The sequence below is a fragment of the Aeromonas sp. genome (assembly GCF_051657805.1).
Classification (GTDB): Bacteria; Pseudomonadota; Gammaproteobacteria; order Enterobacterales; family Aeromonadaceae; genus Aeromonas.
Map to the genome: position 1 here is coordinate 55,530 of NZ_JBOFLJ010000061.1, position 55,911 is coordinate 111,440.

Here is a 55,911-nt window from a genome sequence, read left to right on the forward strand (position 1 = left end):
GCATCGGCTCAGGCGCAGTCAGGTGCATTGGAAAGAGTCATGACAGCCGCAGACAAGCCAGCCGCGCGCTGGTTTATCTATCTGGTGCGCACCGGAGCGGGCGCCCTCTACGCGGGTATCAGCACGGATCCGGACAGGCGTCTGCGCCAGCATCAGAGCGGCAAGGGGGCTCGCGCCCTGCGTGGCAAAGGCCCCCTGGCTCTGGTGTGGCGCCAGCAAGTCGACGACAAGGGTCAGGCCCTTCGCCTCGAATATCGCCTCAAGCAGCAGAGCAAGGTCTTCAAGGAACGACTGGTGCAAGATCCTGCCCTGTGGGATGAGTGGCAGAGATCCTGGCTGAGCTGCCTCCCCCAATCCGGCTCAGTCAGCCCGGCGCCATAAAAAAGGCCACCGCTAAGGTGGCCGGAAACGTGCCAGGGAGGCCTAACGATAGGGATTGGAATGCCTGCGCCTGTTGCTGAGCAACCAGCACACCACCAGCAGCAACAGCAACCAGGGCGCCAGCTTGATGATGAGGGCAAACATGCCGGCCAGGGCGCCAAACAGCACGAAGACCCCGCTCACCAGCAGCATGGCCAACACGGTGAATCCGGTCAGCGCCATGGTCACCAGCACCAGCATCAAGACGATAAATTCCAGCATGTTATGCTCCTCACGCATCTCACTTGTTGGCGGGAAGACCCAAGGTCAATCCAGCCAGCGCTTCAATTCACGGCGCGGCGGCATGATGAGCACCGCCAGCAGATAGGCCGCCAGGGCCAGGGGCGGCACCAGGATCAGGGCGAGCAGCGCCACCACCCGCACCGTCACCCTGGAGAGCCCAAACCCGTTGGCAAGGCCGGCGCAGACGCCGGTCAGCTTGCGGTGGGCCAGGTCTTTCGGCCAGGGGGTCATGATCACACCTCCACTTTCTGGCCCTTCAGACGGGCCAGCTCGCGTTCGATCTCGTCGTTGAGCTCCAGCTCGCGGAACTGGGCCTCGAGAGACGGGTTCTGCCCCAGGGTCGCGGCCTCCAGCTGGGCTTCCAGCTGATCCACCCGGCCCTGGAAGCCGTCGAAACGGGCCATCAGCTCGTGCATGCGCTGGTTGTCCACCTGGGCACGGGCCCGGATCCGGCTGTGGGCGGTCTGCTCGCGCAGGGTCAGCATCTTCTGCTTCTCCCGCGCCTCGGTCAGCTTGGCCGCCAAGCGCTCGCTGTCGGCTGTCAGTTGGGCCAGCACCTCGGCCACTCTGGCCTTGTCCTGCTCCAGCTGTTCGCATTTCTTGACCTCGGCCAGCTTCTCGGTGAGGGCGGCGCGGGCCAGATCCTCGCGACCCTTCTGGATGGCGAGCTCGGCCTTGGCGGACCACTCCTGGATCTGGTGGCGCAGCGCCTGTTGATGGCGCTCCAGCTGTTTCTGCTCGGCGATGACGCGGGCGGCCTGAGTTCTCATCTCGACCTGTACCTGCTCCATCTCCTCTATCATCAGCCGCAGCATCTTCTCCGGCTCTTCACTCTTGTCGAGCAGGCTGTGCAGGTTGGCGTTGATCACGTCGGTCAGGCGGCTAAATACGCTCATGGTCTGGCTCCTTGTAGATGGGATGTCACTCTCTTCCCAAGACATTACAAGAGCCGTGCCAATATAATTTCTCTTCTATTTACAAGTAGATGGGGATTACAGGCGGGAATTCAACGGGCCGAGCATGGTGAAAAAAACCAACTTGATGGTGATTTTCACCAATAAAAAAGGGAGCCTCGGCTCCCTCTTCATCGTCGTGTCATCAGGCGGCCTTGTGATGGCCGAGCCTGGCATCCAGCTCCGCCAGCTTGGCCTCCATCCGGGCCCGGCAGTTGTCGGAGAGTTCGCGGATGCCGGCGGCGCCGTGCTCCTTGCTGCACAGGGGGGGCAGCATCTCCAGCAGCACCTCGCCGTTGTCCCAGCGGTTCAGATCCACCTGACCGAAGTAGCTGGAGCAGACGATGGGCACCACGGGCACCTCGGCCTGCACGGCGGTATGGAAGGCGCCGGCCTTGAACGGCAGCAGGCCGCGGCCCTGGGAGCGGGTCCCCTCCGGGAACATCCAGATGGAGGTGCCACGGCGCTTGATGCGATCCACCACCTGGCCTATGGTGCCGATGGCGCGGGAGCGGTTGGATCTGTCGATCAGCACGTTGCCGGAGAGCCAGAAGATGAGGCCGAAGAAGGGCAGCCACAGCAGGCTCTTCTTGCCCACCGCCACCACGCCGGGCACCACGGCGCCGGTCACGGTGAAGATGTCGAAGTTGCTCTGGTGATTGCAGACATAGACGGCAGGCCCGACCGACTTGATCTCGTCGGGAATGGTGACCCTGACCTTGAGCCCGATGAGCGGGCAGACCGCATGATACATGCGGGCGAACACATAGACGTTGTTGGGGTGGCGCGGGCGCACCAGACAGAGCAGCAGACCAAACACGAACCAGAAGACGAGCAGCAGGGTTAGCAGCAGCACACGGGCAAGTTTGAGCATCGAACACCTCGGAATTTAACTCGGCGCAGTATACTGGTCCCCCTTTTAGCGAACAAGCGTTCGCCAAACAGAACGGACCTCTCATGCGGGTCCCATTTACCGGGCCTGGCTTGCTCCCCTCGCCATTGGCCGTTAGGATGTGGCCATCTTGATGAACGGGGCTAGCATGATCCACCAACAACGCATGGCGAAACGACTCCTGCTGCTGGTTTGCCTGCTGGTGCTCAATTGTGCGGCCCAGCCGCTGGCCCGGCTGGCCATGCTCGACCATGCCCTCAGTTGCCAGGCACTGCCCCAGCTCGCCGATGCCGAGGATCAGGATAGCGTCACCAGCCCGCAGCCGAACAGCTGCCAGCTCAACGGCAAGTGGCTGAGTGCCGCCACCCTGCTCTGCGTCGAACAGCTGTTCTTCGCCATCGCCCTGGTGATCGCCCTGTTGGCCCCGCTCTGGCGCCACACGCCCCCCTTGCCTCCCCCGAGGGTCATCTCCCCGCCCGAGCGGCGCCTGCACCTTCGTCTCTGCGTCTGGCGAGAATGAGTTCGACTGCTAGCCATTAGCCGTCATTCATTTTTGCGAGAGACTATCGATGTCAAATTTCTTCAAGGCAACCCTGTTATTGGGCTGCTTGCTGTGGCAATCCTCAGGGTTGGCCAGCGACACGGGCTGGCTCACCAGCCCCCAGAACGATCACGCCAAGGTCAGGCTGCAAGCCGATCGCAGCGACCCAGCGCAGAGCCGCATCCTGCTCGACATAGCCCTGGAGTCGGGCTGGAAGACCTACTGGCACAGCCCGGGTGAAGGGGGCATAGCGCCCCAGATCCTGTGGGATGGGCCGGTCACGAACTTCCAGTGGCACTGGCCCACCCCACGCCACTTCGAGGTGGCGGGGCTCAGCACCCAGGGTTACCAGCAGAGCGTCAGCTTCCCCCTCAGCCTGCGCCATCCGGCCGATGAGCCGCTCAGGGGCACGCTGCGCCTCTCCACCTGCAGCAACGTCTGCATCCTGACCGATTACCCCTTCGTCCTGGATGCGGACAAGTCGGCGCCGGCGGGTTTCGACTTCGCCTGGGCCAAGGCCATGAGCGCCCTACCCCAGCCCCTGCCTGCCGATACCAGAGTGCGGGTCGGTTATGGGCGCAACCAGCTGCAACTGATGGCTGAGCTGGCCCCGGGGTCCGAGGCCTGGCAGTCCCCGGCCCTCTTTATCGATGCCCTGGAGGGAGCCGAATTCGGCAAGCCCGAGCTGGAGGTGCGTGGCCATACCCTGATAGCCCGGGTGCCAGCCAGCGATGGCTGGCAGGGGGATGCACCGGATCTGCGTGGCCAGACCCTGGGCTTGCTGCTCACCAGTGGCGAACAGGCCTGGCAGGGCTCGGCCTCTATAGGCGCCCCCCTCCCCCTGCCCAGTCAGAGCAACTCGCTGATCTGGTTGCTGGGCCTGGCGCTGCTCGGCGGCCTCATCCTCAACCTGATGCCCTGCGTGCTGCCGGTGCTGGCCCTCAAGCTCGGCTCGGTGCTGCAACAGCAAAACCAACAGCAGACCGAGGTGCGCAAGCAGTTCCTCGCCGCCAGTGCCGGTATCTTGGTCTCCTTCTGGCTGCTGGCGGCCATGAGCAGCCTGCTGCGTGCCACCCAGGGCGCCGTCGGCTGGGGCATCCAGTTCCAGAGCGCCGGTTTCATCGGCTTCATGGTGCTGGTGACGGCGCTGTTTTGCGCCAACCTGCTGGGCCTGTTCGAGATCCGCCTGCCGAGCGCTCTCAGCACCCGGCTCGCCACCAGCGGCGGCAATGGCCTCGGTGGGCACTTCCTGCAAGGCAGCTTCGCCACCCTGCTGGCGACCCCCTGCTCGGCCCCCTTCCTCGGCACCGCCGTCGCCTTCGCCCTGGCGGCGCCGCTTGGGGAGCTCTGGCTCATCTTCACGGCGCTGGGGCTCGGTATGAGCCTGCCCTGGCTGCTGGTGGCAGCCCTGCCACGGCTCGCCCTCTGGTTGCCGAAGCCGGGGCGCTGGATGGGACACCTGCGCCTGCTGCTCGGCCTGATGATGCTGGGATCCAGCCTCTGGCTGCTGAGCCTGCTCGCCAATCACCTCGGCGCCATCACCACGGGCTGGCTGATGGTGGCCCTGCTGCTGGCCCTGTTGGTGGGCATCGTCTGGCGTTATGGCGTGCGCGGCTTCACCCTGGCGCTCTCCCTCTCGGCCCTGGTGGGCGGCGCCCTGCTGCTGGGTGGCGCCTTCACCGCACAAGGGACCGGGGGTAGCGATCGGGTGGCCTGGCAACCCCTGTCCGAGCAGGCTATCACTCAGGCATTGGCCCAGAAAAAGCGAGTCTTCGTGGATGTCACCGCCGACTGGTGCGTGACCTGCAAGGCCAACAAATACAACGTTTTGCTGCGCGATGAGGTGCAAACCGCCCTCTCGGCCCCGGACGTGGTGGCCCTGCGCGGAGACTGGAGCAAGCCGAGCGACACCATCTCCGCCTTCCTGCGCAAGCGGGGGGCGGCCGCCGTGCCCTTCAACCAGATCTACGGCCCCGGCCTGCCAGAGGGGGAAACCCTCTCACCGCTGCTGGACAAGGGCGATCTGCTCAACGTCTTGAACAAGGCCGGCCTCATCCAGCCCGCCTCCCACTTCTAAGGAGAATGCCATGAAACTGCCTACCCTGACCCTGATCGCCGCCCTCTCGGCCAGCCTGCTGGCCCCGGCCCTGCACGCCGCCCCCTTCACCCCGGAGCAGGAGGCCCGCATCAAGGAGCTCATCCGCGAGACCCTGGTACAGAACCCCAAGATCCTCGACGAGGCGGCCGAATCCTGGGAGAAGCAGAACGCCGCCTCCCAGGAGGCCCAGATCGGCAACTTCATCAAGGGCAACCAGGACGTGCTGTTCAACAGCGCCACCAGCCCGCGCCTCGGCGCCAAGAATCCCAAGCTGACCCTGGTGCTGTTCACCGACTACAACTGCCCCTACTGCAAGCAGTTCGACCCCGAGGTGACCAGGCTGCTCAAGGCCTACCCGAACGATCTGGGGCTGGTGATCAAGCTGCTGCCGTTCAAGGGGCAGACCTCCGCCAAGGCGGCCCAGTACAGCCTGACCCTGTGGCAGCAGGATCCGGCACGCTTCCTCCCCCTGCACGACAAACTGATGAGCAAGCAGGGCATGCTGACCGAGGCGGACATCAACAAGGCGCTGGCCGCCACCGGCAACGTGGCGCTCAAGCCCGATGCCAAGGCCACCGAGGAGCTGCGCAACAGCCTGCGCATCGGTACGCTCCTGGGCGTACAAGGCACCCCGGCGACCCTGATCGGCAACCAGCTGGTGCCGGGCGCCCTGCCCTATGAGCAGCTGGAGCAGCTGGTCAAGACCGAGCTGGCCAAGCGGAGCTAAGCCATGGCCGAAGATGTGATTGCGAAGGCACCGCGCTGGCGACGCTGGGGCAAGGAGGCGCTCTGGCTGCTGCTGATGGCCCTGGTCGTCTCCACCCTGCTGGATCTCTGGCGCGGCCCCAGCCTGCCGGACGGGGCCATGGAGGCCCCCTTCACCCTGCAAGATGGTACCCAGACCAGCCTGGCCGAACTGAGCCGGGACAAGCCGCTGCTGGTCTACTACTGGGCGAGCTGGTGCGCCGTCTGCCGCTTCACCAGCCCGACGGTGGAGCAGCTGTGGCAGGAGGGGGAGAACGTGCTGACGGTGGCGCTGCGCTCCGGCGACGCCACTCAGCTGCAACTGGGGATGGGCAAGAAGGGGTTGAGTTTCCCCACCCACAACGATGAGCAGGGCGATCTGGCAGCCAAGTGGCAGGTCGGCGTCACCCCGACCTTCCTCATCATCAAGGATGGCAAGCTGACAAGCACCACCACGGGCTGGAGCAGCCGCTGGGGACTCAAGCTGCGGCTGCTGTGGGCGCGCTGGTAGCGCCCCACAGACTCAATATCCCCGCAATGCCAAGAGCCCGGTCACAAGACCGGGCTCTTTTTATCTGACTGGGGGTGTTTCTCTGACCGCTAGGGTTGCTCGCGGCACATCAAGCTATTGCGCGGCCTCCATGGCCCGCTTCTCTAGGTTGGCCTTGATCTCGGCCCGCTCACTCTCGCCAATCACCCCGTCCCCGTTCTTGTCGAGGCGTTCGAAGATCTTCTCCTGGCGCGCCATAAACTGTGCCTTGGTGGTGTCACGTCTCGGCTTGAGCTGCGCCATCCGCTCCGGCATCGGCTTGCCCGCCTGCTTCATCACCCCCTCTATCTTGGCGAGGGAGTCCTCCTTCTCGGCGACGGAGAGCACGCCGTCCCCGTTCTTGTCCTGCAGGGCGAAGCGCTGCTCGGCTCGCTCCATGAACTGGGCCTTGGTGATGTCCCCCATCATGGGGGTGGAGGGCAAGGCATCGGTGGCAAAGGTAAAGCCGCTGAAGAGCGCGAGGGCCAGAAGGCAAGGTTTGAACATGGCGATGATTCCTTATGCTGACCCGGTAGGCCGGGCCCTGAATGATGAGACTCAAACCGAGCGCCGGCCAGGCACCCGGTCTCGCAGTTGGGCAACGGGGCGACCAAAGAGTTCCGACCGCCATCCCTTCTGCCAGTGTAGTCCCGCCGCCGAGTCCCATTGGTCATCACTTTTCGTGCAGGAGGGCCGCACGCTCGTGGCAGTGGTGACGGCTTTCCGTTAAAATGGCGAGTTTTTACCGTGCCTGGTTCCCCAAGCCCCATCCGGCGCCAGCCTTGTGACTCTGATGATGCCAGTGATGCAGGATCTGCCATGAACAACTACTTTCGGGTGCTGGGCGTCAAGTCCAACGCCAGTGAAAACGACATCAAGAAAGCCTATCGACGGCTCTCGAACCAGTTCCACCCCGACAAGCTGATCGGGGCGAGTGAAGAAGAGAAAGAGCAGGCTGCCATCCGGCTGCATCAGGTGAAGAAGGCCTACGAGGTGCTTTCCGACCCCAAGGCGCGCGCCGCTTTTATCAAGGATTTCAACAACGTCATCGTGACCGATCCCGCTGCTGCCATGCAGGAGATGTGGGACCAATTCTACCCCTGAGGCTGATATGCAAAAAAAATGGGACCAGGCGCGGCTCAAGGCGCTGCAAAGCGATGCCGGCGAAAACATCGAATCCTACCGGGATCAGGATCAGCCCAAGGCGCTGGAACAGTTCACCGGCAAGATGAAGGCCCTGCTGCTGGCGGACATCAGCATGCTGGAGTTCATGCCCGAATACCTGCCGCTGGCCCTCTATGGCCGGGTGCAGTTCCCCCCCAAGGCCAAGCTGGAGTGGGCCAAGTGGCTCGCAAGCGGCGTCCAGCCCTCCTGGGACGAGTTCAAGGTGTCGGTGGCGTTCAACAACGCAGACCTGCCCCTGGTCAAGGCGGTGCGGGCCCAGAGCGAGGAGCAGCTTATCGAGGCATGCGCCGTGGTCTATCTGCTGGACAACCCGCTGCCACGCGGTGGCCGTCATGCCGATGACGACTATGAGCTGCGCGACGAGGATGACGAGGACGGGGAAGACGCCGACGCCGACTACCATGGCGGATCCGGCGAGGAAGACGATCAGGACATGTACGACGAAGTACGTTTCTAATTGGGGCCAGCAGTGGATAAGAGCATGAGCAACAGTCTGATAGAAATTACCGCCATCGAGATCAAAGAGCTGGCGGTGATCGAGCCGAAGCAGGCCAGCGAGAAGTTCGAACTGATCGCCAAGACGATGTCCGACGAGCAGTTGGCCGAAGTCATTGAAAATATTGATATCGTCACCCTGACCCAGATCAACGGCCAGCACGACATCTCCTTCCCGTCCATCATCTCCGAGCTGATGACCCCGGAGCGGATCCGTGACATCGTCTGCCAGCAGCCCCTCTACTGGGAGGAGGCGATCAAGAACAACGCCGACGAGCTACAGCAACACACCTTCGACTTCCTCAACTACCTGATCCGCACCCAGGACAGCGAAGCCAAGCAACGGGAGATCCTCGAATGCGTGGCCGAGGATCCCGCCGGTCTCTTCTACCTAGCCATCCCCTTCATCGAGTTCTATCGCGGCGATCGCTACGAGGAGGACGAAGGCTATGGCGACGTGCTGCACGCCGAAGAGGAAGATCTCGAGGAGTCCCTGCGCTACAGCGAGCGCCAGCAGGCCGAGGGCACCCACGACTACTCCCTGGATGACCCGAGAAGCCTGTTGATGCTCATCCGCGAGCTGGCCCCCGAGGTGGAGAAGTCCATCAAGGCGTTGCTGCGCAATGAGCACTCCTCCTGGGATGGCATCATCAACAAGTTCGCCGCCGAGCTGGTGATGCAGGCCAAGGAGAAGAACAAGGTCGAGGAAGACGAGTACGGCGACGTCGACGACATGTTCAGCTTCCTGGATTGAGGTAGAGACCCATGCAACTCGTCATTCGCGAGGCCAACGAAGGCCCCTTCCTCAGCCAGGTGTTGCGCTTCGGTCGCGACAACGAACGCCTGAGCTCCCAACAGCTTGCCGCCATCAAGGGCAAGGCGGTGCTGATGAGCCTGAAATTCGCCGACAAGTACTACAACAAGTACAAGATGCACCTGCTGGAGCAGGCCGCCCACGACGTCATCGGCGTGGTCAGCCTCGGCTTGCAGGAGCTCTCTGGGCGAGATGCCGCCAAGGCGCTGGCCCTGTTGCAGGCGCCGGAGGGACCCATCAAGCCGTTCCAGAAGGGCTGGTCCATGCTCATCACCGTCAGCCCCAAGCAGGCGGGAAACAGCCTCTATGGGGACGTGGATGCACGCCTGCTGGACAAGATCTCGAGCCCGCCGGACGTGGAGGAGTGGCAAGGCTGGCAGGAGTATGAAAAGGCCCTGGCCGAGCACAACAAGACCCGCCTGATGGGTCTGCTGGACAGCCACTTCTTCGCCTATGACAACGACCACCCCACCATGGAAGACAAGCTGGCGGAGGCCCTGCTCTATCGCATCCTGTGCGGTGCCGGTTTGAAGGTGAAGCAGGATCTCAAGCGCCGCCTCGCACGGGATGTCGTGCTGCAAGATGCCTGGCTGGACAAGGATCATATCGCCGTCCAGCTCGAACAGCTGCTCGGCGAGCTGCCCGCCGACATGGCGACCGCCCTGCGCCAGGAGCTGAGCCCGGGCTTCGTGCCCAACCTGCTGCATACCCTGAGCTTCGTGCGCCAGTACCAGCAGTTGCAGCAGGAGAACGCCTCGCCGGAGAAGCTCGACAACATGGAGATGCGCGCCGGTCTCAAGCACCCACTGCTCGGCTGGCCCCTCTACCACGACTTCTGATCCCGTCCGTGGTTTGCCCCCTTATCCAACGCCCGGTTCGCCGGGCGTTCTGTTATCCACGCCAGGGCCACGGCAAAGCGGCGCCATGATCCAGACAGTGATATTCGGATAGTTATGCACTCCGGCTAGTAAAACACCCGGATAGCGTACTCCCCCTTTCCCTGTATCCCTGACGGCAATAACACGACAAAGGTGACAGGGACCTTGTCGTCTTGAGCCAACGAGTGTCGAACAGCCATCAATAGAGCCGAACTGGCGCCATCCTCACCTACCTGAGCGTTACCAATACGCAACAACCGGAAGAATAGATAGTCAGATTAAGTTAATAAAAATAAATTAATCGCAAGCGATTAAATTTAGGGTCTGGCTATTTATCCGGGCTGGTCGCTAAATGGCCGACCAGCCTTGCAACCCGCATGGACGCGCGACAGGCTGGCCGGCGACAGACCGGTACGCTCTCAGGATGAGTTGTGACTTTCCCTCTCACAGGAGACAAACCGTGAGCGCTTCGATTCCAGCTTCTCATCACGCCAGCGTCCCCCCGGGCTCGGGTGCCCTGTTCTTTATCCAGACCTTCGCCACCTTGGGCTTTGCCGTGCTCTATTCCACCCTGGTGCTCTACGCCACCAAGCGGCTCGGCTTCAGCGAATCCCAGGCCAACGCCATGATGGGGATCTTCGGCGCCTTCAACTACGGTCTGCACCTGTTTGGCGGTTACCTTGGCGGGCGCTACCTCAGCAACCGCAACCTGTTCGTCATGGGCATGGTGTTGCAGGTGATCGGCTGCTACCTCATCGCCGAGATGGGGGTCGATGGCCTCTACTGGGGGCTCGCCATGTTCCTCACCGGCAGCGGCCTCAACGTCACCTGCCTCAACATGATGCTGACCCAGCGCTTCGCCCCGGACGATCACCGCCGCGAGAGCGCCTTCCTCTGGAACTACGCCGGCATGAACCTGGGCTTCTTCATCGGCTTCTCGGTGGCGGGCTACTTCCAGCTGACCGAGGACTACCGCACCCTGTTCCTGTTCGCCACCCTGGGCAACGTGCTGGCCATCATAGCCACCCTCTGCTTCTGGCCCATCCTGGCGGATATCAATACCCCCCTGCGCCACATCAAGGGGCGCGGCTTCTACCTGCGCATGCTCGGCGGCCTCGCCATCCTGGCCCTGCTGGTGCCGGCCCTGCGCCTGCTGCTGACCCACGCCAGCTTCAGCGGCAGCTTCGTGCTGCTACTGGGAGCCATGGTGCTGGTGCTGCTCTGCGTGATGGCGGCGCGCCATCGGGATCCGGCCGAGCGCAGCCGCATGGTGGCCTACCTCATCCTGGCCCTCGGCTCCCTCATCTTCTGGTCCCTCTATCAGCTGGCGCCCATGGGGCTGATGCTGTTCTCCGAGCACAACATCAACCTCAATGTGTTCGGCTGGCAAGTGGCCCCCCAGTGGATCCAGAACATCAACACCCTGGTCATCGTCATCGGCGGCCCCCTGATGGCCTTGCTGTTCAAGCGCCTGCGCGAGCAGGGCTGGCGCATCGACATCCCCTCCCAGTTTGCCGCCTCCCTGTTCTGCATGGGGCTGGGGATGCTGGTGCTGCCGGTGGGCATCCAGCTCGCGGGGGCCGACGGCCTGGTCGCCTTCAAGTGGATAGCCATCAGCTATGTGCTGCAGAGCCTGGGGGAGCTGCTTATCTCCCCCATCGGCTACGCCATGATAGGCAAGCTGGCCCCCGCCAGATTGCAGGGGCTGATGATGGGCTGCTGGATGATGGTGACCGGCGTCGCCTCCGTGCTGGCGGGCTATGTCTCCGCCGCCATGCCGCAAAACAGCGGCAGCACCCCGATCGCCACCAACCCGGGATACGGCGCCGTGTTCAATATGCTGGGTTGGGGCTCCCTGGCGGGCGGCCTGATCCTGCTGCTGCTGGTGCCTCGCCTGCGCCTGCTGATCGCCGCCAGGCTCACCCCCTCGGCCGTGCCCGTCTCCGCCTGACGAGGGGCTGGCGTCGCCATCGACGACCCTGCGTGACCACTCAATGACGCAGACACAGTGCTGAAATAGCGCAGAGACCCCCGCAACTCAGGTTGCGGGGGCCTCTCGTTTATCGCTCTCTCGCTTGCCGTGCTCTCGCTGTGGGATGAGATGGCACCCTGCCATTCAGGCGGCGTCGCCGAACTAGGTCAATCTGAACACGATCATGCCCTTCTTATAGGGCTGTGGCAGCCCACAGCTGGCACTCAGCGAGCAATGGTCCACATGGCGCTTTCCAGCCCGGTCTCGCGAAAATCGATGACCACGGGATACTCGGCGCCGCAGCCAATCACGGTCCAACGCTCCTGCCAGTAGCGGCTGCCCGGCTCACCCCTGGAGGGCTCCAGCACCACGGGCACGAAGCGCTCCGGCGCCTGACAACCCTTGGTGGCGACCCAGGCCGCCACCCCTACCATGGCATCCTGGATCAGCTTCTGGTTGGCCAGGGTACCTTCCTGTACCGGCGCTGCCGGCTCTGGCGACGCGGCCTGTGCGCACCAGATCCAGCCGCACAGCAAGAGGGGGGCATATCTTCTCATCGCATCTCCCGAGGTTGAGACCGCCATTAATGGTTCGATTGGAGCTTTTATCATGCCCAAAAACCGCGCCGGAGAGAAGCCGCCATGCTCGCGCTTTCCCATCTGGCCAGGATCTGGGCCCCTTCTCGCTCTTTACATAAAAAGTGGAAAAGTGCTGGGAAGTAGGGGAAAGAGAAAGAGGGAACTCACAGGCGCCGTGGGTACGGCACTACCCCCTAAGCGTCATAGGCCTGCAGTTTGTCAGGGTTATAATGGCGCCTTTCCACCGGCAGCAGGGGCCAGCCATGAGCAGAAAACCCGACCGTATCACCGCCATGCAGCAGATCATCGACGCCGTGAAACAAGAATTCCCGCTCTACCAGCCGGACACCTTCAAATGCGGCCCCGACAACACCTGCATCGGCTGCCCCAAGAAGCTGATGGAGCTGGTGGATACGGATCTTTGCTACTGGCAATATCAGATCAATCGCGGCATACCGCCGACCTTCGATGAGCTCTACCGCTTCGGCAAACTGTGCAAGAACATCCGCCGGGCCCTAGTGCGCAATGGCCGCATCCCAGCCTGATGTTTTATAAACAGCTGCCTTATGGTGATTTTACAGATCGTTTCAGCTATCAGGGCGAGGAATACCCTGATGGGATAGGGTAGAGTCGATAGTTTGCAATAAAACAGGCCGATCTCGGGTCCAGTATCAAGGGCCTCCAAAGCGGCTCAAGCCATTCTCACATCTCAATTCAGGAGGACACCCCATGACTCAGGAAAGGATCCAGACCCGCTACCCCTTGGGCGGCCCCTTCGCCAGCCAGAGTGAGCTCAAGCAGGCCATAACCCGGGCCATCGAGACCCACAAGCAGGACTTCTTCCCCCTGCTGGAGCGGCTGGTGGACGTGGGAGATACCCGGGTTAACTTGAGCCAGGAGAACCCGCTGCGGGTGCTCAGCATCGAGATCGCTGACAATGAAGCTGGGGGTGTAGCCCAACTCAACTACGAGTCCAACTTTGCCGAGAGCTGCCTAATTATCAACGAATACGACCAGCATCAGACCAGCCTTCCCTTTAGCCTCGACGGGGATGTGCTTGTCTTCGACTTTGAGCTGCCGATTGCCTGGAATTTCAATAACTGATGGTTCAGCGGTGTCATGCAGCCTGATTGCGACACCCAACCGGCCAGCTCCCCTCACCCTGGCCCTCTCCCAAGGGGAGAGGGGACAAAAAGCAATCACCAACCATGTTGCAGCAACCGGCTTTCGCGCTCATCTGCTCACGCCTCGCCAATCAAACCTGCGGCCCTGCTTCCTCATTATTAATAAAACATGACGTTAATCAGTCACCACACATAAACGTTTAAGCAGCTGATGGAGAAAGACGGGTTGAATAAACGTCAGCGCTATGGCCAGCCAGGCCACGGTAGCCATGTTACCAAGGTGACCATCGACATCCGTCAACATCATCGAAGAAACTACGGCGGCCGAACCACTGAATATATGTTGGAAGACATTCTGCAATGACATGAACCCTGCTCGTTCCCCGGGCTCCGCGACCTGACTATTAACAGCAGCAGCAGTGATCGTCCGCGTCGACGTCACCACCATAAACAAGGTAAAAATCATCATGGTCGGCAACAAGGGGGACCCCAAGAAACCATCCCAGACAATGGCGATAATCAATCCCCCCACCCACATAGTGATGCGCATTGCGCCAACACGGTCCATCAAATAGCCACCCAACTGCATCGCGAGCACGCTGAAAACGCCACCCATGACATAGTACTGACTCATATCGCTGCGAGGCACACCGAGATTAAACTGAAAATAGGCTGCCATATTTGGGACAATAAGGAAGGTACTAAAAATAGCCAACCCGATTGCCATAAAAGCATTCCATACCACAGCTCGTTTCAACATACCCGTGATTGAAAAAGCCTTTTGGTCTCGCCCCAAGTGGGAAGTCATATTAGGCAGCCTCATAGATACCACCACGCTGACGCACAACCCCAAACCACCAACGACATAAAAAGGTGCGCTCCACCCTTTCCACATGGCCAGCTCCAATCCCAAGGGCACACCGGCAATAGCTGACAATGAGAAAGATCCCATCACTATCGCCATCGCCCGACCACGTTGTGGGACTGGCGTGGCATCCACGACGATCGCCATCGCTATCGACGTTGCCGGACCGGAAAATATGCCTGCCAGCAAACGGGCAAAGAACAGACTTTCCATATTCCACGCCAAGGTACAGGCCCAGGTGGATAGCGTGACACCCAGCAATGAGAGCAATGCCACGTGTTTTCTATCAAATCGGTCAATATATCTGGCACATAATAAAGATGATAAGGCGGCGGCCAGTGCATACCCTCCCCCCAAATATCCTATATAAGTAGGGCTGATATCGAGCGCACGAGATAAATCAGGCCCAAGCGGCATGATCATCATAAAATCCAGCGCACTCACCAATTGGATAAAGGCGGCCAGCCAGACGCTACCCACATCCATTACCGTACCATTAAAATGAGGTGTCTTACCTAATTTGTTTTTTTCTGACGTCATAGTGTTCATGCTCAATATTTAGAGGCAGACAGCATACCCACTATCATCATCTATTTTTATCCTTTAGAATGGCACAGACTGTTATCATATCAGGGACAATAGATGCGCACCGGTCTGGACTTTACTTCATCAAGGATATTTATTGCCGTGGTTGAACAAGGCAGTTTTATCGGTGCATCCAAAACTCTTGAAATACCTACCTCCAACATCAGCAGGAGTATTGCTCAGCTGGAAGAGAGACTGTCACTCCAGCTTATTGAACGCAGTACTCGGCACATGAAACTCACTCAAGCGGGCCAACTGCTCTATACCCGAGTAAAACCATTGTTGGAATCACTGGAGCAAACCGAGGCTGAATTGACATCACAGCAGATTCAGCTAAAAGGGCCACTGCGCCTGTGCATTCCCAATGAAGCCGGCCCCAGGCTGCTCGGTGCCGCGATAGCGGACTTTGCCTGTCAGCATCCCGAAATAAAGATCAGCTGTATTACCAACCTGTCAGGATTTGAGACATTAAGAGAGGATCTGGATATAGCCGTCATCATTCACAGAGGAAAGCTGGATGACAGCGATTATATCGCCAGCCACCTGACCACCATTCCCTGTACCGTTGTTGGCTCCCCTGCTCTTATTCAGCGGTGCGGGCTTCCCATCCACACGACGCAGCTACAAAACCTTCCCTGTATCACCACGGTAAGCGCCCTGAGGGGAATGCCTTGGCAGTTCACCCTACCCAACGCTGAATTTTCCACCGTTCAGGTCAATGAACATTACCGGGTCAATAGTGGTGAACTGGCGCTAAAAGCCGCGATCGCCGGTGTCGGGTTTGCCATTCTAGCCAAGGTATCTTGCCAGGAGTTTATTGATGATGACAGCTTGGTCGAAATTGAACTTGAGTTACCCGCCGCGCCATTGCAGTTGTTTGCTGTTTATGCAAACCGTCAATATCTACCGGCTAAAACGCGCGTATTTATTGACTATATACGGCAGATTCTCACAAATTATAGGTAACTAAAACCGGATGATATTCAACAGGTTACATTTAGCGCTGACGATATCAAAAAGGAGGGCTCAGCTTTATCGTTAACTAACACCTGATTAAGCCCATTAAATAAAACATACAATCACAATTTCTTGTTCATAATGAATGTTATATTTATAGGAGACATTATTATGCATATATTGAAAGCAGGACGAGAGCCATTTCTAACATTCTTGAGAAACATACCCTCTCAATCCGTAGTTTTGAGTATATCTATACTGACTTTTATGAAGGCTGACAAGTTAAACTCTACATTTGAAAAAACAACTATGCTGACAGTTTCATGTGGGTTAGCAATCACCTTCTTTATCGCATTCTTTGCTAGCATGACGTTATTTAAAGAGCATTTTTTTGCATCATATGACAAAAGTTTAAAAAACTATCACCAACTCCTGAAATCCAATAACATAAAAGGTTCGAAATACCACAGGGAATATTTTAAGTTCATATTTAAAAACCATAAGTTAATAGCAGCAGAAAGTATTCTTATCACTTTAATAATATTTCTTGGTTATGTCATGGTCGGGATGCTAGCTATTCAATCAGTTATAAATACAGCCGACAAAATCATTAAATAAGCATCAAAAATATTTTTATATCTTTAAATAAGAAGGGCGCTTTCGCGCCCTTCTCTATTAATCACCCTTCCTGACTTTCCCCGGCTACCGGCTCGGCGCCAACGACGGTTTCAATCTCGATGCGATCGACTCGCTGCAGACCGCGGGGCAGCTTGGCGCCGCGGCGGCCGCGCTCGCCGCGGTAGTAGTCGAGATCGGAGGGCTTGAGGGTCAGCTTGCGCTTGCCGGCGAACAGGGTCACCGACTGGCCCTGAGGGATCACCGCGGCCATCACCACAAACTCCTCCCGCGCCTTGACGCGAGCGGACGGTATGCTGATGAGCTTGTTGCCCTTGCCCTTGCCGAGCACCGGCAAGGTGTTCAAGGGGAACAGCAGCATGCGGCCCTCGTTGGAGATGGCCATGCACAGATCCGTCTCAGGAGAGCCAATCTTCTGGGGCGCCATCACCAGGCCCCCTTCCGGCACGGTCAGCAGCGCCTTGCCGTTCTTGTTCTTGCCGATGAGGTCGTCGTAGTTGCAGACGAACCCATAACCGGCGTCGGAGCAGATCAGGTAAGGCTCACCCTCGTTGCCCATCACCAGATGACGCACCTCCTCGCCTGCGCCGAGCGCGAAGCGGCCGGTGAGCGGCTCACCCTGACTGCGGGCAGAGGGCAGGGTATGGGCCTCCAGGGCGTAGGTACGCCCCAGGGTGGAGAGGAACACCGCCTGCTGGTTGCTGCGACCGGGGGCGTGGGCGAGGTAGCTGTCTCCCGCCTTGTAGGAGAGCCCCTCCACATCCACGTCGTGGCCCTTGGCTGCGCGAACCCAACCCTTGTCAGAGAGGATGACGGTGACCGGCTCGCTCGGGGTCAGCTCTTTTTCGGTGAGCGCCACTGCGGTGGCGCGTTCCACCAGCGGGGTGCGGCGCTCGTCGCCGTACTTCTCGGCATCCGCCAGCAGCTCTTTCTTGAGCAGGGTGTTGAGGCGACGCTCGGAGCCCAGGATGAGTTCCAGCTTGTCGCGCTCCTCGGCCAGCTCTTCTTGCTCGGCACGCAGCTTGAACTCTTCGAGCTTGGCCAGGTGGCGCAGTTTGAGCTCGAGGATCGCCTCGGCCTGGGTATCGCTGATGTTGAAGCGCTCCACCATCACCTTGCCCGGCTCATCCTCGGTGCGGATGATCTCGATCACCTCGTCGATGTTGAGGTAGGCGATCAGCAAGCCTTCCAAGATGTGCAGGCGGGCCAGCACCTTGTCCAGGCGGAACTGCAGGCGGCGGCGCACCGTCTCGCGGCGGAAGCTGATCCACTCGGAGAGGATCATCTTGAGATCTTTCACCTGGGGCCTGTTGTCCAGACCCAGGATGTTGAGGTTGACCCGATAGTTCTTCTCCAGATCCGTGGTGGCGAACAGGTGGGCCATCAGCCCCTCCACGTCCACCCGGTTGGAGCGGGGCACTATCACCAGACGGGTCGGGTTCTCATGGTCCGATTCGTCCCGCAGATCCGTGACCATGGGCAACTTCTTGGCCACCATCTGGGCGGCGATCTGCTCCATGATCTTGGCGCCAGACGCCTGATGGGGCAGCGCCGTGATGACGATGTCCCCATCCTCCTCGCTCCAGACCGCCCGCTGCTTGATGGAGCCCTTGCCGGTCTCGTAGATTTTGCGGATGTCGTCGCGAGGGGTGATGATCTCGGCGTTGGTCGGGTAGTCCGGCCCTTGAATATGCTGCATCAGCACATCCAGACCGGTGTTTGGGTTGTCCAGCAGCTCGGCGCACGCATAAGCCACTTCCCGCGCGTTGTGGGGCGGGATATCCGTCGCCATGCCCACCGCGATACCGGTCACCCCGTTGAGCAGGATGTGCGGCAGACGGGCCGGCAGCACCACGGGTTCTTTCATGGTGCCGTCGAAGTTCGGGGTCCACTCCACAGTCCCTTGGCCGAGCTCGGAGAGCAGCAGCTCGGAGAAGCGGGACAGTCGCGCCTCGGTATAACGCATGGCGGCGAAGGACTTGGGATCGTCCGGCGCCCCCCAGTTGCCCTGACCGTCCACCAGCGGGTAGCGGTAGGAGAAGGGCTGGGCCATCAGCACCATGGCTTCGTAGCAGGCGCTGTCGCCGTGGGGATGGTACTTACCCAGCACGTCACCCACGGTACGGGCGGACTTCTTGTGCTTGGAGAGGGCGGACAGCCCCAGCTCGCTCATGGCGTAGATGATGCGCCGCTGCACGGGTTTGAGGCCATCGCCGATGTGCGGCAAGGCCCGATCCATGATGACGTACATGGAGTAGTTCAAGTAAGCCTGTTCGGTAAAGGTGCGCATCGGCTGACGCTCTACCCCGTCCAGACTGAGCTCGATAGCATCACTCATGTGATAGTTCTCTTCCGGTTCGGGAGCCGCCTGCTGGCGACTCCGGCTAAATGCTTACCGGCCCCGACAGGGCCGGTCGACGGCTTAGATGATGGCCAGGTTGCCCTTCTCTTCCAGCCACTCGCGGCGATCGGAGGCGCGCTTCTTGGCCAGCAGCATGTCCATCAGCGCCAGGGTCTCGTCCCCTGACTCCCCTTCGTCGTCCATGGTGAGCTGCACCAGGCGACGGGTGTTGGGATCCATGGTGGTTTCCCGCAGCTGCTTGGGGTTCATCTCACCCAGCCCCTTGAATCGGGTCACCATCACCTTGCCCTTCTTCTTCTCGGCCTCGACCCGCTGCAGCACGCCGTTCTTCTCGTCCTCGTCGAGGGCGTAGAACACCTCCTTGCCGATGTCGATCCGGTAGAGCGGCGGCATGGCCACATAGACGTGGCCCTGCTTGACCAAGGTTCTGAAATGCTTAACAAAGAGAGCGCACAACAGGGTGGCGATGTGCAGACCATCCGAGTCCGCATCCGCGAGGATGCACACCTTGCCGTAGCGCAGGCCGGAGAGATCCTCGGAGTCCGGATCCAAGCCGATGGCCACCGAGATGTCGTGCACCTCCTGGGAGGCGAGCACCTGACCGGCCTCCACCTCCCAGGTGTTCAGGATCTTGCCGCGAAGGGGCATGATGGCCTGAAACTCGCGATCCCGAGCCTGCTTGGCACTGCCGCCCGCGGAGTCGCCCTCCACCAGGAACAGCTCCCCCTGCATGGGATCGGCGCAGCCACAGTCGGTGAGCTTGCCGGGCAGGGCCGGGCCTTGCGTTATCTTCTTGCGCACCACCGTCTTGGCGGCGCGCATCCGGCGCTGGGCGCTGGAGATACAGAGCTCGGCCAGCTGCTCCGCCAGCTCTGTGTTGCTGTTTAAGTAAAGGCTGAAGGCATCCTTCACCACCCCGGACACGAAGGCCGAGCTCTGGCGCGACGACAGCCGCTCCTTGGTCTGACCGGCGAACTGGGGATCCTGCATCTTGATGGAGAGGATGTAGGCGCAGCGATCCCAGATGTCTTCCGGCGTGAGCTTGACCCCGCGTGGCAGCAGGTTGCGGAACTCGCAGAACTCGCGCATGGCGTCCAGCAGACCCTGGCGCAGGCCGTTGACGTGGGTGCCGCCGAGCGCGGTAGGAATGAGGTTCACATAGGATTCGGCGAGGCACTCGCCCCCCTCCGGCAGCCAGCACAGGGCCCAGTCCACCGCCGATTGCTCTGTGCTGAAGGTGCCGACGAAGGGCTGCTCCGGCAGGCAGGTGAACTGCTTGACCGCATCGATGAGGTAATCCTTGAGGCCATCCTCATAGCACCACTCAAGCCGGATGCCGGTGTTCTTGTCCAGGAACTTGATGGTGAGGCCCGGGCAGAGCACGGCCTTGGCCTTGAGCAGGTGCTCGAGCTTGGAGACCGAGAAGCGCGGCGAGTCGAAGTAGCTCGCCTGGGGCCAGAAGCGCACCCGGGTACCCGTATTGCGGCGCCCGCAGGTGCCGGTGATGGTCAGCTCCTGCACCTTGTCGCCGCGCTCGAAGGCGATGTCATAGATCTGACCGTCCCGGCGCACCGTCACCTCGACCCGATCGGACAGCGCATTCACCACAGAGATGCCCACCCCGTGCAGACCACCGGAGAACTGGTAGTTCTTGTTTGAGAACTTGCCCCCCGCGTGCAGCTTGCAGAGGATGAGCTCGACCCCCGAGACCCCTTCCTCCGGGTGGATATCGACCGGCATGCCGCGACCGTCATCGATCACCTCGAGGGACTGATCCTCGTGCAGGATCACCTCCAGGGTACGGGCATGGCCCGCCAGCGCCTCATCGACGCTGTTATCTATGACTTCCTGGCCGAGGTGATTGGGCCGGGTGGTGTCCGTGTACATGCCGGGGCGGCGACGCACCGGCTCGAGGCCATTGAGGACCTCAATGGCATCCGCATTGTATTGAGTAGACATGGAGGGCCTTGCGAATTGACGTTTGGGGAGGATCTTACTCGCTGGGACGGCGTTGGACAAACCCGTCTGTGGCAAAGGGTGATCCAGAGGGGACAAGCCGCCCCTCCAGACCCGGATCAGCGGGCGTCGGTCGAACCGGGTAGCGCCAATTGCAGCTGGGAAAGCGAGCATTGCAGCCGCCACACCAGCCCCGCCAGGGTCTGGGCCGCCGGCTCGGGGTTGGCGGCCAACCCCTGGCTGATCCGTCCCAGCTCGGCCAAGGTGCGACCGAGAGAGTCATGCTGCACCCCGCCTGCGGTCAGTATCCCCTTGAGGGAGCGGATGCAGCCGTCCCGCACCAGGTAGAGCGCCGGATCCTTGCCCCGCCACTGGCGCAGCTGCCAGACGATGTGGCTGCAATTGAGCAGCACCACGCCCCAGCGCAGCCCCCAGAGCCGGGCGCTCTGATCCGTCCCCTGGCCAAGCTGGCCGATGAGGTGATAAACCCTGGACTCGAACTCGGGCTCGCTCTGATGGGGACGGGGGGCCAGCTGATCCATGAAGTCGAGCCGCAGGCGGCGAATGAGGCGCCGGCTCTTGCGACCGTCCGAGCTGGGTCTGAGGATCTGGAACGCCAGCCCGGCCACCATGACCCCCAGCACCTTGGCGATGCTGTCGTTGACGAAGCCCTGATAGTCGTAGCTCGGCGGATTGGTGATGGCGAGGAAGGAGCCAGATAGCACTATGAGCTGGCCCCAGAGCGCCGCCGAGGCGGGTCTCTGCAGCTTGAACATCTGCATGGTCACCAGGGCCGGGAACAGCAGGGCGCAGAAGACCCAGAAGTCATCGATCTGGATCATCAGGCCGAACTTGATGGCGAAGCAGGCGAGGCTCAGCAGCAGGATGGCGTTCTGCATGTTGCCTATCCCCTTCAGGGGCGCCGTCCCCGACGAGTAGAGCACGCAGCAGATGGAGAGCATGGTGAGCGCCGCTGCCCCCGAATCCCATTGGGTGTTGATCCAGAAGGCGCAGCCCAGCACCACGCTGGCGAAGGTGCGAAGGCCGTTGTAGGCCGCCTCCAGGCTGTCGGTGTGGCTGGTGAGCGAGCTGTGGCGCGGCGGGGTTGGCCACTCCTGCCCCTCGTAGCGAGCCAGCCGGCTGAGCCAGCGCTGGCACTCCAGATAGGTCCAGCAGAAGGCCCTGAGCCGCCGCCAGAAGGTCTGCAGCCGATAGTCGTCGGAGCCCACAGCCAGGGGGGCCAGCAGGCGGGCGATGCGCACCTTGTCGCAAGCGGGATCGCTCAAGGCATTGAGCACCTCGGTGAGCAGGGGTTGCAGCCGAGCCTCCTGCCCCGGCAGGTTGTGCAGCATGCGGCGCTGGCCCGACAGCAGGCTGACCATGCGCAGCTGACGGTGCAGCAGGAAGTTGAGCAGCTTGTTGTGGCGCCTGAGCCTGTGGTGGCTCCAGACCGCCTGGATGCGCAGCAGGTTCAGGGTGAGGATCTGGCCTATCACCCCCTCGTGGGCGGCGCGCACGTCGGCACTCGCCTCCCCCAGCCAGAGCAGCCGCGCGTGTTCCAGCAGCCGGGCCTGGCTGCGGTGCAGGGAGGCGAGCAGGGTCTCCCCGTCCGAGGTGCTCGGCAAAATCATCATCATCAGGCCGCCGCAGAGGATGCCGGTGATCACCTCGCTCACCCGCGCCTGGGCGATGTCGAAGATGTGGCGGGGATCGTCCACGTTGACGCAGGCGAAGGCGATGATGGCCGCGGTGTAACCCGCCAGGGCGAAGGCATAGGAGACGTTGTTCTGGTAGTGGTTCGAGACATAGGTGCAGAGCCCGAGCCAGAGCGCGATGAGGAAAGTAAAGAGCCAGGGGTCTGCGAGGCCAAGACCCGCCAGCATCACGGCGGCCATGGCACCGATGAAGCTGCCCACCACCCGTCCCAGGCTCTTGCTGATGACGCCGCCGACGGTGGGGAAGCTCACCACGGCGGCCGAGGTCATGGCCCAGTAGGGAGAGTCCAGCTGCAGCACGAAGGCCAGCCAGAGCGACAGGCACATGGCCAGGCTGTTGCGCAGGGCATAGCGCCACTGGCCCCCGTTGGCCTGACCCCAGGGTGTGCGCCGCCAGAGGGATGCCCCCGCAGCCATCTTATTGACCTATGGTGATGGTGCAGGTGGTGCCCGCGATGAGCGCAAGCTCGGGTGGTGCCTCCAGCAGGCGGATCCGCACCGGCACCCGCTGGGCCAGCCGCACCCAGGGCACGTTCGGCTTGACGTCCAGCAGCAGGCTGTCACCCCCCTCCAGGCTCTGATCGTGAATGGCGCGTCCTATGCTCTCCACCTCCCCTTTCAGCACCTGTTCACCGCTGTAGAGCACCATGGTCGCGGGTCTGCCCACCTGGATGTGGCCGAGCTTGGTCTCCTCGAAGTAGCCCTGCACGTAGAAGGAGTGGATGTCCACCAGGGCCACCAGGGGCACGCCGGCGCTGGCGTAGTTGCCGACCCGGGCCTGCAGGTTGGTGATGTAGCCGTCGCTCGAGGCCTTGACCGTCGTCTTGGTCAGCGACCATTTGGCCTGTTCCAGGTTCGCCTCGGCCACCTGATAGGCGGCCTTCATGGCCTGGGCGTTGAGGCGCGCCTCGTCCACCGCCTCGGCGGAGATGACGGTGCGGGAGAGATGCTGGCGACGGCTCGCCTCATGCTCCGCCTTGTCCAGATCTGATTTGGCCTTGGCGAGCGCCGCACTGGCGTTGTCCAGGGCGATGCGATAGGGCACGGGATCCAGGTTGAACAGCACCTCCCCCGCCTTCACCAGCTGGTTGTCCCGCACCGGGATGGCCACTATCTTGCCCGACACCTCGGGGGTGATGCTGACCAGCTCGGCCCGCACCTTGCCATCCCGGGTCCAGGGCCCCTGCATGTAGTAGTTCCACAGCCACCAGCCCGCCGCCAGCGCCAAGGCGCACACCAGCAGGGTGGAGAAGTATTTGAGGGTAGCCAGGGGTGATTTAGCCATGAAGCAGGATCCAGAAAGCGCCACTGACGGCGAGAATGAAGAGGGAGAGATCCATCAGCAGGGGGTGCCAGACATCCCCGCTGTAGAGCCAGTCCCGCAACAGATGGTGCACCGGCAGCCAGCCCAGCAGGCCGAGCAGCACCGCCTTGAACAGGGGCGGGAAGTAGAGCGTGGCGCCAAGGATGAGATCGGGCAGAGCAGAAGCGGTCGGCAATGGCATGCTCCCTATGGGCAGAGGAAGACCGGAAAGCCCGCCATGGCGGGCCTGCCAAGGGTACCACAGCCACCCGGGGTGCTACAGAAGCAGATGAGCCCCTTTATGGTCAGACCAGACGATCCGCCGGGTGGTTGATGCCGTCTCGCAGGGGCACCTCGCCGAGTTCGAACGGGTTGACTCCCTCGAGGCAGGCGAGGTTGTAGCCGTACTCGGCCGGGTTGGAGCGGCGCTGGTGATGGGTGTAGATGCCGCAGACGCCGCAGAAGTAGTGTTTCGCAGTGTGGGTGTTGAACTGATAGCAGCGCAGCACCGCCTCTCCCTGCAGGATGCGGATGCCGGCGAGCGGCACGGACGCGACTATGGCTCCGCGCCGCCGGCACAGGGAGCAATCGCAACGGCGCGGATCCACCACGCCGTCCGGCTGGCTGAGTTCCAGCACCACGGCCCCGCAGTGGCAGCTGGCCCTGTGCTTCTCCAGAATGGGGGTACTGCCTATTCGCTTGATCATCTGGCCTCCTTGCCCGTCGGTATCACACGACGTCAGTCGAACAATGTCTCCGTTCGCCCTTGCAGCACATGCTCATGCAGGGTGCGCAGCTGGCTCTCCACCACCCGGTGGCGGGAGAGTTCAGGCAATTGATCGATGGAGAAGTAGGCGGCGCCCCGGGTCTCGTCGGTCTGGGTGAGCAACTCGCCCCCCGTCGCCTCGCACAGGAAGAAGGCCTTGTGGGCATGGGGCAGCTGGGGGGGATGGGGATGCTTGTGCTTGTCGAACAGTGCTAGCAGTCGCACCGCGCGGCAGACCAGGCCCGTCTCCTCCTCCACCTCCCGCACCACGGCCCCTGCGGGAGAGTCGCCGATGTCGCACCAGCCCCCCGGCAGGGTCCAGCAGCCATCGCTGCGCTCCTGCACCAGCAGCAGCCTACCCACGTCATCGAGGATCAGCGCACGCACATCCAGCTTGGGGGTGGGGTAGCCGCTATCCAGGGCAATCCAGTGGGCGATGGCCTCGGGATCCAACTCGCTCTGGCTGGCGATAAGCGAGGCAGCCGCATTTCGCAGCGCCTCGAAGCGGCCAATATCGAAGGGATCCTTGGAATAGGTGAGTCCGGCCTGGGCCGTGGCCAGCACCTGTTCGAGGAAGGCGGCCAACGGCGGTTGCACGGCTAGAGCCCGAGGAAGCGGATGATCTGCGCGGGATAGCGCTCGAAGCCGACGAAGGCGTGGTCACCGCCGCACTCTAGGGAGAGGCGGGCGAAGCGGTACTCCTCCAGCGCCTTGCGATAGTCGAGCACCTCGTCCTCCTGCTGCTGCAGGATCCAGAGCCGCTCGGGGGCGCTCACCTTCACCGCCAGCGCACGCAACTCCTCCATATGGGCGGGCAACAGCTCGTAGCGCTCGCCGGTGTAGGGGTTGGTCTGGGGGCCCAGGTAGTCGCAGAGCAGCTCATGGGGACGCACCGCCGGATTGATCAGTGCCGCGCGGCAGCCATGGAGCTCGCTCACTCTGGTCGCCATAAAGCCCCCCAGGGAACTGCCCACGGCGCCGAGCCGCAGCCCGTCACCATGGCGAGCCTTGAGGGTTTCAATCTGCCGCTCGATGGCGGCCCAGGCCGCCGCCGGGGTATTGGGCTGGGCCGGGATGATGACTTCTATATCGGGTCTATGCGCCGCCACCCAGGACGCCATCTGCTGCGCCTTGGCGGATCCCGGCGACGAGTTGAAGCCGTGCAGGTAGAGTAGGACCGATTTCATGCCGCCCCCTCAGTAACCGGTGGCATTGGGGTCGGGCACAAACTGCCCCATGGGCAGGCGCCAGACCTGGCTGTCGAGCCGGCCATCCGGATACAGGGTCAGGTAACGCCAGCCCGGGCCGGACTCGTCCAGCGCGAAGCCGTCTGACAGGGGCTTGAACTGGATGCAGGTGGAGGGGCTGGCGATGAGTCGCACCCCGCGGCGCATCTCGTCAAACTCCTGGTGGACGTGGCCAAACAAGATGGTCTTCTGCTGGGGGTGGCGGGCCAGCACGGCGAACAGCTCGTCGGCGTTCTTGAGGTTGTGCTGATCCAGCCAGGCACAGCCCACGGGCACCGCCTGATGGTGCAGGGCGATGAGGGCGTGGCGGTCGGGATGCTGACGCAATGCGCTGTCCAGGGCTGCCAGCTGGTGATCCCCGAGCAGGCCGTGGGGTTTGCCGCGCACCTGGGTGTCGAGCAGTATGATCTGCCAGTGATCCCCCACCAGCTGCTTGGCCTCGCTGATCCCGGCGGCATGCAGGTACTCGGTCATCAGGGGGGCGTCGTCGTGGTTGCCGGGCAGCCAGTAGATGGGGCGGCCAAGGGGGGCCATCATGGAGGCGAAGCGCTGATAGGACTCGGGGCTGTGATCCTGGGAGAGATCCCCGGTCGCGAGCACCAGGTCAAACGGATGTGCATTGTCCCGCACCCGCGCCAGCACGGCGTCCAGACTCTCGGCGGTGCGCACGGCCAGCAGCCGCCCTTCGGCGCTGGCGAAGAGATGGGTATCGGTAATCTGTAACAGACGCACGTTTCCGTCCGGCGCCTGAGGTAGCTCTGTTTCCAAAATCACGCTTCTTTTTATGAGTTCAACTAGAGGATGTTAATCAGGCTGGTGCCATGCTTGAGACAAAATTTTAGCCAGTCGGCCAGAAACAGATTTACCTGCTCTTTTTCATCCCTGTGGTGCATTTTTTGATTGGGATAATCATAACGTGGTTGCAACATCGAAATCTGTTGCGCGGCACACACTTCCGCCATGCGCACGTCATGATACAAACGAATCTCTATTCGGGCCTGCAGGTAGCTCGGCAACTCGGGGTTGTGCTGACTCAGGATCACCTGGCTGGTGAAGCGGCTCTCATCGCTGACGGTCAGCCTGAACTGCAGGCCGTTGCCCACCTGATAGCGGCGCTCGTCCCCCACAGTCCCCCCCGGCGGCAACAGCTTCATCAGGGCCATGTAGTTCACCTCGCAGGTACGCTGCAAGGACATCAGGTCGGGCACATGGCGCTTGGCCAGGAGTACGGACATCTCAGCGCCCTGCCAGCCAGCGGGCCCGCAGCTCGCCATGGTTGAGGGCCAACCATTGCAGGGCGATGACGGAGGCGGCGTTGTCGATGCGCCCCTCTTTCAGCCAGGCGTAGGCCTGCTCGCGGCTCACCACGTGCACCCGGATGTCTTCCCCCTCTTCCGCCAGACCGTGGATCCCGGTGGCCTGACTGGCATCCACCTCACCCACATAGACCTCGATGCGCTCGGTGCTGCCGCCCGGGCTCACCAGGTAGCTGATGGCATGCTCGCAGCGACCCACCTCGAGGCCCGCCTCTTCCACCGCCTCCCGGCGCACCACGGCCTCCGGGGTCTCCCCTTCATCTATGATCCCGGCCACCAGTTCCAGCAGCCAGGGGGTGGCGCCGGTCTCCATGGCGCCGATGCGGAACTGCTCCACCAGCACTATCTGGTCGCGCACCGGATCATAGGGCAGCAGGGCGGCGGCATGACCCCGCTCGAACAGCTCGCGGACTATGGGCTCATTCCAGCCACCGGCAAATAATCTGTGCTGCAGGCGGTAGACGTTGACCTTGAAGAACCCGTTGTATCCGGATGATTTTTCGATGATTTTCACATCACTACCCGAGTAGTGACTGGTTTGTGGCAAGGTTTGCTGCGACATACGACACTCCTGCCAGCTTGACTTGGCGAGGTTTGACCATAATATTCGGGAACATGAATGAACGTTCATTCACTCGTTCTCGCTGGCGATAGGGGATGGATTTTAGCAGCCACAGGGTATTTGGCTAGGCGCGCAGCCCAGAAAATCCCCCCTGAACATTGACATTACTGCTGCTGGAAAAGAGACAGTTCGCATTCAAATTTGCTTATAGTAGAGTGGTTAAGCTGAAATCAAGCTTGCTCGGTGACAATCTCCTCCCCCTCTTCATCCAGCGGACAGCTTTGGGTTGATACATAAGGTTAAAACTATCATATGAAAAGAACACTCTTGTCAGTCATGGTGATGCTGGGTGTGAGCACCGCTGCTCATGCCGAAAACCTGCTCGATATATACCAACAGGCTCAGGTCAAGGACACCCAGCTGCTGGAGTCCAAGGCGAGACGAGACCAAGCCTTCGAGAAGATCAACGAATCCCGCGCGGCCCTGTTGCCACAGATCAATCTGGGTGCCGGCCTGAACTATCTGCAGAACAAGAATGACACCATGACCAATACCGGCGCCACCGGTTCGGTCACCCTGGATCAATCCGTCTATCGTCGCAGCAACTGGGTCAACCTGGATCTCACCGAGAAGAGCGCCACCCAGTCCGACGTGGGCTACAACCTCGAAATTCAAAACCTGATGCTGCGCACCGCCCAGGCCTATTTCAACGTGTTGAAGGCCATGGATACCCTGGAATTCGTGCGGGCCAACAAGGTCGCGGTCGAGCGTCAACTCGAGCAGACCCAGCAGCGCTTCGAAGTGGGCCTGACCGCCATCACAGACGTGCACGAGGCCGAGGCCGAGCGCGATCAGGCGCTGGCAGACGAGATCAATGCCGAGAACTCCCTGGACAACAGCTACGAGAGCCTGCGTGAGCTGACCGGGATCGATCACCGTCAGCTGGACGTGCTCAACACCGAGCGCTTCGCCCCCCAGAAGACGCCGTTCAACTCCGACAAGTGGCTGGAACTGGCCCTGGACAAGAACCTGGAGCTGCACAGCGCCCGCATCGGCAAGGACATCGCCAAGGAGCAGATCGACCTGGCCAAGACAGGTCATGAGCCGACCCTGGATCTCGGTGCCGGCCTCACCGCCGGTTACAACGACTACAAGGACGAGATCCGCAATCCGGACAGCAACAGCAATCAGGGCAACATAGGCCTGAACTTCAACCTGCCGCTCTACACCGGCGGTGCGACGACCTCCCAGGTCAAGCAGGCGCAGTTCAACTATGTGGCCGCCAGCGAGCAGCTGGAGCGCAGCTTCCGCTCGGTGCAGAGCACGGTGCGCTCCTCCTACAACAACGTGAACGCCAGCATCGGCTCGGTACGCGCCTACGGCCAGTCCGTCATCTCCGCCGACAGCGCCCTGAAGGCGACCGAAGCCGGTTACGAGGTGGGTACCCGCACTATCGTCGACGTGCTGGACTCCACCCGCAAGCTGTACGAAGCCAAGCAGAAGCTCTCCGAGGCGCGCTACAACTACATCCTCAGCATCCTCTCTCTCAAGCAGGCCGCCGGCATCCTGGAGCAGAAGGATCTGGAAGACGTGAACCAGGGGCTGATGCCCGCTCCTCAGGTCACCAAGCAGTCCTGAGTCACACTGGCTCCATGAAAAAGGCGACCTCTGGGTCGCCTTTTTGTTGCCTGCTCGCCGCGCCATCATGGCCGCGAGGGGCATCAAAAAACCCGGCCTTGGCCGGGTTTTTCATGAGGTGCGTATCCGCTTAGCCGCGCTCGCGAATGGTCTTGATGATGTCGCTGGTGGAGCAGCCATCCTCGAAGTTCAGCACGCGAACCTCACCGCCATTGGCAGTCACCTCGGCGTAACCGGCGATATCTTCCGGCTTGTAGTCACCCCCCTTGACCAGCAGGTCCGGCAGGATCTCGGCGATCAGGCGCTGGGGGGTGTCTTCCGAGAAGGGCACCACCCAGTCCACGGCGCCCAGGGCGGCCAGCACCGTCATGCGGCGCTCGGTCGGGTTGACCGGACGACCCGGGCCTTTCAGGCGACGCACGGATTCGTCGGTGTTGACCGCGACGATCAGGCGATCCCCGAGCTTGCCCGCGTTGGCCAGGTAGGAGACGTGGCCGGCGTGCAGTATGTCGAAGCAGCCGTTGGTCATCACCACCTTCTCACCCCGCAGACGGGCGGCCTGGACGGCAACCTTCAACTGGGCCTCGGACATGACGCCGAAGCCGGTCTCCTGCTCGGTGTAGAGCGCGTTGGCGAGCTCGACCGGGCTGACGGTGGAGGTGCCCAGTTTGCCGACGACGATGCCGGCGGCGGTATTGGCCAGGGCACAGGCCTCGTCCAGGCTCTTGCCGGCGGCCAGGGAGGTGGCCAGGGTGGAGATGACGGTATCGCCGGCACCGGTCACGTCATAGACCTCGTGGGCCTGGGCCGGCAGGTGCAGCTCGAGCTGGCCTTCGCGGATCAGGGTCATGCCGTTCTCGGAGCGGGTCACCAGCAGGGCGGCCAGTTCGAAGCGCTTGACCAGCTCCAGCCCCTTGGCGACCAGCTCGTCTTCGCTCTTCACCTTGCCTACCACGGCTTCGAACTCGGACATGTTGGGGGTCAACAGGGTGGCGCCGCGATACTTCTCGAAATCGGTGCCCTTGGGATCCACCAGCACGGGGATGCCGGCGGCGCGGGCGCGTTGGATCATGCCCGGCACGTCGTTCAGGGCTCCCTTGCCGTAGTCGGAGAGGATCATCACGTCCGCCTGGGGCAGGGCCCGCTCGACCTTGCCCATCAGCAGGGAGGCATCGACGTCGTGGAAGGCCTCCTCGAAGTCCAGACGCAGTAGTTGCTGGTTGCGGGACAGCACCCGCAGCTTGGTGATGGTCGGATAGTCCGCCAGACGAACGAAATCACAGGCAACCTTGACCCCTGCCATCTGGCCGGCCAGGGCATCGGCCGGCTCATCCTGACCGGTCAGCCCCAGCAGGACGGCGTGGGCACCGAGTGCGGCCGAGTTCAGGGCCACGTTGGCGGCGCCACCCGGGCGCTCCTCGATGTGTTCGACCTTGACCACGGGCACCGGTGCCTCGGGGGAGATCCGGCCGGTGGGGCCGTGCCAGTAGCGGTCCAACATGACATCGCCAACGACCAGGACGCGGGCTTTCTCAAACTCGGGCAGGGTGATCTTCATCTGTATCGGCTCTCAAAACCTGAAAAATTCAGTCCCGGATTTTATCACACTCTTTTCCCGGGCGTGAAAAAAGCGCTGTGGTCCCAGTCGTGGCGGCCCTCCCCGCCTCCTGACCCCTCTGACCAGATGAGGCGATTCGCACCCGCCCCCCCTTTTCGGATAGAATCCTCAGATTGCGCGCCAAGTGATGCCAGCGGGGCATTCATCTGCCCTTGTCTCTCCCCGCTCCCCTTGGTACCCGGCTCATTTGTGATTGAGAACAAGAGACCCTTCATGGCCCAAGAACAAGCTCCCCGCCTCGAACCCCGTCTGTTCCATCCCCGCTACTGGGGTAGCTGGCTCGGCCTGTCCCTGCTCTGGCTGCTGGTGCTGCTGCCCTGGCGCAGCCAGATGTGGCTCGGCCGCCAGCTCGGCACCCTGGCTCGCAAGATATTGAAATCCCGCGTCAAGATTGCGCGCCGCAACCTGGAACTGGCCATGCCAGAGCTGAGCCGGGATCAGCGCGAGGCGCTGCTGTTGCAGAACTTCGAGAGCGTGGGTTGCGCCATCTTCGAGGTGGGCATGGCCTGGTTCTGGCCGGACTGGCGGATGCGCCGCCTGATGAAGGTGGAGGGGGAAGAACACGTCATCGCCGCCATCGAGAAGGGCCAGGGCATGCTGCTGCTCTCCTGCCACTTCCTCACCCTTGAACTCAACGCCCGCTGCTTCGGTCTGGTGCGACCCGGGGTCGGCGTTTACCGCCCCAACACCAACCCTGTGCTGGAGTATGCCCAGTATCACGGTCGCTGCGCCTCCAACAAATACCTGGTGGACAGGCTGGACGTGAAGGGGATGATCAAGGCCCTGCGCAACGGCGACGCCCTCTGGTACGCGCCGGATCACGACTATGGCGCCCACGCCAGCGTCTTCGTGCCCTACTTCGCGGTGGAACAGGCGGCCACCATCACGGGCACCGCCACCCTGGCCCGGGTGAAAAACACCGTCACTCTGCCCTGCTACAACATCCGCACCGCCACCGGCTATACCCTGCACATAGGGGCGCCGCTGGAGGACTACCCGAGCGGCGATGACGTGGCCGATGCCACCCGCGCCAACCGGGAAATCGAGGCCGCCGTGCGCCGTGCCCCCGAGCAGTACATGTGGCTGCACCGCCGCTTCAAGACCCGCCCCAACCCGGAGGACGCGGGTTTCTACTAAGCCTTCCCCCACGAAAAAGCCCTCGCAGTGCGAGGGCTTTTTGTTATCGGCCTGGGCTATCAGCGAACCAGGCGGTAGATGGCGTAGCCAGGGTGCTTGGCATCGCTCATCGGCAGGGTGGACTGATAGATCAGGTCCGCCCCCGCCAGTGCTTTCGCCTCATCCCGCGGGGAAGAGTAGAGCCGCACATCCACCCCGGCGGGCAGCGCCTTCATATGCCAGTTGCCGTTGGCCGCCGGGTTGAAGCCGGACGGGTTGTCCGCTGACTGGGACTTCAGGTACTGGGCGATGATCTCCCGCGTTTCGGAGGGATCTTCGTGGACTATGTTGCTGCCGTCGATCCCCGGGAAGTGACCGCCGCCGCTGGCGCGGTAGTTGTTGGTCACCACGTAGAACTTCTGGGCCGGGTCGATGGGCTGGCCGTTGAAGGTCAGGCCGCTGATGCGCTGGCCGTCGCTCACCTTGAGCCCTTCCTTGTTGTAGCGGGCGGGCTGGGTGATATCCACCTCGTAGCTGACCCCGTCGATGACGTCGAAGTTGTAGGTGGGGAAGTTCTCGTTCACCAGCCACTGTACCTCCGTCTTGGCGGCGTCGATCCGGTTGAACTGGCCGGCGCTCATCTCCAGCCACTCCTTGACGGTGGCGCCGTTCACCTCCACCACCTGCAGGGTGTTGGGGTAGATGTAGAGATCGGAGACGTTGCGCAGGGAGATGTTGCCCTGGGCCACATAGGTGAAATCATTGATGCCGTTGCGCCCGCCACGGAACGGCGCCGCCACCGAGAGGATCGGGTAGGACTCCTTGAGCAGGCCGTCCTTTTGCAGCTGCTCGGCATGCTGGCGCTGGGCATCGCTCACCAGTTGCACCGAGGGGTCATCCTGCACCAGGGCGAAGAAGCTGTGGATGGGGGAGGTGATCTTGCCAAGGGGCTCATCCAGCCAGAGATTGGTGGCGTCGTGATCCGCCTGCACCAGGTCCACCACCCGCTGATCCACGGCGCTGCCTTCGCTGGCATCTATCTTGCGCAGGCTGGCCTGGCTCTGCTTCACCCGCCATTTGCCATCCACCTGCTCCAGCTTGAGGTCGATGATGCCGAGGTGATTGCCCCAGTAACCGGGCATGACGGTGGGGATGCCGCTCAGGGTGCCGGCCTGGTTGTCCACCTCCGGCAAGTCCGGGAAGTCACCTGGGAAGTTCTTGTGGGCGTGGCCCAGCATCAGGGCGTCTATGCCCTTCACCTTGGCCAGGTGCCAGGCGGAGTTCTCCATCATGGCCTCGTAGCTGTTGGCGTTGATGCCGGTGTGAGCGACCACCACCACCAGGTCGGCCCCCTTGGCACGCAGCTCGGGCACGTAGTGGTTGGCGGTTTCCACCATGTCGGCCACCACCACCTTGCCCTCCAGGTGGCGCTTGTCCCACTGCAGCACCTGGGGCGGGGTCAGGCCGAGGATACCGACCTTGACGGTCTGCGACTGGCCCTTGTCATCCACCACCTTGCGCTCCAGCAGCAGGTAGGGGGTGAACTTGTTGCCGCTCCAGTCTATCTGTCCCTTGGCATCGCGCTTGAAGGCACCGGCCTCGAACACGTTGGCGTTCACATAGGGGAACTTGGCTCCCGCCAGCACCTTGCCGAGGTAGTCCAGCCCGTAGTTGAACTCGTGGTTACCGAGGTTGCCGGCGTCATAGCCGAGCTCGTTCATGGCCTTGAACACCGGGTGGGCCTGCTTGTCGAGGTAGCCGGCGCCGGACTGCTCGAAGATGTAGTCCGCCAGCGGCGTGCCCTGAATGAGGTCGCCGTTGTCGAGCAGCAGGTTGTTGGGGTTCTCGGCCCGGGCGGCCCGGATCAGCAGGGCGGTGCGGGAGAGGCCGAATTTGCGATCCTCCTTGTTCTGGTAGTAGTCATAGCCCAGCACGTTGGAGTGGATATCGGAGGTCTGGATGAGGCGCAGGGAGACGGCTCCCGGTTGCGCCTCGCTGTCGTTGTCACTGCTACAGGCAGACAACAGCACGATGGCTGCAATAGCACCCAGTTTCATAGTTTTATTCACTGTCTTTTCCCTTTTCTTATGAGTAACGCTTTACCAGCGCCGGGAATTTAACAGACGAATATGTCAGCACATGGAACCGGGACTCATTTTTATGAGGCCCGGCACAAAAATAGCGTCATGGGACGAGCAGGGCACCGATCGCCAGCTTGGCCGACAGCCCCAGCATGATGATACCGACAACAATATCAATGGCTTGCTGCACCTTTCCCCGGGCGAGCCAGGGGGAGAGGGCCGCCGCGCCGAACGCCAGGCTGTAGAACCAGACCAGGGAGGCCAGCATGGCTCCGGCGGCGAAGGCGGGTCTCAGCTCCTCGGCAAACTGGCTGCCGAAGGAGCCGAGCAGCATCAGGGTATCCAGATAGACATGGGGGTTGAGCAGGGTCACGCCCAGGGTCATGGCCAGCACGCTCTTGACCCCCATCAGCTGGGGAGAGTCTGCCATCCCCCCTCCTTGCCCGCGCCAGGCGCTGCGCAGGGAGCGCAGGCCGAACCAGCCGAGGAAGAGCACCCCGCCCCAAGTCAGCAGCGCCAACCCGATGGGGCTGGCCGCCAGCAAATTGGCACCGCCGAACACCCCTATCCCGATCAGCACGAGATCGCACAGGCAGCAGAGGGTGGCCGTCAGCAGGTGGTGGTTGCGATGGATGCCCCGGCTCAGCACGAAGGCATTCTGGGCTCCGATGGGGATGATCATGGCGAGGCCGAGGGTAAAGCCTTGCAGGGTAGTGGTAAACATGGGGAAGCGTTCCAATGGGGAGATGGACGGCACTATAGGGCCTGCCAAGCCATCAGAGAAATTTATTCATTTTCTGATGCATTAGCCATTCTGATAAGCCAGTGCCTTCCGCCATTCCCCTCCCCCTGTCAATAGCAGGATCTGACAATTGTGGCCCCCCCTCCCCAACCCGAGAATCAGCAGGGTTATTGCGCCAGGCAGGACAAAATGGCGTCAAGACGGGACAAAACGCAATCCGGCATCCCGCGACAACAAGGATTTCAGGACAGTGGTCTGCAGAGGTAAGGGTGAGCCCCATGAGAAGCCGAACGACAGCTTGTTGTCGCTCAGCCCAAGATCATTGCAGCAGCGAGGGGTAGTTGGTGACCACGACCTGCTCCAGATTGGGCAGCAGGATGCCGCTGCTCACCCCCTTGGCGATGGCCTGATAGCGGTTCATGGAGCCGGTCTTGCGGGTCACCTGATTGAGGTGGTAGTTCACGGTACGCTCCGTGATGCCGAGGATGCAGGCGATCTCGCTCGAGGTCTTGCCCTCGCTCGCCCAGAACAGGCACTCGGTCTCCCGGTCGGTCAGCGCCTCCCGATCCCCCTCATGCATGCTCTTGCGCACGATCCGGATCGCCGCCTCGAAGATGTAATTGGACATCCAGGAGAGGATGGGCGAGGACTCCAGCAGCAGATCGCTCGAGGCCCGCTCCGTGGTGATGAAGGAGAGAATGCCGTTCTCCCCCGCCGCCCCGTGCAAGGGGAAGGAGATGCCGTTGCGCAGGCCGAACTCCGCCGCCAGCCCCATCACATCCATGCTGCCCTCTTGCAGGAAGCGCGCCTTCTCGTCCAGCCGGTTCCAATAGATCGGCAAGGTCTGCCTACGTGCGAGCTGGATGATGGGATCACAGGCCAGCATGTTGTTGACCGTGTAGGCCTGTACCCAGGAGTCAGGGCATTGATTGAACAGCACCACCTTGGGCCTTTGCATGGACATGGGCAGGATGAGCGCAAAACGATAGTAGTCGTAGCCCATTCCCAGGGTGAAGCGGCCGATCAGCTCGGCCAGCCGATTGCCATCGGTCACCAGTGTGAAATGTTCCAGATACTCAAGCAGTTGGTCGCGTGTCATTAGGCTAGCCCCCCCTGGCCAAGGCTTTGGATTATAGCGCCGAAACATGAAATGGAGAGACATGAATGCTTGTTTTCAAAGGAAAAATAAAAGAACACCCCAAATGGGAGGTCGAAAACGAGCTTTATCGCTTTCGCAAGCGAGTCTTCTCCGATCGGCTCGGCTGGGATGTGGAAGCCCACAAGGGGCTGGAGCGGGACAGTTTTGACAAACCGGACACCCACTGGGTACTGATCGAAGACGAGCAAGGGCTGTGCGGCTGCATCCGGCTGCTCAGTTGCGCCCAGGACTACATGCTGCCCAGCATCTTCCCCTGCGCCCTCGCCGGCGAGATGGCCCCCCGCGGCCCCGAGGTGTGGGAGCTGACCCGGCTCGCCATCGATGCCAGCCGGGCTCCCCAGCTCGACAACGGCATCAGCGAGCTGACCTGCGTCATCTTCCGCGAGGTCTATGCCTTCGCCAGGGAGCAGGGGATCCGGGAACTGGTCGCCGTGGTCAGCCTGCCGGTGGAGCGCATCTTCCGCCGCCTCGGCCTCCCCATCGAACGCCTCGGCCACCGCCAGGCGGTGGATCTGGGGGCGGTGCGCGGGGTCGGCATCCGCTTCCTGCTGGACGAGCGTTTCGAGCTCGCCGTCAACCGGCCGCTGCGGGGCCACTATGCCCGGGCCGGCGAGTTGCTCGGCACGCCCTGAGTCCATCCTTTCCAAACGAGAGCCGGGCAGTCATCCCCTCGCCCCATAAAAAAGTCCCGGGACAGGGCCCGGGACCAAAACTCTCGCTATGGCCCGTTTCCACCCCATGCAAAAACGGACCGAGTGAGTATCTAATGAATCTCATTCACCCGCTACTGTCACTTATCACAGTGACCGACCTCACCCCCTCCTGGCTTCCGGAATGCTGTCAGGACCCCTTCGCCTTGTTGCCAACCCCAGGGTTCAGTAGCATATTTTCTGGAATCCAAACATTCATAAGGAATGCTGATGAAGGCACTGGACTACAAGCTGCTGCTGGCGCTGGACGCCGTGATGGAGGAGCAGAATTTCGAGCGGGCCGCCCAGCGCCTGCACCTCACCCAGTCCGCCATCTCCCAGCGCATCAAGCAGCTGGAGCAGCAGTTCGCCGAGCCGCTGATCATCCGCAGCCAGCCCCTGCGGGCCACCGAGCTCGGCCAGAAGTTGCTGGCCCACTATCGTCAGGTACGCCAGCTGGAGCTGGAGCTGGCCGGCGAGCTCTCCCCGGACGAGCCCCAGGCGCCGGTGCGGGTCAGCATCGCCATCAACGCCGACAGCCTGGCCACCTGGTTCCTGCCCGCCCTCGGCCCCCTGCTTGAGCAGCATCCCATCGAGCTGAACCTGCTGGTGGATGACGAGAGCCGCACCCTCGACAAGGTGCGCGAGGGCCAGGCGTTCGGCGCCGTCAGCCTGCAGCCCCAGCCGCTCGCCGGTTGCTGCGTCGACGAGCTCGGCGAGATGCGCTACCTGCTGACCGCGAGCCCCGCCTTCGTCGCCCGCCACTTCCCCCAGGGGCTCACGCCTGCGGCGCTCGCCAAGGCGCCGGCGGTGGCCTTCGATCAGCGGGACGACATGCACGTGAGCTTCATGGCCCGCCACTTCGATCTGAAACCCGGCGGCTACCCCTGCCACACGGTGCGCTCCTCCGAGGCCTTCGTCGCCATGGCCGAGCAGGGGCTGGCCTGCTGCCTCATCCCCGAGCTGCAGATCCGTCGCCAGCTGGCAGAGGGGAGCCTGCTCGATCTCTGCCCGGACCATCACCTGGTAGAGCGGCTCTATTGGCACCGCTGGGTGCTGGAGCGGGGGCTGCACAAACGGATCTCCTCGCGCCTGATCCAGCAGGGTCGCCGGGCACTGCAACCCCGCTGAGCGGGCCATTCACCTTGGCTTTGGAGGGGTAAAAACGTATAGTGCTGGGCGATTCTTCATCGGTTTCCACTCAGGTTCCTCACTTATGTTTCAAGACAATCCGCTGCTGGCCCAGCTCAAGCAACAAATCCGCGAGAACATCCCCAAGAAAGAGGGTGTGATCCGCGCCTCCGATCGGGGCTTCGGCTTCCTGGAGGTCGATGAGAAGACCAGCTATTTCGTGCCGCCTCCCTACATGAAGAAGGTGATGCACGGTGACCGGGTGAGCGCCCTGATCCGGACCGAGAAAGAGAAGGAAGTGGCCGAGCCGGATGCCCTGCTGGAGCAGGCGGTGACCCGCTTCGTCGGCCGCGTGAAGATGTTCCGCGATCGCCTCAACGTGGTGCCGGATCACCCCCTCATCAAGGACGCCATCAAGGCCCGCGCCAAGAAGGGTCTGGACGAGAAATCCTTCAAGGAAGGGGACTGGGTGGTCGCGACCCTCAAGCGCCACGCCCTGGTGGACGGCAACTTCTCCGCCGAGATCACCCAGCTCATCGCCGACAAGGACGATCACAACGTGCCCTGGTGGGTGGTGCTGGCGCGCCACAACCTGGCCCAGATCGAGCCGGCCGATCTGCCGGAGTGGAAGGTGATCGAGGAAGAGGAGCTGCCCCGCACCGACCTGACCTCTACCCCCTTCTTCACCATCGACGGAGCCAAGACCAAGGACATGGATGACGCCCTGGCCATCCGCAAGCTGGACAACGGCTGGGAGCTGCTGGTGGCCATCGCCGATCCGACCGCCTACGTCGCCGAGGGCAGCGAGCTGGACCAGGAAGCCGCCAAGCGCGCCTTCACCGTCTACATGCCGGGCCGCAACGTGCCCATGATCCCGCGCACCCTCTCAGACGAGCTCTGCTCCCTGAAAGAGGGCGAGGAGCGCAACACCCTGTGCGCCCGTCTGCTGGTGGCCGAGGATGGCCTGTTGCTGGAGGAGACCGAATTCTTCGCCGCCCGCATCGTCTCCCACGCCCGTCTCTCCTATGACGACGTATCCGACTGGGCCGAGCATGGCAAGGAGCTCAGCATAGACGCGGGCGTCCTGGCCCAGCTGCCGCTGATGAAGGCCATGACGGAGGCGCGCATCAAGTGGCGCACCGAGCACGCCCTGGTGTTCCCGGATCGCCCCGACTACGACTTCGAACTCGGTGAGAACGGTGAAGTGCTGGCGATCCACGTCGAGCCGCGCCGCATCGCCAACCGCATGGTGGAAGAGTCGATGATCGCCGCCAACATCTGCGCCGGCCGTGTGCTCGGCAAGCAGGTGGGTTACGGCATCTTCAACGTCCACACCGGTTTTGACGAGGAGTCGCTGGACGGCGCCATCGAGCTGCTCAAGACAGCCGAAGCCCCGTTCGAGAAGGAAGAGATCGCCAGCCTGTCCGGCTTCTGCGCCCTGCGCCGCTGGATAGACAACCTGGATACCCGCTGGCTGGACGGCAAGATCCGCCGCTTCCAGAGCTATGCGCTCATGTCCTCCGAGCCGGGCGCCCACTACGGCCTGGGGCTGGATGCCTATGCCACCTGGACTTCCCCGATCCGCAAATACGGCGACATGGTCAACCATCGTCTGCTGAAAGCCGTCATCGCCGGCAAGACTCCGGGCCCGCGCCCGAGCACAGAGCTGACCGAGCACCTGACCGCCTGCCGCCGCCTGCACCGCATGGTGGAGCGCGACATCGGCGACTGGCTCTATGTCCGTTACCTGATGTCTGCCGCCGGCACCGATCAGGTGTTCAACGCCGAGATCATCGACGTGATGCGCGCCGGCCTCAAGCTGCGCCTGCGGGAGAATGGCGCCGTTGTCTTCATGCCCGCCCGCCACATCCTGGACAACAAGGACAGGCTGGAGTGCAACTGGGACAATGGCCGCGTCTACCTGGACAAGACAGAGGTGGTCTACGAACTCGGCCAGGTCATCGAGGTCAAGCTGACCGAGGCGGTAGAAGAAACCCGCTCCCTCATCGCCAAACCGGCGGTGGATCTGGTGCCGGGCCCGGCCCCTGTGGCGCCGGTCGTCGACGCCGAGACCCCGGCCGAACCGGCACCCAAGGCGGAATAAATCCCCACTCCTCAAAGGCCCGCCTCCGTGCGGGCCTTTTTCATGGGCGTGCCACGGCTTCACGCACCTCCCCTGATACCCTCGACCGTAATCCCCTGAGGCCCCCGCTCGGGCAAGGCATGCTCGGATAACGCCCTGAAAACCTGAAACTGGGTTACAGATCGGGATGATTCATCGGTCAGTTAATGGAGATGTCGGATTATTCATCGTTGCTCCCCCCGGATCTCGCCCCGCCAACAAAGCTCCAATTGAATTCAAATTCACGATTCGTGATCACCGTCACATTGACACCGCCTCCCACCAGACCAAAAAACGAGAGGTAAATCACGATAAAACATCATTCGCAGCAGAAAAGAATGAAAAGTAGCCAAAAAACAGTTCCGAATCGTGATTGAGATCACTCATCGGGGAGGGGGGGGAGAGGGGTATTTGAGAGGCACATCACAAGACGCCCCGTTTTCAGCCTAATTTGATCGCAAGCTGGTAGATTGAAGTTGCTTAGACGACCGGGATGGGGGTTCGGCAAAACCCACCACTCCGACTACCACTCTTAATCAAACAGGCTTAAAACGGGGTCCCGACATGTTATCACCGGATACCAAAGTCAAGATACAGAATTTTGGACGCTTCCTGTCCAATATGGTCATGCCCAACATAGGCGCCTTCATCGCCTGGGGCTTCATCACCGCCCTCTTCATCCCCACCGGCTGGCTGCCGAACGAGACGCTGGCCAAGCTGGTCGGTCCCATGATCACCTATCTGCTGCCGCTGCTCATCGGCTACACAGGCGGCAAGCTGATCGGGGGTGAGCGCGGGGCCGTGGTCGGCGCCATCACCACCATGGGCGTCATCGTCGGTACCGACATCCCCATGTTCATGGGTGCCATGATGGTCGGCCCCCTCGGAGGCTGGGCCATCAAGCGCTTCGACAAGGCGATGGAGGGTCGAGTCAAGAGCGGCTTCGAGATGCTGGTCAACAACTTCTCCGCCGGCATCATCGGCATGTTGTGCGCCATCCTCGCCTTCTTCGTGATCGGTCCCTTCGTCAAGGTGCTCTCCGGCGCCCTGGCCGGTGGTGTCGACTTCCTGGTCGCCCACAGCCTGCTGCCGCTGACCTCCATCTTCGTCGAGCCGGCCAAGATCCTGTTCCTGAACAACGCCATCAACCACGGCATCTTCTCGCCGCTCGGTATCCAGCAGGCCACCGAACAGGGCCGCTCCATCTTCTTCCTGATCGAAGCGAACCCGGGCCCGGGCCTCGGCGTGTTGCTGGCCTACATGGTGTTCGGCCGCGGCAATGCCAAGCAGTCCGCCGCCGGTGCCTCCATCATTCACTTCTTCGGCGGCATCCACGAGATCTACTTCCCCTACGTGCTGATGAACCCGCGCCTCATCCTGGCGGTGATCGCCGGTGGCATGACGGGGGTGTTCACCCTGACCCTGTTCAACGCAGGTCTGGTCTCCCCCGCCTCACCGGGTTCCATCTTCGCCGTGCTGTTGATGACACCGAAAGCCTCCCTCATCGGGGTGCTGCTCTCCATCGTCGCCTCCACCACCGTCTCCTTCCTGGTCGCCGCCGTCTTCGTCCGCGCCCAGCAACCGGAGGCCGATGAAGCCGACGCCCTGGGTGAAGCGACCCGCAAGATGAAATCCATGAAGGGGGCCAAGCCCGAAGCCACGGCGGCCAAGAAACCGGGTGGCGAGCTGATGGCGGTACGCAACATCGTGGTCGCCTGCGATGCGGGCATGGGCTCCAGCGCCATGGGCGCCGGCATGCTGCGCAAGCGAGTAGAGGCCGCGGGTCTCGACATCAGCGTGACCAACCGCGCCATCAACAGCCTGGACGATCAGGTGGATCTGGTCATCACCCACAAGGATCTGACCGACCGTGCCCGTCGCCATGCGCCCCACGCCCAGCATATCTCCCTCTCCAACTTCCTCGACAACGCGCTCTATCAGGAACTGGTGCAGAACCTGAGCCTGGCCAGAGCCGCCAACGACGACGTGGCCAACCCGCACCTGCTGGTGGCGGCCAACGACGACAGCTACGAGCCGCAGGCGAGCGAGGTCTTCACCCTGAGCCTGCAGGACGTGCACCTCGGCCTCAAAGCCGACAACAAGGAGGCCGCCATCCTGGCCGCCGGCAAGCTGCTGGCCGAGCGTGGCTACGTGGCGCCGGACTACGTCAACGCCATGCTGGAGCGCGAGCAGCTGGTCTCCACCTATCTCGGTGAGTCCATCGCCGTGCCCCACGGCACCATAGCCGCCAAGGAGCACGTGAAGCGCACCGGCATCGTCATCTGCCAGTACCCGGCCGGCGTGCCCTTCGGTGAGTCCGCCGACGAGGTGGCACGGCTGGTGATTGGCATCGCCGCCCGCAACGACGAACACATTCAGGTAATAACCAAGCTGACCAATGCACTGGATGAACCGGGTCTCATCGACCGGTTGGCCAGCACGCAGGATCCCCAGGAGTTCCTGGATCTGCTGGGTTCCGAACAGGCCGCATAAGTCTTCATCGTCTTTGGTTGTAGAGGTTAATATCATGAAAACATTGCATTTTGGTGCCGGCAACATAGGTCGCGGCTTCATCGGTAAACTGCTGGCCGACGCCAGCCACCAGGTCACCTTCGCCGACGTCAACGAGACCCTGATCGATCAGCTCAACCACCGCCAGGAGTACAAGGTGCTGGTGGTGGGCACGGATCAGAAGCTGGACGTGGTGCGCAACGTGGCCGCCGTCAGCTCAGCCGGGCAGGAGGTGATCGACCGTATCGTCACCGCGGATCTGGTGACCACGGCGGTGGGGCCGAACATCTTGGACAAGATTGCCAGCACCCTGGCCAAGGGGCTGCAGGCCCGCTTCGATGCCGGCAACCAGACCCCCCTCAACGTCATCGCCTGCGAGAACATGGTGCGCGGCACCAGCCATCTCAAGCAGGAGGTACTCAAGTACCTGCCGGTCGAGTATCATCCCCGGCTCGAGTCCTGCATCGGCTTCGTCGACTCGGCGGTGGATCGCATAGTGCCCCCGGCCGCGGCCAACGACGACCCGCTGGAGGTAACTGTGGAGAGCTTCAGCGAGTGGATCGTCGACCAGACCCAGTTCAAGGGCGAGCTGCCCAAGGTCGCGGGCATGGAGACGACCGACAACCTGATGGCCTTCGTCGAGCGCAAGCTGTTCACCCTCAACACCGGCCACATCGTCACCGCCTACCTCGGCAAGCTGAGGGGTTACCAGACGGTGCGGGAAGCCATCGAGGATCCGCTCATTCGCAGCAAGGTGCGCCGGGCCATGGAGGAGAGCGGTGCCGTGCTGGTGCAGCGTTACAGCTTCGATCCACGGCTCCATACCGCCTATATCGAGAAGATCCTGGCCCGCTTCGCGAACCCCTATCTGGTGGACGAGATCGACCGGGTCGGCCGCCAACCGCTGCGCAAGCTGGCGGCGGGGGACAGGCTGGTGAAGCCCCTGCTCGGCACTCTGGAGTACGGCCTGCCGAGCGATCATCTGCAGGAGGGCATAGCGGCGGCGCTGCATTATCGCAATGCCGATGATCCTCAGGCGGTGGAGCTGCAGGCCATGCTGGCGGAGCTGGGCCCGGCCCAGACGCTGGCAACAGTGACTGGCCTGGACGCAGACAGCGAGATCGTTGCCGCCATTGTCGCTCGCTATCAGGCCCTGTGAGGACCCACAGGCGGCATCCTGGCCTGCCCATCGCGGGTGGCCAGGATGCCCCCAAGTTAAAAACCGGGAGAGAGCCTGGCTCTCTCCCAGTCAGCTGGACCCCAAGTACCTATGACCACACACCAGGAAGATGAAGTACTGGAGCGACTGAACGAGCAGGATGGCCCCCGCGGCTTCTTCCTCGAGGTCGTGTCCATCCTGGAAGAGGCGGTCGACTCCCTGATGCGGCGCGCGTTCCGCCAGGAGGAGTATGCCGTCAAATACGCCATCGAACCCCTGCTCAACCAGAGCGGCCCCCTCGGCCAGCTGGAGGTGCGCCTCAAGCTCATCTTCGCCCTCGGCCTCATCTCCCTCGAGCACTATCAGGACATCGAGGCCTACATGAAGATCCGCGATTTCCTGGTGCGCGATCCCAAGGATTACCGCTTCAGCGACAAACCCGTTCGCGACCTGCTCGATCGTCTCCATGGCATCAACCAGGCGAGCATGATGCCGCAGGATCCCCCGGCCAACGAGGAAGACTGGCCCCTCTACCAGATGCAGCTGAACCGGCTCGATCAGATGGTGCGCTCTGCCCTGGTGCTGGCGGTGACCGATTGCGTCACCGAGCTTCACAAGGAGAGCCCCATCTAGTCGCACCCACCCGGCCATGGCTTCCCCACAGACCGATTGGAACATGGGCCCCTCCCCCCTGTTCCAATCGGATGTTTTTTTAACCCCCTTCCCCGCTACACTACTCCCAACCCCATCACCTGCCCGAGGTTGGCATGATCGCACTCTCCCTGGCGGGGATCGCCCTGATCTCCCTGTTGGCCCAGTGGCTGGCCTGGTCCCTGCGGGTGCCGGCCATCCTCTTCCTGCTGCTGAGCGGCCTGCTGCTCGGCCCCGTGACAGGGATGCTCGACCCGGATGCCCTGCTCGGGGATCTGTTGTTCCCCCTGGTCTCCCTGTCGGTGGCCATCATACTGTTCGAGGGGGCGCTGACCCTGCACCTGGCCGAACTCAAGGGGATCGGCAAGGTGGTGCGCAACCTCTGCTCCATCGGCATGCTGGCCAGCTTCGCGGTGATAGGGGGGGCCAGCTACTTCCTGCTGGGGCTGGACTGGCGGGTCGCCATGGTACTCGGCGCCGTGCTGGTGGTGACCGGGCCCACCGTGGTCGCCCCCATGCTCAACGTGATCCGGCCGGTGCGGGAGGTGGACAAGATATTGCGCTGGGAGGGGATAGTCATCGATCCCATCGGCGCCCTGTTTGCGGTGCTGGTGTTCGAGGCGGTGCGCCTCGGCAGCCAGAGCGACGTGCTCGGCCACACCCTGCTGGCGCTGGCCAAGACGGTGGGGGTCGGTACTCTGATCGGGGTGGCCGCCGGCTGGCTCACCACCCTGCTCATCCGCAAGGACTGGCTGCCGGTCAGCCTGCACAAGTTCGGTGTGCTGGCGCTGGTGCTGGTCACCTTCACCCTGTCTGACTGGCTCAGCCACGAATCCGGCCTGCTGGCGGTCACCGTCTTCGGCATCTGGCTCGCCAATCAGGAGGGGCTGGATCTGGAGGAGGTGCTGGCGTTCAAGGAGGATCTCGCCGTCATCCTCATCTCCTCCCTGTTCATTCTGCTGGCGGCCAGGCTCGACCTGGCGCAGCTGTGGCAACTCGGGCCCATGGTGCTGCTCCTGCTGTGCGTGGTGCAGTTTGTGGCTCGCCCGCTCTGCATCCTGGTGTCGACCCTTGGGTCGGAACTTCCCTGGCGCGCCCGCGCCCTGCTCGGCTGGATCGCCCCTCGCGGCATAGTGGCGGCGGCGGTGAGCGCCTCCTTCGCCATCAGCCTGCACGAGGCGGGCATTGCGGATGCCGACAAGCTGGTGCCCCTGGTGTTCGCCGTCATCATCTTTACCGTGGTGCTGCAGAGCCTCACCTCGGCCCCCCTGGCCAGCCTGCTCGGCATGCGTCAAAGCGCCCCCAATGTCTGGCTGCTGATCGGGGCCAACTCGGTGGCCCGCGCCATCGCCAAGGCGCTGGCGGATCAGGGGATCCCGGTGCAGCTGTCCGATCCCGCCTGGGAGCACTGCAAGCTGGCACGCATGAGCAACCTGCCCTGCTACTTCGGCAATCCGCAGTCGGAACAGGCCGAGCTGCACCTGCCCCTCACCAGCATCAGCACTGTGTTGGCCCTCTCCCCCAACCGCCACAACAATGCCCTCGGCGTGCTGCACTTCGCCCATCTCTACGGGGAGGATAAGGTCTATTCCCTGCGATCCAGCGAACAGCACGGCAAGGCGAACCGGGAGAGCGCCACCTTCCGCGCCCGCCAGAACCTGTTCGGGGCCGAGATGAACTTCGCCCGCCTTAGCGGTCTGCTCAGCCGGGGAGGACAGATCAAGGCGACCCGGCTGCGGGAGGCCTTCGACTGGCGCCAGTATCAGGCGGCCAATCCCGGTGCCATACCGCTGTTCCTGCTCGACGCCAAGGGGCAGCCCCGGGTGGTTACCGGCCCCATCCAGCCTCAGGCCGGCGAGCTGGTGATCGCCCTGCAACCGCCCCGGGAGGTACCCGGCCAGGATGTGGGCAAGGAGCCCGAGCAATAAGGATCAACAACACCCAAGACAGGATCTCGTGCCGCACCGGCAACTAGACTGAAGGTGAGTGTCATCGGTCATAGGAGGATGTCATGACGGTCACCGAATTGCGGGCATTGCATCAGCAGCAGCGGTTCAAGGAGGCGGAGATCCTGCACGACGTGGTATCGCCCGGCTGGATCGTGGAGTTTCGCGGTCAGGATGGTCGCCTGTACGAGATGACGGACACCCTGGGGTGTCCGGTGAGCTTCTCCTCCGCCGAGGAGGCCCGCGACCATATCCACCGGGTGGCCGATTGCCCGGTACAGGTCGAGCACCTCTACCACTTCTTCGAACGCTGAGTCAGTCTGCCCATGAAAAAAGCTCCCTCGGGAGCTTTTTTCATTCTGGCTGCAGCGGCACGGCTTCCCTCTCCTCCAGCTTCCTGACCGGTTTTTGCAGGATCAGGTTCGCCGGATAGGTGACCATGTCACCGTTGTCGTCCCGCACCCGCACATAGAAGAGACCGATTTCGGTGATGACCCCTGTCACCGAGTCATCCTTGTCGAGGATGCGGATCCGGTCGCCAATCTTGTAGGGGAAGGCGAAGAAGATGGTGATGCTGGCGGTGATGTTGGAAAGGATCGACCACTGAGCCACCATGGCGACGCCGAGCACGGCGAAGAAGGAGGAGGCGAGCACCACCAGACGGGAGAAGTCGAGCCCCCAGACCCCGGCCAGGATCAGCAGGGTCGCACACCCCAGCAGGAAGTGGAACACATGCTCCACGTAGAGCACCCGGTTCTCGCTCACCTGCTTGGTCTTGGCCAGGGCCAGCAGACTCTTGTGGATAAGTCCGCGAATGAGGGTATGGCCCAGCAACAGCAGCAGGGTCACGCCAAAAGATTCCCATGTCGTCATCTGCGCTCCTTACCACCAGCGTCTGTGTTTGAGCCAAACTGCCAGCATGACGGCCAGCACCAGCAAGGCTCCGCTGAAGACCCAGAAGGCCACCGGGCTCTCCGCCCCCGGCATGCCACCCAGGTTGATGCCGAACAGGCCGGTCAGGAAGGTGGCCGGTAGGAACAGCAGCGCCATCACCGACATCTGGTAGGCCCGGCGATTGGTCGCCTCCGCCATCAGGTTATTGATCTCGTCCGCCAGCACGGCAGTGCGGGCCACCCCGGCATCCAGGTCGTCCAGCCAGCGCCGCAGACGATCGGCGATGTCCAGCAGGCGGCGCCTGTCGTCCTCATCCAGCCAGCTGATCTTCTCGTTGGCGAGGCGGGCCACCAGATCCCGCTGGGGGGAGAGATAACGGCGGATCATGATGAGCTGCTTGCGGATCCGGGCCAGACGGCCGTTGGGGGGCAGATCCCGCAGCAGCACCTGCTCTTCCAGCTCCAGGATCTGATCGTGCAGCTCCTCCACGAACTCCCCGGCTCGGTCGGTCAGGGCATCGCAGATCTCCACCAGCCAGTCGGCCGGCGAGTCGGCACCACCTCCCAGCTTCAACTGCTCGAACACGTCCCGCTCCGACAGCAGGGGGCGGCGGCGACTGCTGAGAATGAGGTCCGGCGTGATGTAGATGCGCAGGGCGACCATCTCCTCTGGCCTGTGATCCTTGTTGTGATTGATGCCCCGCAGGATCAGCAGCACAGTCTCCCCCATGCGCACCAGCTTGGGGCGATTGCTCTGACCGAGCAAGGACTCGCGGACCACCTCGTTGATGAGCGGGGTCTGCAACAGCCAGCGGGCCGCTTCCGGATTGCCATAATCCAGGTGCAACCAGCTGGGCTCTGCGCCGGGTATCTCGCTCCCCGCCGGCAAGGGCTGCATGCCCCCCTTGCCATCCAGGGTCAGACCATAAATCACATCACTGGGCACCCGATCCATCCACTCATCCTTCTCGCATCATTTCATCGGGCCAGCTTACACTAAAGCCCGGCCCGGCTCAGCCCTGGGCACTCCTCTGCGGTCAAGCGTGCTAAGATATGCCCCCGCGTTAACACTGGAAACCATGCCATGCCCATCTGGGTCGATGCCGATGCCTGCCCTCTCCCGGTCAAGGAGATCCTCTACCGTGCCGCCCACCGCACCCAGGTCGTCACCACGCTGGTGGCCAACCAGAGTCTGCGCGTGCCGCCCTCCCCCTTCATCAAGACACAGCAGGTGGAGAAGGGCTTCGATGTGGCGGATCATGTGATAGCGCAGCAGGTCAGACCCGGCGATCTCGTCATCACTGGCGACATCCCGCTGGCGTCCTGGGTTATCGATGCCGGTGGCGAGGCACTCAATCCTCGCGGCGAGATCTATACCCGCGAGACCATACAGGCCAGGCTCGGCATGCGTAACTTCATGGAGGAACTGCGCTCGGCCGGCGTCCAGACTGGCGGCCCAGCTCCCTTCAACGGCGCCGACAAACAGCGTTTCGCCAACGCCCTGGACAGGTGGCTGCTCAAGGGCAAACTGGCCTGACCCTCCGCAACTCCTGCCTCCCCTCATGGGCCTTGCCCTCAGGCCCATGACGTCGTTCAGCTATCCCTCGTCAGATTTCGGCCAGCCTGCTGGTCACCGAATCCAAATAGCTCCCGCTATGGTGCAAGCCGACTCACTCAATACCCAATCGACTCGTACTTGATCCTCTGGCAAGTCTCCTCGTCAATATAACCAGTTATCTATAGTTTGTTACAAAACCATACTTTTAATTATATCAATAACCATTGAAATACCCCTTCCCCTGACCTAGACATATTAGCAACCCACAAGTAATAAATTTATCCATAGCAAGTTAGAGACATTCAGACCTGAGTATCCACACCCATGCAAATAACGAGGTTTCATCTCATAGAAAGCATCAGAGTTAAGATTTAAAGCCAGATAAATCAGTAGATTGACGAAACATGTCGCTCAACAAAAACAGAGGTAAATATCTCTGCGGGATTCGCTGTCCCTTCATCAGGGTGGATCCCCTCTTACCTTAGGCACAGAGATTAAAGGGGAATATCCATGAACAAGCCAATGACAGTATTTCTCTCGCTGTTTCTTACCTTCTTCTTATTCAGCTGTGGAGGTGGTGGAGGTGGAGGGGGGGACACCAAACCCACGAACCCTTCCGCCAAGACGCTAACCAAGATCGATATCTCTGCCGATACGGCAGGCAATCAGGCACGTGCAGAGGCCAACCCCAGCACCCCCCTCGGTCTCAGCACCCAGTATCTGGCCATCGCCACCTACAGCGACAACAGCACCGCCAATATCACGGATGTCGCCAGCTGGAGCAGCGCCGATACCAGCATCGCCATCATAGATGAAAAGGGGCTGGCCAAGACCCTCAAGATCAGCAGCACAGGCATCACAGCCAGCTATCAGGGGGTGACCAGCAACACCTCCACCCTGACCATCACTGATGCCATCGCCACCAAGATCTCCATCATTCCTCCGACCACGTCGCTGGTCAAAGGACTGTCGCTGCAACTGCAGGCCATCGCCACCCTCTCCGATGACACCACCCAGGATGTGTCGACCCAGGCCCACTGGCAGAGCAGCAACCCAGCCGTGCTGAGCGTCGACAGCAAGGGCAAGATCACCGCAAACGACCCCGGTGATGCCACAGTCACGGCGACCGTACAGGGGGTCACCGGCCAAACCACCGTCTCGGCCGTCAACCTGGCCATCACTCAGATCCAGATCATCCCGGCATCCGTACAGCTGGCCAAAGGCACCACCACCCAGCTGACCGCCATTGCGACCTTCACCGACCAGAGCACTCAGGATATCTCCACCCAAGCGGCCTGGCTCAGCGGCAACAACGCCATCGCCACCGTCGACAACACGGGCCTGGTGACCGGCGTAGCAGCAGGCACAGTGACACTCTCGGCTACGCTGCTGGGTGTCACTGCCACCACCAACCTCCAGGTCAACAACGCCAGCCCTACCGCCCTGCAAGTCATTCCTGCCGTCTCGACCATTGCCCTCGGCACCAAGAGTCAGTTGCAGGCTATCGCTACCTTCAGCGACGGATCCACTCAGGATGTATCGGCTCAGGCGCTGTGGAGCAGCGACAACCCCGTCATCGCCAGCGTAGACAGTCAGGGACAGGTCTCGGGTAACGGCATAGGCCAGGCCAGCATCACCGCTACCCTGGGCTCCGTCAGCCGCAGTGTCAGTCTGACCATCACCAATGCCATCGCCACCGCACTGCAAGTCACGCCGCCTAATGCCTCTCTGCCCGTAGGGGGCAAGCTGCAATTCCAGGCGGTCGCCACCTTCAGCGACAACTCCACGCAGGATGTGACCAGTCAGGTCAATTGGAACAGTACGGATATCAGCGTTGCAACCATAGACCTTGGCGGCGAGGCAACCGCAGTCAATACAGGGGGGTCAAACATCTCGGCCCTCTTCCATGGGGTGTCCAGCAATACGGTATTGCTGGTGGTCACCAATGCCACCGTCAGCAGCGTCCAGGTCGTCCTCAACGGCGGCAACGGCACCCTGGCCAAGGGCAGTTCGGTTCAGTTCAAGGCCCAGGCCGTGTTGAGCGATGGCAGTACCCTGGATGTCTCCAATCAGGCGGCCTGGGTCAGCAGCGATCCGACCAAGGTCACCATAGACACCCAGGGTCTGGCGACCGGGGTGGCGGTAGGTACCAGTACCATCACTGCCAGCGTCAACGGTGTGACCAGCGCCGGTACTGTGCTGACGGTGACCAACGCCAGCGTCAGCCAGATCCAGATCACTCCGCCCACCCTGACCCTGGCCAAGGGGACCAAGGGCAAGCTGACGGCGATCGCCACCTACAGCGATAACACGACCCAGGACATCTCCAATCTGGTGGACTGGAACAGCTCGGATATCGGAGTAGCCACCGTCAACCTGTCCGGTGAAGTCACCGCTGTCACCATTGGCAGTGCAACCCTGACCGGTAGCGTGGGCAGTGTCACCAGCAACCCTGTCAGCCTGAGCGTCACCAATCCCAGCGTGAACCAGATCGACTTGTCTGCGACGGCATCGACCCTGGCGGCCGGTACCAAGACCCAGCTGACTGCCGTTGCCAACTACTCCGATGGCAGCAGCCAGAACATCACGGGCCTGGTTTCCTGGAGCAGCAGCGACAGCAACGTTGCCACCGTCGACACCAGTGGTGAGGTCACTGCGGTGGCTCCCGGAACGGCCACCATCACCGGTAGCTTCGGCGGGCAGACCAGCACCCTGACCATCACGGTCACGGCGGCGACCGTGAGCGCCATCCAGATCAGCACGCCTCTGGCCTCCCTGGCACTGGGCACCAATGGTCAGCTGAAAGCACTGGCAACCTACTCCGACAATACGGTGGTGGATGTCACCAGCCAGGCCAGTTGGAGCAGCAGTTCGCCCACCCTGGTGAGCGTGGATGCCAACGGCCAGATCAAGGCGCTGGCCGTGGGCTCTGCCATCATCAGCGGCAGCCTGGGTGGCACAACCTCCACCATCAGCATCGCGGCAACGGCAGCGACTGTGACCGGGCTCAGCATAGACCCCATCCCCAATCTGGCGAGCGGTAACCAGGTTCAGTTGAAGGCGACCGCTACCTTCAGCGACCTGACCACCCAGAATGTCAGCGCCCTTGCCCACTGGCAGAGTGATAACACTGGCGTGGTGACCGTCTCCGGCACCGGGGTCGCACACGGGGTGGCGGCGGGCAATGCCAACATCAGCGCCAGCTTCCTGACCGGGGCTGACAGCAAGCCGATTACCGTCACGGCGGCAACCCTCAGCAGTCTGGCGGCCAGCTGCACCACACAGGTTCAGTTAGGGCTGCTCGGACTCCCGGTCGCCAACATAGTGACCCGCAAGGCCGTTGCAACCTTCTCTGACGCCAGCACGCTGGATGTCAGCAATACCGTCACCTGGAGCAAGAATGGCGTCGTCATCGGGGTTACCCTCAACAACGTCGAGATACTGCTGTTGACTCAGCAGGTGACTTACCAGGCCACCCTCAATGGCGTGACCAGCAACGCCATCACCTGCCCTTGATAGAAGGCACCGTCTTCATCACCACCCCGATGAGGACAGTGCAGCAAGCAGAGAGGCCGCCAACATTGGCGGCCTCTTCATTTCTCTGCTCCCTCATCAACGGCGGGGCTAGCACTACAAAAAACAAACCCCTGCCTGGGCAGGGGTTTGCCAGCACGATCAAGGCGACGATCAGATCATCACGCCGGCGATCACCGCGGAGAGCAGGCTCACCAAGGTGGAGCCGTATACCAGCTTCAGGCCGAAGCGGGAAACCATGTTGCCCTTCTCTTCGTTCAGCGCCTTCACCGCACCGGCGATGATGCCGATGGAGCTGAAGTTGGCGAACGACACCATGAAGATGGAGAGGATGCCGACGGTGCGCGGAGAGAGCTCGGCGGCGATCTTGCCCAGATCCATCATGGCCACGAATTCGTTGGTGACCAGCTTGGTCGCCATGATGGAACCGGCCTGCAGGGCCTCGCCACTCGGAATGCCCAGGATCCAGGCGATGGGGTAGAAGATGTAGCCCATGACGTGCTGGAAGTTGACACCAAAGGCCATCTCAAACAGGTAGTTCACCAGGGCGATCAGGGCGATGAAGCCGACCAGCATGGCCGCGACGATCACCGCCACGGAGAAACCGGCCATGATGTATTCCCCCAGCATCTCGAAGAAGTTCTCCTTCTTCGGGCTGTGGTGTTCGTCACCTTCCGCCAGGGTCTTGGCATCGGTCACGGTATTGTCGGGCTCGTAGGGGTTGATCAGGGACAAGACCACGAAGGTGCTGAACATGTTGAGCACCAGTGCTGCGACCACGTAACGCGGCTCGATGAGCTGCATGTAGGCACCGACGATGGACATGGAGACGGTGGACATGGCGGTCGCCGCCAGGGTGTACATCTGCTTCTCGTTGAGGTGCGGCAAGATGTTCTTGAGGGCGATGAAGTTCTCGGACTGACCGACGATCATGGAGCTGATGGCGTTGAAGGATTCCAGCTTGCCCATGCCGTTGATCTTGGCCAGCACTGTGCCGATGCCACGGATCACCAGGGGCAGCAGGCGGATATACTGCAAGATACCGATCAGCACTGAGATGAAGACGATGGGCATCAGCACCATCAGGAAGAAGGAGAAGGCCCCCTCGTTCATCAGGCCACCGAACACGAAGTCGGTCCCCTGCTTGGCGAATTCCATCAGCTTGGTGAAGCCGGCGGCGAAGCCACCCACCACCGCCAGACCCACTTCGGAGTTCAGCATGAACCAGGCCAGCGCCAGTTCCACCACCAACAGCTGGCCGATGAAGCGCAGCTTGATCTGTTTCCAGTTGCGGCGGTTTGCCAGCAACGACAGCGCGAGGACCATCACCAGTCCGAGCACAAAGTGAACGTATTCCATACCAGTAGCACCTGAGTGAGTTGTAATTTTTGACCGGCGCCATCATAGAGAATTGCATATTTAAAAATCAGATGGCCATCACAATCTGCGGTAAAAATATGCACACAAAATAATACAAACGTTTTTAAATTAATTAATCAAAAAGGAACGGGATGCCTACTAAAGGGAAATATTAAATACACCAACAAAAACAATGCATTATAATTTTCATCATTAATTTCTGCTTATATTAACCTGTTTATCTGCGTGCAAGAGTTGTTCAGCATGAGCCTTTATTCATGGGGTTATCGTGGCCCTTATTTAATCGCCACCACTGAAAAACGTTTATCTTTCTTGCGCATAATTAGTCGTGGCCATAACCCCGACCCTTGCCCGTCGTCGAGCGACGCCTCCCTCACTCATCCGAAGCCGGCTCGTCGCCATGGCGTTCAAAAATCCGCCACAATCCATCACAGCGAGCACGACTTCTGGTACAATGCGCGCCCTTAAGCGCACCGCGCTCCCGGTTTTCTTTGAATAGAGTCTTTTTGTGAACAACAGCGAATTTAGCAGTCTCAACCTCTCCCCCGCCCTGCTGGAGAACCTCGCCAGCCTGGGTTATCTGCAGATGACCCCGATCCAGGCCCAGAGCCTGCCCCTGGTACTCGAAGGCAAGGACCTAATCGCCAAGGCAAAAACCGGCAGCGGCAAGACTGCCGCCTTCGGCCTCGGCCTGCTTTCGCGCCTCAACGTCAACCGCGTCGACGTGCAGGCGCTGGTGCTCTGCCCGACCCGCGAGTTGGCGGATCAGGTAGCCACCGAGATCCGTCGCCTGGCGCGCACCCTGCCCAACGTCAAGCTGGTAACCCTGTGCGGCGGCACCCCGACCGCGCCCCAGTCCGCCACCTTGAGTTTTGGTGCCCACATCGCCGTCGGCACCCCGGGTCGCATCCTCAAGCACCTGGAACAGGGCACCCTCGAGCTCTCCAGCCTGGAAACACTGGTGCTGGACGAGGCGGATCGCATGCTGGACATGGGCTTTGGTGAAGACATCAACAGAGTCATCAGCCATGCCCCCGCCCGTCGCCAGACCCTGCTGTTCTCCGCTACCTACCCGGAGGGGATAGCCCAGATGAGCCGCGGCGTGCAGCGCAACCCGGTGGAGGTGAGCGTGGAGTCCCTGCACGAGGGCAGCGCCATCGAGCAGAAGCTGTATGAAGTGCCCGCTGGTCAGCGCCTCGACGCTCTCACCTGGTTGCTGAGCCACTATCAGCCGAGCTCCTGCGTGGTGTTCTGCAACACCAAGCGCGCCTGCAACGACGTGGCCGATCACCTGGCTGCCAAGGGCTTCTCGGCGCTGGCGCTGAACGGCGATCTGGAGCAACGGGAGCGGGATCAGGTGCTGGTGCGCTTCGCCAACGGCAGCGCCACCATACTGGTCGCCACCGACGTGGCCGCCCGTGGCCTCGACATCAAGGAGCTGGGCGCCGTCATCAACTATGAACTGACCTATGACCCGGAAGTGCACGTGCATCGCATCGGTCGTACCGGCCGCGCCGGCCAGCAGGGTCTGGCCCTGAACCTCTATCAGCCGAACGAGGCCCAGCGCGTCAACTTCATCGAGGAGTACCAGCAGGCCCCCATCCCCCAAGGGGATCTGAGCGAGATCGGTCGCGAGATCAAGCCGACCATGCCGCAGATGGTGACCCTCTCCATCGATGCGGGTCGCAAGAGCAAGGTCCGCGCCGGCGACATCCTGGGCGCCCTGACCGGGGAAGGCGGCATTGCCGGCAGCGAGGTCGGCAAGATCCAGATCTCCGAGCAATACTCCTACGTGGCGGTCAAGCGCCAGGTGGCGAGCGCCGCCCTCAAGCGACTGCAGGAAGGCAAGATCAAGGGCCGCAGCTATCGTGCCCGCAAGCTGGGTTAATGCTCCCGCCATTAGCCAGACGCAGGCGCCGATGTGGCGCCTGTTTTATTTATCCATGCCATGACAGCAAGACGATGATATGACCCAACAGACCCGACCCGAAGTGAGTTGCCAGAACTGTGAGGCCTGCTGCTGCCGCCTCGAGGTAATGCTGTTCACCGATACCGGTGTACCGGATCGCTATGTGGAGGAGCGGGAGGGAGAGGTGCCCGTGATGCATAGGCTGGAGGATGGCTGGTGCGCGGCCCTGGATCGCAACACCATGATGTGTCGCATCTACGAGGTACGCCCCCTCATCTGCCGGGAGTTCGAGATGGGGGAACCCGATTGTATCGACGAACGGGACAAGTGGTTCATCA

General features: G+C 61.8%; 54 protein-coding genes (2 of these 54 running past the window's edge). 29 read left to right on the plus strand and 25 right to left on the minus strand.

Annotated elements, in window-relative coordinates; translation table 11 throughout:
- On the plus strand, positions 1-43 hold the 3' portion of the coding sequence (gene rarD / locus ACRCYW_RS18985; protein WP_438551560.1) for an EamA family transporter RarD. 851 nt of this gene lie to the left of the window's left edge; the window shows 43 of its 894 coding nt (coding positions 852-894); the start codon falls outside the window, past its left edge; the stop codon is at positions 41-43.
- Positions 40-381, plus strand: coding sequence for a GIY-YIG nuclease family protein (locus ACRCYW_RS18990; RefSeq protein WP_438551561.1), 342 nt, complete (start codon positions 40-42; stop codon positions 379-381). Before rarD ends, ACRCYW_RS18990 begins: the two co-directional genes overlap by 4 nt.
- 42 nt (positions 382-423) lie before the next feature.
- Here ACRCYW_RS18990 and pspG read toward each other — a convergent pair whose 3' ends face one another.
- The 4 genes from pspG to ACRCYW_RS19010 form a co-directional block, all read right to left on the minus strand.
- The gene (gene pspG / locus ACRCYW_RS18995; RefSeq protein WP_100858648.1) at positions 424-642 is read right to left on the minus strand and encodes an envelope stress response protein PspG; all 219 of its coding nucleotides are present in this window, start codon (positions 640-642) and stop codon (positions 424-426) included.
- A 45-nt stretch (positions 643-687) separates the two neighbouring features.
- On the minus strand, positions 688-894 hold the full coding sequence (locus ACRCYW_RS19000; RefSeq protein WP_438551562.1) for a PspC domain-containing protein: 207 nt from the start codon (positions 892-894) through the stop codon (positions 688-690).
- A 2-nt stretch (positions 895-896) separates the two neighbouring features.
- On the minus strand, positions 897-1,559 hold the full coding sequence (pspA, locus tag ACRCYW_RS19005; protein ID WP_100858650.1) for a phage shock protein PspA: 663 nt from the start codon (positions 1,557-1,559) through the stop codon (positions 897-899).
- Positions 1,560-1,761: 202 nt separating this feature from the next.
- Positions 1,762-2,490 carry a 1-acylglycerol-3-phosphate O-acyltransferase gene (locus ACRCYW_RS19010; RefSeq protein WP_438551563.1) on the minus strand — a complete coding sequence of 243 codons (729 nt, stop codon included), beginning with the start codon at positions 2,488-2,490 and terminating at the stop codon, positions 1,762-1,764.
- Between the two features lie 166 nt (positions 2,491-2,656).
- Here ACRCYW_RS19010 and ACRCYW_RS19015 point away from each other — a divergent pair, with 166 nt between their 5' ends.
- From ACRCYW_RS19015 to ACRCYW_RS19030, 4 genes are read left to right on the plus strand one after another with little or no spacing between them, the layout of a single operon-like run.
- Positions 2,657-3,028: a hypothetical protein gene (locus tag ACRCYW_RS19015; RefSeq protein WP_438551564.1), complete on the plus strand. Its 372-nt coding sequence runs from the start codon at positions 2,657-2,659 to the stop codon at positions 3,026-3,028.
- A 49-nt stretch (positions 3,029-3,077) separates the two neighbouring features.
- Positions 3,078-5,126 carry a protein-disulfide reductase DsbD family protein gene (locus ACRCYW_RS19020; protein ID WP_438551565.1) on the plus strand — a complete coding sequence of 683 codons (2,049 nt, stop codon included), beginning with the start codon at positions 3,078-3,080 and terminating at the stop codon, positions 5,124-5,126.
- A 10-nt stretch (positions 5,127-5,136) separates the two neighbouring features.
- Positions 5,137-5,874 (plus strand): DsbA family protein, encoded by a 738-nt coding sequence (locus ACRCYW_RS19025; protein WP_438551566.1) that lies wholly within the window; start codon positions 5,137-5,139, stop codon positions 5,872-5,874.
- A 3-nt stretch (positions 5,875-5,877) separates the two neighbouring features.
- Positions 5,878-6,402 (plus strand): protein disulfide oxidoreductase, encoded by a 525-nt coding sequence (locus ACRCYW_RS19030; protein WP_438551567.1) that lies wholly within the window; start codon positions 5,878-5,880, stop codon positions 6,400-6,402.
- 114 nt (positions 6,403-6,516) lie between these two features.
- Here the strand turns inward: ACRCYW_RS19030 and ACRCYW_RS19035 are convergent, their stop codons facing one another.
- Positions 6,517-6,927, minus strand: a complete 411-nt coding sequence (locus ACRCYW_RS19035; protein ID WP_438551568.1) for an EF-hand domain-containing protein — start codon at positions 6,925-6,927, stop codon at positions 6,517-6,519.
- A 312-nt stretch (positions 6,928-7,239) separates the two neighbouring features.
- Here ACRCYW_RS19035 and atcJ point away from each other — a divergent pair, with 312 nt between their 5' ends.
- From atcJ to ACRCYW_RS19060, 5 genes are all read left to right on the plus strand, one after another.
- Positions 7,240-7,524 carry a cold adaptation protein ActJcold adaptation protein ActJ gene (gene atcJ / locus ACRCYW_RS19040; protein WP_349919844.1) on the plus strand — a complete coding sequence of 95 codons (285 nt, stop codon included), beginning with the start codon at positions 7,240-7,242 and terminating at the stop codon, positions 7,522-7,524.
- 7 nt (positions 7,525-7,531) lie between these two features.
- Positions 7,532-8,062, plus strand: coding sequence for a cold adaptation protein AtcA (gene atcA / locus ACRCYW_RS19045; RefSeq protein WP_438551569.1), 531 nt, complete (start codon positions 7,532-7,534; stop codon positions 8,060-8,062).
- A 24-nt stretch (positions 8,063-8,086) separates the two neighbouring features.
- On the plus strand, positions 8,087-8,854 hold the full coding sequence (gene atcB, locus ACRCYW_RS19050) for a cold adaptation protein AtcB (protein ID WP_438551570.1): 768 nt from the start codon (positions 8,087-8,089) through the stop codon (positions 8,852-8,854).
- A gap of 11 nt (positions 8,855-8,865) precedes the next feature.
- On the plus strand, positions 8,866-9,753 hold the full coding sequence (gene atcC / locus ACRCYW_RS19055) for a cold adaptation protein AtcC (protein WP_438551571.1): 888 nt from the start codon (positions 8,866-8,868) through the stop codon (positions 9,751-9,753).
- A gap of 499 nt (positions 9,754-10,252) precedes the next feature.
- Positions 10,253-11,743 (plus strand): peptide MFS transporter, encoded by a 1,491-nt coding sequence (locus ACRCYW_RS19060; protein WP_438551572.1) that lies wholly within the window; start codon positions 10,253-10,255, stop codon positions 11,741-11,743.
- Between the two features lie 245 nt (positions 11,744-11,988).
- Here the strand turns inward: ACRCYW_RS19060 and ACRCYW_RS19065 are convergent, their stop codons facing one another.
- Positions 11,989-12,321, minus strand: coding sequence for a hypothetical protein (locus ACRCYW_RS19065; RefSeq protein ID WP_438551573.1), 333 nt, complete (start codon positions 12,319-12,321; stop codon positions 11,989-11,991).
- 314 nt (positions 12,322-12,635) lie between these two features.
- Between ACRCYW_RS19065 and ACRCYW_RS19070 the strand changes: the two genes are divergently transcribed.
- Both ACRCYW_RS19070 and ACRCYW_RS19075 read left to right on the plus strand, forming a co-directional pair.
- Complete coding sequence (locus ACRCYW_RS19070; RefSeq protein WP_438551771.1) at positions 12,636-12,887, plus strand: hypothetical protein; 252 nt, start codon at positions 12,636-12,638, stop codon at positions 12,885-12,887.
- A gap of 184 nt (positions 12,888-13,071) precedes the next feature.
- Complete coding sequence (locus ACRCYW_RS19075) at positions 13,072-13,446, plus strand: hypothetical protein (protein WP_438551574.1); 375 nt, start codon at positions 13,072-13,074, stop codon at positions 13,444-13,446.
- Between the two features lie 195 nt (positions 13,447-13,641).
- Here ACRCYW_RS19075 and ACRCYW_RS19080 read toward each other — a convergent pair whose 3' ends face one another.
- A complete protein-coding gene (locus ACRCYW_RS19080; protein WP_438551575.1) occupies positions 13,642-14,886 on the minus strand; it encodes an MFS transporter in 1,245 nt (414 codons plus the stop codon).
- A gap of 87 nt (positions 14,887-14,973) precedes the next feature.
- Between ACRCYW_RS19080 and ACRCYW_RS19085 the strand changes: the two genes are divergently transcribed.
- Together ACRCYW_RS19085 and ACRCYW_RS19090 are read left to right on the plus strand one after the other, a co-directional pair.
- Positions 14,974-15,882: a LysR family transcriptional regulator gene (locus ACRCYW_RS19085; protein ID WP_438551576.1), complete on the plus strand. Its 909-nt coding sequence runs from the start codon at positions 14,974-14,976 to the stop codon at positions 15,880-15,882.
- A 162-nt stretch (positions 15,883-16,044) separates the two neighbouring features.
- Positions 16,045-16,491: a hypothetical protein gene (locus tag ACRCYW_RS19090; RefSeq protein WP_438551577.1), complete on the plus strand. Its 447-nt coding sequence runs from the start codon at positions 16,045-16,047 to the stop codon at positions 16,489-16,491.
- Positions 16,492-16,552: 61 nt separating this feature from the next.
- Here the strand turns inward: ACRCYW_RS19090 and parC are convergent, their stop codons facing one another.
- The 11 genes from parC to nudF form a co-directional block, all read right to left on the minus strand.
- Entirely contained in the window at positions 16,553-18,847 is a 2,295-nt protein-coding gene (gene parC / locus ACRCYW_RS19095) for a DNA topoisomerase IV subunit A (protein ID WP_438551578.1), read from the minus strand.
- Between the two features lie 84 nt (positions 18,848-18,931).
- Positions 18,932-20,830 carry a DNA topoisomerase IV subunit B gene (parE, locus tag ACRCYW_RS19100; protein ID WP_438551579.1) on the minus strand — a complete coding sequence of 633 codons (1,899 nt, stop codon included), beginning with the start codon at positions 20,828-20,830 and terminating at the stop codon, positions 18,932-18,934.
- A gap of 116 nt (positions 20,831-20,946) precedes the next feature.
- Positions 20,947-22,959 carry an FUSC family protein gene (locus ACRCYW_RS19105; RefSeq protein ID WP_438551580.1) on the minus strand — a complete coding sequence of 671 codons (2,013 nt, stop codon included), beginning with the start codon at positions 22,957-22,959 and terminating at the stop codon, positions 20,947-20,949.
- Position 22,960: 1 nt separating this feature from the next.
- The gene (locus ACRCYW_RS19110; RefSeq protein WP_438551581.1) at positions 22,961-23,827 is read right to left on the minus strand and encodes an efflux RND transporter periplasmic adaptor subunit; all 867 of its coding nucleotides are present in this window, start codon (positions 23,825-23,827) and stop codon (positions 22,961-22,963) included.
- On the minus strand, positions 23,820-24,047 hold the full coding sequence (locus ACRCYW_RS19115) for a DUF1656 domain-containing protein (RefSeq protein ID WP_100858669.1): 228 nt from the start codon (positions 24,045-24,047) through the stop codon (positions 23,820-23,822). Before ACRCYW_RS19115 ends, ACRCYW_RS19110 begins: the two co-directional genes overlap by 8 nt.
- A gap of 103 nt (positions 24,048-24,150) precedes the next feature.
- A complete protein-coding gene (locus tag ACRCYW_RS19120; protein WP_438551582.1) occupies positions 24,151-24,552 on the minus strand; it encodes a GFA family protein in 402 nt (133 codons plus the stop codon).
- A 32-nt stretch (positions 24,553-24,584) separates the two neighbouring features.
- Positions 24,585-25,208 carry an NUDIX hydrolase gene (locus ACRCYW_RS19125; protein ID WP_438551583.1) on the minus strand — a complete coding sequence of 208 codons (624 nt, stop codon included), beginning with the start codon at positions 25,206-25,208 and terminating at the stop codon, positions 24,585-24,587.
- A 2-nt stretch (positions 25,209-25,210) separates the two neighbouring features.
- Positions 25,211-25,798 carry a YqiA/YcfP family alpha/beta fold hydrolase gene (locus ACRCYW_RS19130; RefSeq protein WP_438551584.1) on the minus strand — a complete coding sequence of 196 codons (588 nt, stop codon included), beginning with the start codon at positions 25,796-25,798 and terminating at the stop codon, positions 25,211-25,213.
- Between the two features lie 9 nt (positions 25,799-25,807).
- On the minus strand, positions 25,808-26,626 hold the full coding sequence (gene cpdA / locus ACRCYW_RS19135; RefSeq protein ID WP_438551585.1) for a 3',5'-cyclic-AMP phosphodiesterase: 819 nt from the start codon (positions 26,624-26,626) through the stop codon (positions 25,808-25,810).
- A gap of 26 nt (positions 26,627-26,652) precedes the next feature.
- Positions 26,653-27,093 carry a DUF1249 domain-containing protein gene (locus tag ACRCYW_RS19140; RefSeq protein ID WP_438551586.1) on the minus strand — a complete coding sequence of 147 codons (441 nt, stop codon included), beginning with the start codon at positions 27,091-27,093 and terminating at the stop codon, positions 26,653-26,655.
- Between the two features lies 1 nt (position 27,094).
- Positions 27,095-27,736, minus strand: coding sequence for an ADP-ribose diphosphatase (gene nudF / locus ACRCYW_RS19145; RefSeq protein ID WP_438551587.1), 642 nt, complete (start codon positions 27,734-27,736; stop codon positions 27,095-27,097).
- A gap of 312 nt (positions 27,737-28,048) precedes the next feature.
- Here nudF and tolC point away from each other — a divergent pair, with 312 nt between their 5' ends.
- Positions 28,049-29,374: an outer membrane channel protein TolC gene (gene tolC, locus ACRCYW_RS19150; protein WP_438551588.1), complete on the plus strand. Its 1,326-nt coding sequence runs from the start codon at positions 28,049-28,051 to the stop codon at positions 29,372-29,374.
- A gap of 130 nt (positions 29,375-29,504) precedes the next feature.
- Here tolC and hldE read toward each other — a convergent pair whose 3' ends face one another.
- Positions 29,505-30,932, minus strand: a complete 1,428-nt coding sequence (hldE, locus tag ACRCYW_RS19155; RefSeq protein WP_438551589.1) for a bifunctional D-glycero-beta-D-manno-heptose-7-phosphate kinase/D-glycero-beta-D-manno-heptose 1-phosphate adenylyltransferase HldE — start codon at positions 30,930-30,932, stop codon at positions 29,505-29,507.
- Between the two features lie 273 nt (positions 30,933-31,205).
- Between hldE and lpxL the strand changes: the two genes are divergently transcribed.
- Complete coding sequence (gene lpxL, locus ACRCYW_RS19160) at positions 31,206-32,129, plus strand: LpxL/LpxP family Kdo(2)-lipid IV(A) lauroyl/palmitoleoyl acyltransferase (protein WP_438551590.1); 924 nt, start codon at positions 31,206-31,208, stop codon at positions 32,127-32,129.
- A 59-nt stretch (positions 32,130-32,188) separates the two neighbouring features.
- Here the strand turns inward: lpxL and ACRCYW_RS19165 are convergent, their stop codons facing one another.
- The 3 genes from ACRCYW_RS19165 to ACRCYW_RS19175 all read right to left on the minus strand — a co-directional run bounded on the left by ACRCYW_RS19165 (position 32,189) and on the right by ACRCYW_RS19175 (position 36,030).
- On the minus strand, positions 32,189-34,165 hold the full coding sequence (locus ACRCYW_RS19165; RefSeq protein ID WP_438551591.1) for a bifunctional 2',3'-cyclic-nucleotide 2'-phosphodiesterase/3'-nucleotidase: 1,977 nt from the start codon (positions 34,163-34,165) through the stop codon (positions 32,189-32,191).
- 127 nt (positions 34,166-34,292) lie between these two features.
- Entirely contained in the window at positions 34,293-34,913 is a 621-nt protein-coding gene (lysE, locus tag ACRCYW_RS19170) for an L-lysine exporter (protein WP_438551592.1), read from the minus strand.
- Between the two features lie 337 nt (positions 34,914-35,250).
- Entirely contained in the window at positions 35,251-36,030 is a 780-nt protein-coding gene (locus ACRCYW_RS19175) for a LuxR family transcriptional regulator (RefSeq protein WP_438551593.1), read from the minus strand.
- 65 nt (positions 36,031-36,095) lie between these two features.
- Between ACRCYW_RS19175 and ACRCYW_RS19180 the strand changes: the two genes are divergently transcribed.
- The 8 genes from ACRCYW_RS19180 (at position 36,096) to ACRCYW_RS19215 (ending at position 46,613) form a co-directional block, all read left to right on the plus strand.
- A complete protein-coding gene (locus tag ACRCYW_RS19180; RefSeq protein WP_438551594.1) occupies positions 36,096-36,722 on the plus strand; it encodes an acyl-homoserine-lactone synthase in 627 nt (208 codons plus the stop codon).
- A gap of 288 nt (positions 36,723-37,010) precedes the next feature.
- Positions 37,011-37,910, plus strand: a complete 900-nt coding sequence (locus ACRCYW_RS19185; RefSeq protein WP_438551595.1) for a LysR family transcriptional regulator ArgP — start codon at positions 37,011-37,013, stop codon at positions 37,908-37,910.
- A gap of 85 nt (positions 37,911-37,995) precedes the next feature.
- Entirely contained in the window at positions 37,996-40,014 is a 2,019-nt protein-coding gene (locus ACRCYW_RS19190; protein ID WP_438551596.1) for an exoribonuclease II, read from the plus strand.
- A gap of 582 nt (positions 40,015-40,596) precedes the next feature.
- Positions 40,597-42,525, plus strand: a complete 1,929-nt coding sequence (locus ACRCYW_RS19195; protein WP_438551597.1) for a PTS mannitol transporter subunit IICBA — start codon at positions 40,597-40,599, stop codon at positions 42,523-42,525.
- A 34-nt stretch (positions 42,526-42,559) separates the two neighbouring features.
- Complete coding sequence (locus ACRCYW_RS19200) at positions 42,560-43,702, plus strand: mannitol-1-phosphate 5-dehydrogenase (RefSeq protein ID WP_438551598.1); 1,143 nt, start codon at positions 42,560-42,562, stop codon at positions 43,700-43,702.
- A gap of 111 nt (positions 43,703-43,813) precedes the next feature.
- Positions 43,814-44,335, plus strand: a complete 522-nt coding sequence (locus tag ACRCYW_RS19205; protein WP_438551599.1) for an MltR family transcriptional regulator — start codon at positions 43,814-43,816, stop codon at positions 44,333-44,335.
- Between the two features lie 134 nt (positions 44,336-44,469).
- Positions 44,470-46,281 carry a cation:proton antiporter gene (locus ACRCYW_RS19210; RefSeq protein WP_438551600.1) on the plus strand — a complete coding sequence of 604 codons (1,812 nt, stop codon included), beginning with the start codon at positions 44,470-44,472 and terminating at the stop codon, positions 46,279-46,281.
- Between the two features lie 83 nt (positions 46,282-46,364).
- Positions 46,365-46,613: a hypothetical protein gene (locus ACRCYW_RS19215; RefSeq protein WP_438551601.1), complete on the plus strand. Its 249-nt coding sequence runs from the start codon at positions 46,365-46,367 to the stop codon at positions 46,611-46,613.
- 40 nt (positions 46,614-46,653) lie between these two features.
- Here ACRCYW_RS19215 and ACRCYW_RS19220 read toward each other — a convergent pair whose 3' ends face one another.
- Entirely contained in the window at positions 46,654-47,172 is a 519-nt protein-coding gene (locus ACRCYW_RS19220; RefSeq protein ID WP_438551602.1) for a mechanosensitive ion channel domain-containing protein, read from the minus strand.
- Positions 47,173-47,181: 9 nt separating this feature from the next.
- Positions 47,182-48,147 carry a zinc transporter ZntB gene (zntB, locus tag ACRCYW_RS19225; RefSeq protein ID WP_438551603.1) on the minus strand — a complete coding sequence of 322 codons (966 nt, stop codon included), beginning with the start codon at positions 48,145-48,147 and terminating at the stop codon, positions 47,182-47,184.
- Between the two features lie 129 nt (positions 48,148-48,276).
- On the opposite strand from zntB, the gene ACRCYW_RS19230 reads away from it, so the two are divergent.
- Both ACRCYW_RS19230 and ACRCYW_RS19235 read left to right on the plus strand, forming a co-directional pair.
- Complete coding sequence (locus ACRCYW_RS19230; protein ID WP_438551604.1) at positions 48,277-48,729, plus strand: YaiI/YqxD family protein; 453 nt, start codon at positions 48,277-48,279, stop codon at positions 48,727-48,729.
- Positions 48,730-49,272: 543 nt separating this feature from the next.
- On the plus strand, positions 49,273-52,266 hold the full coding sequence (locus ACRCYW_RS19235; protein WP_438551605.1) for a beta strand repeat-containing protein: 2,994 nt from the start codon (positions 49,273-49,275) through the stop codon (positions 52,264-52,266).
- Between the two features lie 171 nt (positions 52,267-52,437).
- On the opposite strand, the gene ACRCYW_RS19240 is transcribed toward ACRCYW_RS19235, so the two are convergent.
- A complete protein-coding gene (locus ACRCYW_RS19240; RefSeq protein ID WP_438551606.1) occupies positions 52,438-53,643 on the minus strand; it encodes a NupC/NupG family nucleoside CNT transporter in 1,206 nt (401 codons plus the stop codon).
- A 529-nt stretch (positions 53,644-54,172) separates the two neighbouring features.
- Here ACRCYW_RS19240 and dbpA point away from each other — a divergent pair.
- Positions 54,173-55,552: an ATP-dependent RNA helicase DbpA gene (dbpA, locus tag ACRCYW_RS19245; RefSeq protein WP_438551607.1), complete on the plus strand. Its 1,380-nt coding sequence runs from the start codon at positions 54,173-54,175 to the stop codon at positions 55,550-55,552.
- A 79-nt stretch (positions 55,553-55,631) separates the two neighbouring features.
- A protein-coding gene (locus tag ACRCYW_RS19250; protein WP_438551608.1) for a YkgJ family cysteine cluster protein crosses the window boundary here: on the plus strand, positions 55,632-55,911 show its 5' portion. It continues 11 nt past the right edge of the window; only the first 280 of its 291 coding nucleotides appear in the window; the start codon lies at positions 55,632-55,634; the stop codon falls past the right edge of the window.

What these genes read in the sequence shown, in the direction of transcription:
- ACRCYW_RS19220 (WP_438551602.1), bottom strand. Translation starts at nt 47,172, where the DNA reads ATGACGACATGGGAATCTTTTGGCGTGACCCTGCTGCTGTTGCTGGGC.
- ACRCYW_RS19175 (WP_438551593.1), bottom strand. Translation starts at nt 36,030, where the DNA reads ATGACACGCGACCAACTGCTTGAGTATCTGGAACATTTCACACTGGTG.
- ACRCYW_RS19015 (WP_438551564.1), top strand. Translation starts at nt 2,657, where the DNA reads ATGATCCACCAACAACGCATGGCGAAACGACTCCTGCTGCTGGTTTGC.
- ACRCYW_RS19025 (WP_438551566.1), top strand. Translation starts at nt 5,137, where the DNA reads ATGAAACTGCCTACCCTGACCCTGATCGCCGCCCTCTCGGCCAGCCTG.
- zntB (WP_438551603.1), bottom strand. Translation starts at nt 48,147, where the DNA reads ATGGATCGGGTGCCCAGTGATGTGATTTATGGTCTGACCCTGGATGGC.
- ACRCYW_RS19110 (WP_438551581.1), bottom strand. Translation starts at nt 23,827, where the DNA reads ATGGCTAAATCACCCCTGGCTACCCTCAAATACTTCTCCACCCTGCTG.
- ACRCYW_RS19210 (WP_438551600.1), top strand. Translation starts at nt 44,470, where the DNA reads ATGATCGCACTCTCCCTGGCGGGGATCGCCCTGATCTCCCTGTTGGCC.
- ACRCYW_RS19010 (WP_438551563.1), bottom strand. Translation starts at nt 2,490, where the DNA reads ATGCTCAAACTTGCCCGTGTGCTGCTGCTAACCCTGCTGCTCGTCTTC.
- ACRCYW_RS19180 (WP_438551594.1), top strand. Translation starts at nt 36,096, where the DNA reads ATGCTTGTTTTCAAAGGAAAAATAAAAGAACACCCCAAATGGGAGGTC.
- ACRCYW_RS19190 (WP_438551596.1), top strand. Translation starts at nt 37,996, where the DNA reads ATGTTTCAAGACAATCCGCTGCTGGCCCAGCTCAAGCAACAAATCCGC.
- ACRCYW_RS19235 (WP_438551605.1), top strand. Translation starts at nt 49,273, where the DNA reads ATGACAGTATTTCTCTCGCTGTTTCTTACCTTCTTCTTATTCAGCTGT.
- ACRCYW_RS19065 (WP_438551573.1), bottom strand. Translation starts at nt 12,321, where the DNA reads ATGAGAAGATATGCCCCCCTCTTGCTGTGCGGCTGGATCTGGTGCGCA.
- nudF (WP_438551587.1), bottom strand. Translation starts at nt 27,736, where the DNA reads ATGTCGCAGCAAACCTTGCCACAAACCAGTCACTACTCGGGTAGTGAT.
- ACRCYW_RS19115 (WP_100858669.1), bottom strand. Translation starts at nt 24,047, where the DNA reads ATGCCATTGCCGACCGCTTCTGCTCTGCCCGATCTCATCCTTGGCGCC.
- pspA (WP_100858650.1), bottom strand. Translation starts at nt 1,559, where the DNA reads ATGAGCGTATTTAGCCGCCTGACCGACGTGATCAACGCCAACCTGCAC.
- ACRCYW_RS19140 (WP_438551586.1), bottom strand. Translation starts at nt 27,093, where the DNA reads ATGTCCGTACTCCTGGCCAAGCGCCATGTGCCCGACCTGATGTCCTTG.
- ACRCYW_RS19070 (WP_438551771.1), top strand. Translation starts at nt 12,636, where the DNA reads ATGCAGCAGATCATCGACGCCGTGAAACAAGAATTCCCGCTCTACCAG.
- ACRCYW_RS19120 (WP_438551582.1), bottom strand. Translation starts at nt 24,552, where the DNA reads ATGATCAAGCGAATAGGCAGTACCCCCATTCTGGAGAAGCACAGGGCC.
- tolC (WP_438551588.1), top strand. Translation starts at nt 28,049, where the DNA reads ATGAAAAGAACACTCTTGTCAGTCATGGTGATGCTGGGTGTGAGCACC.
- ACRCYW_RS19165 (WP_438551591.1), bottom strand. Translation starts at nt 34,165, where the DNA reads ATGAAACTGGGTGCTATTGCAGCCATCGTGCTGTTGTCTGCCTGTAGC.
- atcJ (WP_349919844.1), top strand. Translation starts at nt 7,240, where the DNA reads ATGAACAACTACTTTCGGGTGCTGGGCGTCAAGTCCAACGCCAGTGAA.
- lpxL (WP_438551590.1), top strand. Translation starts at nt 31,206, where the DNA reads ATGGCCCAAGAACAAGCTCCCCGCCTCGAACCCCGTCTGTTCCATCCC.
- ACRCYW_RS19240 (WP_438551606.1), bottom strand. Translation starts at nt 53,643, where the DNA reads ATGGAATACGTTCACTTTGTGCTCGGACTGGTGATGGTCCTCGCGCTG.
- parE (WP_438551579.1), bottom strand. Translation starts at nt 20,830, where the DNA reads ATGTCTACTCAATACAATGCGGATGCCATTGAGGTCCTCAATGGCCTC.
- ACRCYW_RS19105 (WP_438551580.1), bottom strand. Translation starts at nt 22,959, where the DNA reads ATGGCTGCGGGGGCATCCCTCTGGCGGCGCACACCCTGGGGTCAGGCC.
- atcB (WP_438551570.1), top strand. Translation starts at nt 8,087, where the DNA reads ATGAGCAACAGTCTGATAGAAATTACCGCCATCGAGATCAAAGAGCTG.
- ACRCYW_RS19185 (WP_438551595.1), top strand. Translation starts at nt 37,011, where the DNA reads ATGAAGGCACTGGACTACAAGCTGCTGCTGGCGCTGGACGCCGTGATG.
- ACRCYW_RS19230 (WP_438551604.1), top strand. Translation starts at nt 48,277, where the DNA reads ATGCCCATCTGGGTCGATGCCGATGCCTGCCCTCTCCCGGTCAAGGAG.
- ACRCYW_RS19215 (WP_438551601.1), top strand. Translation starts at nt 46,365, where the DNA reads ATGACGGTCACCGAATTGCGGGCATTGCATCAGCAGCAGCGGTTCAAG.
- ACRCYW_RS19090 (WP_438551577.1), top strand. Translation starts at nt 16,045, where the DNA reads ATGCATATATTGAAAGCAGGACGAGAGCCATTTCTAACATTCTTGAGA.
- pspG (WP_100858648.1), bottom strand. Translation starts at nt 642, where the DNA reads ATGCTGGAATTTATCGTCTTGATGCTGGTGCTGGTGACCATGGCGCTG.
- ACRCYW_RS19130 (WP_438551584.1), bottom strand. Translation starts at nt 25,798, where the DNA reads ATGAAATCGGTCCTACTCTACCTGCACGGCTTCAACTCGTCGCCGGGA.
- hldE (WP_438551589.1), bottom strand. Translation starts at nt 30,932, where the DNA reads ATGAAGATCACCCTGCCCGAGTTTGAGAAAGCCCGCGTCCTGGTCGTT.
- atcC (WP_438551571.1), top strand. Translation starts at nt 8,866, where the DNA reads ATGCAACTCGTCATTCGCGAGGCCAACGAAGGCCCCTTCCTCAGCCAG.
- ACRCYW_RS19085 (WP_438551576.1), top strand. Translation starts at nt 14,974, where the DNA reads ATGCGCACCGGTCTGGACTTTACTTCATCAAGGATATTTATTGCCGTG.
- ACRCYW_RS18990 (WP_438551561.1), top strand. Translation starts at nt 40, where the DNA reads ATGACAGCCGCAGACAAGCCAGCCGCGCGCTGGTTTATCTATCTGGTG.
- ACRCYW_RS19205 (WP_438551599.1), top strand. Translation starts at nt 43,814, where the DNA reads ATGACCACACACCAGGAAGATGAAGTACTGGAGCGACTGAACGAGCAG.
- ACRCYW_RS19195 (WP_438551597.1), top strand. Translation starts at nt 40,597, where the DNA reads ATGTTATCACCGGATACCAAAGTCAAGATACAGAATTTTGGACGCTTC.
- ACRCYW_RS19020 (WP_438551565.1), top strand. Translation starts at nt 3,078, where the DNA reads ATGTCAAATTTCTTCAAGGCAACCCTGTTATTGGGCTGCTTGCTGTGG.
- lysE (WP_438551592.1), bottom strand. Translation starts at nt 34,913, where the DNA reads ATGTTTACCACTACCCTGCAAGGCTTTACCCTCGGCCTCGCCATGATC.
- ACRCYW_RS19000 (WP_438551562.1), bottom strand. Translation starts at nt 894, where the DNA reads ATGACCCCCTGGCCGAAAGACCTGGCCCACCGCAAGCTGACCGGCGTC.
- parC (WP_438551578.1), bottom strand. Translation starts at nt 18,847, where the DNA reads ATGAGTGATGCTATCGAGCTCAGTCTGGACGGGGTAGAGCGTCAGCCG.
- ACRCYW_RS19035 (WP_438551568.1), bottom strand. Translation starts at nt 6,927, where the DNA reads ATGTTCAAACCTTGCCTTCTGGCCCTCGCGCTCTTCAGCGGCTTTACC.
- ACRCYW_RS19200 (WP_438551598.1), top strand. Translation starts at nt 42,560, where the DNA reads ATGAAAACATTGCATTTTGGTGCCGGCAACATAGGTCGCGGCTTCATC.
- ACRCYW_RS19075 (WP_438551574.1), top strand. Translation starts at nt 13,072, where the DNA reads ATGACTCAGGAAAGGATCCAGACCCGCTACCCCTTGGGCGGCCCCTTC.
- ACRCYW_RS19030 (WP_438551567.1), top strand. Translation starts at nt 5,878, where the DNA reads ATGGCCGAAGATGTGATTGCGAAGGCACCGCGCTGGCGACGCTGGGGC.
- atcA (WP_438551569.1), top strand. Translation starts at nt 7,532, where the DNA reads ATGCAAAAAAAATGGGACCAGGCGCGGCTCAAGGCGCTGCAAAGCGAT.